The organism is Ruegeria sp. AM7, assembly GCF_056535965.1.
This window is the reverse complement of the sequence record NZ_JBQFJE010000003.1, coordinates 2,756,637-2,812,757: the sequence shown is the minus strand read 5'-3', so window position 1 is coordinate 2,812,757 and position 56,121 is coordinate 2,756,637. Positions and strand designations below refer to the sequence as shown.

The following is a 56,121-nucleotide window of genomic DNA, read 5'->3' as shown; positions in this document are numbered from 1 at the left end:
AGGACGCGAGAGAACCAAAAAAGCCGCTCTGAGGGTTTCAGAACGGCTTTTATTCGCATGAAGGTTTGTGGTGTGGTCAGGCCTGGTGATCGACCACTTGCAGATGTTGGGCCAGCTTGTCGATTTCGGCCATCCAGGCTTGCACCAGTTTCGGATCGCTGGGGGCGGCATGCACTCCGGCGGGGATCGCGCGGTTCAGAACCGCCTCAACTGCCAAGGATACCGGGATCGAGACCAGACGCGCCATCGCCGTGCCTCGCGCGTCACCCCATGCATCCATGACATAGGTTTTGTGCCAGGTCTCGACGCCTTCTTTCTCGGCTTTCAGGCCCACGCACAGAACAACGCGGTCGGGCTCGCCTTCATCATAGGCGTTCTCATCCCAGAACTGGTCCGACATCTCTTTCAGACGCGCGTCGCCTTCGGGGCCGGACAGGGTTTCGATCTCGGTGAACACGTCCGACCATGCGTCGGCCCAGCCGTTCAGGCGCAGGGTGCCGCGGACGAATTCCTTGACTGGCCAGTGATCCTCGAACTGGTATTCGGCCATGAAGGGGATCGAGTCGCGGTTTGGGTAAACCTCAAAGCTTTCGGGTGTGGGCAGCGGCGCGACATAGCTGGTGATCGCGTCCCACGGGCGGGCCACATCCAGCGGCGCGTAGTCCCGGATGGATTTTGAGGGCGACCGCAGGGCTTTCAGAACGCCCAGAGGCGACCAGCTGAATTTATAGCGGAACGGGTTGGGATTTTTCGGGATGCCACCGCAATAGGAGATAAAGCTCAGGTGGTTTTGCGCATCGAACGCGTCGGACGCGCGATAATCGGCCACCAAGGCGTGCGCCATCAGGTGGTCGATGCCCGGGTCCAGCCCGACCTCATTGACTAGTGCAACACCGGCCTCGCGGGCTTTGTCATTCAGCGCGCGCATTTCGGGGGCGATGTAGGACGAAGACACGAAGTTCGCGCGCTTCGATATCGCCAGTTCCGCCAGCGGCACGTGCCAGTCGCCCGGCAGCATCGAGACGATCACGTCGCCCCGTTTCAGCACCGCGCCCAAGGCGTCGATGTCAAAGGCGCGGATGTCGTCGGTCAGGTCTCCGACCTCGGCGCGGGCCTTGTCGATGGTCCGGTTCCAGACAGTGACTTTATGTCCGCCCTCGATCAAGCGGCGCAGGCCGGGGATGGCCGACAGGCCGGTGCCACACCAGTGAATTGTCATCGCTCAGATCCCTTCAATATGGGTTTTGTAAGTTGTCTCAGCCCGGCCCCAGACGCCGCTGTTCAGATCGGTCAGGGTCAGCAGGGAGGGCAGCAGTTGCGCGGCGTAGTCTTCCGAGCTTTCGACCGGCAGCATCGAGGGCAGGTTGTCGATGGCCATCACGTCCATCACCGGATCGTTTGCCACGCGCAGGGCGGGCGCGTCCCATGTGGTGGCACGGTCATAGACCGGCACCGGGTTGTAGTCGCTGTCCGGGTCGCAGGCCACGTCGCCAATGGCGGTCAGGTTGCGCGGCGCGGTCAGCGCCTCGTGCGGGACAAAAACCGGCGTGCCGGGGCGGGCAAAGATGCAGTTCAGGAACAGATCATGGTCAAGGATTTCGGGGAAGGGGCCGCCGCTGGCAGTCTCGGCCATGTCCCATTTGGTGACGGAAACGCCCATCGCCTCGCACATATCGGCCGCGCCCGTGCCAACGCGGCCCAAAGCGCCGATGACGATTGCACGGGGGCGGGTGCCGGTGGCGTCCAGCTCGGCCAGCAGTTCGGCGTTCAGCGCATATTTGTTTGGGTACACTCCGACCGGAGGGCATTCCTGCCCGCGCTGCTGCGCAGCCCATGTTTTCAGCGTGACCGCCGCACCCGCGTAACCGGCCCAATAGCCAAAGGCGGCGACCCGGCGGCCGTCTTCGCCCACCAGATATTCCAGATCGTAGAGCGTGCCGCCGCCGGCCTTGAACCGCTCCAACAAAGCGCGCCCGGAATGCTGCCCCTTATAGGCATGGCCGAACATGATATGACGATGCGGCAAGGGCGTGCCGTCCTCGGGCAGTTCCTTGAGGCCAAAGATGATCGCATCCAGCGGGGCCTCGGGCCACGCATTCTCGGGCGCGATCTCACAGCCTGCGTCCTTGTAACCCTGCAGCGGGAGGGCGCGCACGGAACTTTCCTCAACCGTCACGCGGATGCCTGCGGCGATCAGGGCGGCGGCACCTTCGGGGGTCAGCCCGACCCGTTCCTCGTTCGGGCGCTGTTCTGCCCGGACCCAGAGATGTGTCATGTCAGTTCCTTATGTTCAGAGCATTTCGGTGGCGCGTATGGCCTGAACCGAGGCCCGTGCCTCCATCGCTTCGCGGAACGCGATAATCTTGGGAAAGGCTGCGACGTCAACGCCGTCACCTTCCAGCCAGCTGCAAACCACATAGAGGTAAACGTCCGCCAGCGAGACCTCATCCCCCAGCACAAATGGCCCCCGCAGCCCGTTCGAGCAGATATAGTCACAGGACGCGGTCATCGTTTGCGCGACCTTGCCCTGCATATCCTGCCAACTGGATTTTTTGTCGGCCCAACGCTCCCCGCGCATTTTATGGGCGTGGTTCACGTGCATGGTCGAGGCAAGGTAATACATCACTTCGCGCATCCGCGCGGCCATGATCGGGTCGGACGGCACCAGCCCGGCCTGTGGTGCAACCGCCGCGATGTAATCCAGCAGCGCGCCGGTCTCGGTCAGAATGCCGCCATCCACCACCAACGCAGGCACGCGGCCCTTGGGGTTGATCTGTTTGTAGGCAGGTTTGGTCTGCTCACCGCCCGCAAAGTCCAGCTTGATCGCCTCGTACTCCAACCCGGCTTCTTCCAAAGCGATGGCCACAGCGACCGAAATCGTGCGGGGGGCGTAATAAAGCTGCATCGGGGCCTCCTTACAGGTGGGTTTGGGCGTAGTGCCGGTCGGGCGCTTCCAGATGGGGCACCGCGTTGAACAATACCGGACTCAACTGGCTGCCAATCGGATGCAGACGATGCATCGACGTGTTCATGATGGCAAGCGCCACCCGTGCCATCGCCGGAATGTCCAGCCCCATCGCCTGCCGCACTGCCATCGAAATCAGCGCGCCTGAGGTCACCACAATCGCTGGCCCGCCTTCGGTTCCGATATCGTGCAAGGCGTCTGCGACGCGTGCCTCGAACGCGGCAAAGGTTTCGGGCGCGTCCGCGATCTGGCCATTGGCCCATGCCGTGAATGTCCGGGGCAGGTGGTCGACGAATCCCTCACGGTCGGTGGGAACCATAACGTTGTGCTGTTGTTCGAAAAGCTGCGCGAGGGTGAAATACTCGATCTCGTTCAGACGCGGATCGCGGATCGGCTCCGGCAAGCCCATGCTCGCCGCTGTTTCCACATGCCGGGTCAGCGTGCCGCTGTAGACACGGGGATAGTGCGCGCGGGTGTCCTGCAGATGCCCGCCCAGCCAGCGTGCTTGCTGATGACCCAGATCGCTGAGTTTGTCATAGCTTTGCTCGTCTCGCGCGGCGGTGTTGGCCTGCCCGTGACGCACCAGTGTAATATGTGACATGGTTGTCCCTCTTGCCGCAAAGTCTTAGGGCAGGTTGTGGGCCGGGACCAGAGGCGTTTGGAAATCTGTTTGCAAAATCTTGGCCGTTCGAAGCTTTCCCCATGGTCAGTTTTTTACGCAGGACAGGGGGGTTTTCTATTGCGTTACGAAAAAAAGTTTCCTATAGGAAACCAAGCTGTGGCATGCGGGTGTATACCCATTCCCGAAGGTCCTGCAGCCCGCTCTGGTGTGGAACACGTGTTTACCTCTGTTGACTTACAGCAAAGGAGTGGGAGGCTGGCGGAACACCGCCTTTTTGCAGGACGGGACGTTTGCGACAGTCTGTGAAAACGGCTTAGGAAAGCGACCACCCATGACCGAGATTAAGCGTACGCCTTTGTATGATCTGCACGTTGAGTTGGGCGGCAAGATGGTTGATTTTGCGGGCTGGGAGATGCCGGTTCAGTACCCGTTGGGGATCATGGGGGAACACAAGCAGTGTCGCGAAAAGGCGGCGGTGTTCGATGTTAGCCACATGGGTCAGGTGATCCTGCGCGGTGACGATGTGGGCGAGAAGCTGGAAGCGCTCTGCCCGCAGGCTTATGCTACGCTGAAGGACGGCAAGGCGCGGTACGGGTTCTTTACCAACCGGGAAGGCGGGATCATGGATGACCTGATCGTGTCGAATGCGGGCGATCATTACTTTGTGGTGGTGAACGCGGCGCTGCGACATCAGGATATTCCGCATATGCGCGAACATCTGGACGGCGTCGAAGTGATCGAGATTTTCGACCGTGCGCTGGTTGCGGTGCAAGGGCCGAAGGCCGAGGATGTGGTGGGCGCGCTCTGCCCTGCGGCGCGGGATCTGAAATTCATGGAAACCACCGTGGCGGAAGTCAACGGCGTTGAATGCCGTATCTCGCGCCTGGGTTACACCGGTGAGGACGGGTACGAGATCTCGATCCCCGAGGACAAGGCCATCGAGATCACCCGCGCCCTTCTGGCGCATGAGGATTGTGAACCGGCGGGCCTTGGCGCGCGCGACAGCCTGCGGCTGGAGGCTGGGCTGTGCCTTTATGGCAATGACATCGACCAAACGACCTCGCCCATCGAGGCCTCGCTGAGTTGGGCGATCCAAAAGCGCCGCAAGGAAGAAGGCGGCTTTCCCGGTGCCGACCGCATCCAGAAAGAACTAACTGAGGGCCCCGCACGCAAGCTGGTCGGCATAAAACCCGAAGGCCGCGCGCCCGCCCGTCAGGGTGTTGAGATCCAGTGCACGGAAGGCAACACCATCGGTCGGATAACCTCTGGCGGGTTCGGCCCCACGGTCGGTGGCCCTGTGGCAATGGGCTATGTGTCCGCAGGCCATGGCGAACCGGGCGAGGTGGTCAACTTGATCATTCGGGGCAAGCCGCAACCGGCGCAGATCGTGGCGCTGCCCTTCGTTACCCAGAATTACAAGCGTTGAAGTCAGGAGAAAAACCCAATGGCAACCTATTATTCCGAAGAACATGAGTGGATTGACGTCGATGGTGACACCGCCACTCTGGGCATCACCAAACACGCGGCGGAACAGCTGGGCGATGTGGTCTTCGTGGAACAGCAGGAAGTCGGCGAAGAATTCGCCAAGGACGGCGAGATCGGCGTCATCGAATCCGTCAAGGCGGCGTCCGAGCTTTATGCTCCGGTTGATGGTGAGATCATTGAAGTGAACGAGACGCTGGCCGACAATCCCGGCGCACTGAACGAAGACCCAGAAGGCAATGCATGGATCTACAAAATCAAGATCACGGACGCGTCGCAGCTCGAAGATCTGATGGATGAGGCCGGCTACAAGGACTTCATCGGTTAATTCAACGGCGGGTCTTTACACGGATCCGCCCTTCATCTGGCTATAAATACCTCCGCCGGAGGCTCCCGCAGCCTCCGCCGTGTCTGACTTTTTCATAGGAGCGCTGCAATGGCTTTCAAACTGACCGACTACGAAGCCTATGACTTTGCCAATCGCCGCCATATCGGGCCCAGCCCGACCGAGATGCGCGACATGCTCAAGGTGATCGGCTTCAAGACGCTGGACGCGCTGATCGACGCCACCGTCCCGCCCGCGATCCGCCAGAAAGAGCCGCTGGACTGGGGTCCGGCGATGACCGAACGCGATGCGCTGTTCCATATGAAAGAGGTGGCCAGCAAGAACAAGGTTCTGACCTCACTGATCGGGCAGGGATATTACGGCACCACCACGCCCGCTCCGATCCTGCGCAACATTCTGGAAAACCCGGCCTGGTACACCGCCTATACGCCCTATCAGCCCGAGATCAGCCAAGGCCGGCTTGAAGCGCTGTTGAACTTCCAGACTATGGTCAGCGACTTGACCGGGCTGGACGTGGCGAATGCTTCGTTGCTCGACGAAGCCACCGCCGCAGCCGAAGCTATGGCGATGGCCAAACGCGGTGGTCGGTCCAAGGCCAATAACGCCGCCTTCTTTGTCGACCGCAACTGCCACCCACAAACCATCGCGGTGATCAAAACCCGCGCTGAGCCTCTGGGCATCGACGTACAGGTGGCTGACCCCGACCAACTGGAAGCAGGCGCGGTCTTCGGCGCGATCTTCCAGTACCCCGGCACCCATGGCCATGTGCGCGACTTCACCGCCGAGATCGCGGCGCTGCATGAACACAAGGCCATCGCCATCGTCGCCGCCGACATCCTGTCGCTGGCGCTGCTGAAGTCACCGGGTGAGATGGGCGCGGATATCGCCATCGGCTCGACCCAGCGCTTTGGCGTGCCGATGGGCTATGGCGGCCCGCACGCGGCCTATATGGCGACCACCGACAAGCTGAAACGGGCGATGCCGGGCCGGATCATCGGCGTCAGCATCGACAGCCGGGGCAACAAGGCCTATCGGCTGGCGCTGCAGACCCGCGAACAGCACATTCGCCGCGAAAAAGCGAATTCGAACGTCTGCACCGCGCAGGCGCTGCTGGCGGTGATGGCCTCGATGTATGCGGTCTATCACGGCCCCGACGGCATCAAGGCGATTGCGCAATCGGTGCACCGCAAAACCTCGCGCATGGCCGCCGGTCTGGAAGAGGCGGGCTTCTCGGTCGAACCCGAAGTGTTCTTTGACACCATCACGGTCGAGGTCGGCCACTTGCAGACCACCGTTATGGAGGCCGCCGTGGCCCGTGGCATCAACCTGCGCAAGGTCGGCGACACCAAGGTCGGCATCAGCCTGGATGAACAGACCCGCGCTGAAACGATTGAGGCCGTCTGGGGGGCCTTTGGCATCGACCGCAAGGATGACAGCTCGAACGTGGCCTATCGCCTGCCAGACTACGCGCTACGCGAGACGTCGTATCTGACCCACGAGATCTTCCACAAGAACCGGGCCGAGGCCGAGATGACCCGCTATATGCGCCGTCTGGCCGACCGCGATCTGGCGCTGGACCGCGCGATGATCCCGCTGGGCTCCTGCACCATGAAGCTGAACGCCACGATCGAGATGATCCCGGTCACCTGGCCCGAATTCGGCAACCTGCACCCGTTCTGCCCCGAAGATCAGGCGCAGGGCTATCACGAGATGATTGCCGATCTGAACGACAAGCTGTGCCAGATCACCGGCTATGACGCGATCTCCCAGCAGCCCAACTCGGGCGCGCAGGGTGAATATGCAGGCCTGCTGACCATCCGCAACTATCACTTCGCCCGCGGCGAAGGGCACCGCAATGTCTGCCTGATTCCAACCTCGGCACACGGGACCAACCCGGCCTCGGCGCAGATGGTGGGCTGGCAGGTGGTGCCGGTGCAATCGGATGAGAACGGCAATATCGACCTTGCGGATTTCCGCGCCAAGGCCGAGAAGCACTCCGACCATCTGGCCGGCTGCATGATCACCTACCCCTCGACCCATGGCGTGTTCGAGACCACCGTGCAGGAGGTCTGCCAGATCACCCATGATCACGGCGGTCAGGTCTATATCGACGGCGCCAACATGAACGCCATGGTGGGTCTGTCGCGCCCCGGTGACATTGGCGGCGACGTCAGCCACCTGAACCTACACAAGACCTTCTGCATCCCCCATGGCGGTGGCGGCCCCGGCATGGGTCCCATCGGCGTCAAGGCGCATCTGGAAGAGCATCTGCCCGGCCACCCGGAATACGGCACCGCCGTGGGTCCGGTCTCGGCGGCGCCCTTTGGGTCTCCGTCCATTCTGCCGGTCAGCTGGGCCTATGTGCTGCTGATGGGGGGCGCGGGTCTGACGCAAGCGACCAAGGTGGCGATCCTGAACGCCAACTACATCGCGGCGCGTCTGAGCGAGGCCTATCCGATCCTCTACACGTCCGAGTCGGGCCGAGTGGCGCATGAGTGCATCCTCGACACCCGTCCGCTGGACGCCGAGGCGCATGTGACCGTCGATGACGTAGCCAAACGTCTGGTCGATTCAGGTTTTCACGCCCCGACCATGAGCTGGCCGGTGGCAGGCACCCTGATGGTCGAGCCGACGGAATCTGAGCCCAAGGATGAGTTGGACCGCTTCTGCGACGCCATGCTCTCGATCCGATCCGAGGCGCAGGATATCATCGACGGCAGAATCGACGCGGAAAATAACCCGTTGAAAAACGCCCCCCATACGGTGCGCGATCTGGTTGGCGACTGGGACCGGCCTTACAGCCGTGAACAGGCCTGTTTCCCTCCGGGCTCGATGGGCGTCGACAAATACTGGTCCCCCGTCAACCGCGTCGACAACGCATACGGCGACCGCAACCTCGTTTGCACATGTCCACCAATGGACGCATACGCGGAAGCGGCGGAATAAACAGAAAACCCCCGCCTTGGCGGGGGTTTTTCTTAGGGAACGAAGCCTTTAGGCACCCCGAATGGCGGGGAGTCCACGCTGGATCCCGTCAGTGCGTTGAGGAATGCCACGAGACTTGCGATGTCAGCTTCGGACAATTCCAATGGCGTGATGTCTACCTTGCCGCGCACACGCGCCATTTCCAACCGGTCGTCCCAGACGACGAAATCGGCTTTGTGCAACCAAGGAACGTTCGGCAGGTCAGCCATATCACGATTCCATATCGACAGGCTGTTTTCGGGGTTCAGGTGGTGTCGGATCATACTTTCGAGGTCCGGAAACGCTCCGTTGTGCCCATAGGGCGCGGTCAGAGCAACGTTTCGCAACATCGGCGTGCGAAAGCGATAAGCATCCTCCAGACGGTCGCTTTCCCCCATGCGGCCGACGTCGCGCACATAGGGGTCCCATTGCCGCGTGCGGCCCGGCCCAAAAGGGGGCAAGGCTAAGGCGTGAAATTCCTGATCTGACATCAGCGGCCCGGAATGGCAGGTCGAACACTGCGCTTTGCCATAGAAAAGATCCATCCCGCCCTTCTGTTCCGCCGTCAGCGCCGAGGAGTCACCCGCGAGGTATTGATCGAACGCGCTGTCGGTGCTGCGCCATTCAACCGCCATGAACGCGGCCAAGGCGTTGGCGATCTGGGTGATTGTGATGTCCTCGGTCGTGTTGACCTCATCAAAAGCAGCGACCGTGGCCGGGCCATAGCGCGGATCGGTGCGCACGCGTTTGGCAAGGATCGGCCAGCCCAGATCAATTCGGTCGGCAACCGCTCCGGTCACCTGATTTTCGCCGACATTGCCGGCCATTTCGAATTGTGAGGTCAGCGGGAACAGCGCCTGTGCGGCGAGCAGCGAGTTCAGCCCCTCAGGCAACCATTCCTGCGCCGGAGAGTTAAACCCGTTGCCGTAGACATCCGAGATACTCAGGCGGCCATCGTGGAATACGGTGTGAATCTCTTTCGCGCCAAGGTTCCAAAGCCCCGGTGAATTACGGGGGATGCGTTTGCGAATCTTATCGGCTCCTACGCCCGGTGTCCGATCTGGCCCCAAGCCTTGCCCGCCTTCACCAATACCCAGCGATAACCCGTCCGAGGTGCCGAAATCAGGATGATGGCAGTGGGCACAGGAAATGTTCTGGTTGCCCGACAGAATGGGGTCGTAAAACAGTTGATGACCAATAGCGGCCTGTTTCATATCAAAGAGGATAAAGTCATCATCGGTCAGCGGGCGCGGCAAGTCCTGAGCCGCAGCCGCTCCGACGAAAAGGAAGAAAACCCCATGCGCCAGCTTGTATTTGCCCTTTGCCTTTTTGCGACCCCGGCGCTGGCCGAGTTGGAGCAAGCGCGCGACATGATGGAAGCGGGTGAATTTGAGGCCGCGCGTGAGGAACTGCTGCCAGCCGCGCGCTCTGGCAATGCCGAGGCCGAAGAACTCATCGGCGTCATGTACGGCCTTGGGCTGGGGGTCGAGCAGGATTACGAGCGGGCATTTGACTGGTATCTGCGTGCCTCGATGAAGGGGCATCCGGGGGCGCAGTCGGGTGTCGGCTGGTACTATGAGCTGGGTCTGGGCATGCCTGCGCCCGATCTGGTGCGGGCGTATATGTGGTACACGCTCAGTGCCATTGGCGGTGATCCCGATGCGGCGATCAGCCTTGAGGAAGTGGTCAAGAAAATGTCGCCGGAGCAGATTGAAAGGGCGCATGTGCTGGTGAATGATTACAAAGGGTGGATGTACCCGTTTCGGTAAGGGCCGGACTCAGCGCCCGGCCCCTTTCGCTTAGTTCAGATCCGCATCGCGAGAGGCGTTGATATCTGCCTCGGCTGCAGCAACCGCTTCGGTCAGGGCGTTGAACACCTCATCCCCGCGGGCCACGTTGGACTGGAACCAGTCATAAACCGGCGTTGCGGCCTCTTTGAACGCAGCTTTCTGGTCGGGTGTCGGCACATAGAGATCCCCGCCACCGGCGACGAAATCTTCATAGGCCTGGATCGACTTGCGCTTGGGCGAGGCAAAGGTGGCCTGCTGCAGCGCATAGAACCCATCGACCACCACGCGGCGCATGTCCTCGGGCATCTCCTGGAACTTGGCGTTGTTCATCCACCACAACGCGCCCATATAGGCGTGGCCGTCCAGTGTGACGTATTGCAGACCGGCATCGGGGAATTTCATCCCCATGATGTCGGTGATCCCGTTCTTGGACCCTTCAACCACACCGGTCTGGAAGCTGGTGAACAGTTCAGGCCACGGGATCGGGGTGGGCGATGCACCCAGTGCCTTGACCAGCTCTTGCGGCAGGTCGGCGACCACAGTGCGGATTTTCAGACCTTCCATATCCGCAGGCTCGGCGATGCGACGCTGGGTGTTGGCGAAGTTGCGCCAGCCGCCGGTGTTGCCAATGGTCATCAGACGGATCGCGCCGCCGGAATCCTCAAGCGCCATGTCGCGGACCTTGCGGGTGAAATCGCCGGACAAGACATGCTCGGCCACGCGATCATCCGCCATCAGATAAGGCAGGTCCAGAACCTGCACGTAGGGGAAGATGCCCGACGCGCCACCCGAGGTAGAAATGTAGATGTCGATCGTACCGTCAGCCACGCCTTGCAGGCACTCGGCCCCGTTCGAGCACAGCTGCGTGCCGATGAACAATTCCACCTCGATGGCGCCGTTCGAGGCAGCCTCGACGTAGTTCTTGAAGACGATCAGACCATCATAGTCTTCGTCGTTTTCGTTCGAGTTGGCTGTCGCCCGCAGGGTATAGTCTGCGGCGGTGGCGGCAAGTGCGGATGCAGCCACCAGCGAGGTGGCCACCGCAGCGGTTTTGATGAAGTCTCTGAGCATTCGTTTCCTCCCTGTGATACTCAGTTCAGTTTGCAAATCCCGTTATCCTCGGGATCGTCATGGATAGTGCGGGGACATAGGTGATCAGGAAGATCACTATGATTTCGACAGCCAGAAACGGCAGGATCGCCTTGGCAATGGTTTCGACCTTTTCGCGCGATACGGCGGCGGCCACGAACAGGACCAACCCCATGGGCGGAGTGGCCAGGCCGACGGTCAGGTTGACGCTCATGATAATGGCAAAGTGGATCGGGTCCACGCCGAGACTTGTAAAGATGGGGCCAAGGATGGGACCAAGAATGATGATCGCAGGGCCTGCATCCAGAAACATGCCCACGACAAACAGCAACAGGTTGATCAGGAACAGTAGGATCAGCGGGTTTTCTGACAGGCCAAGGATCAGTGCCGCCAGTTGTTCAGGCGCATGGCTGAGGCTGACAACCGTCTTGAATGCCATCGCAGCGCCCACCAGCAGCAAAACCACGGCCGAGGTCAGACCCGCGTTGCTGAGGATCTCGGGCACCTCTTTCAGGGTCAGCGTGCGCAGAACGAAGAAGCCGATGATGAATGCATAGCCTACAGCGACCGCAGCAGCCTCGGTCGGGGTGAAGATGCCGCCGAGGATACCGCCCAGAATGATGACAGGGGTCAGCAGCGGGAAGAACGCTTTGAGGCTGGCCTGACGACGCTCGCCCCACGTGTATTTGCGGCTGGCGACGGGGAAGTCGTATTTGTCGGCCATCACCTTGATCATCAGCATCAGGCCAACGCCCACCATCACACCCGGCACAATGCCCGCAAGGAACAAGGCGGCCACGCTTTCACCCATCACATAGGCATAGATGATCATGATGCCCGAGGGCGGAATGATTGGTCCGATCACCGAACTGGCTGCCGTGATCGCAGCGGCAAAGCGGCGGGTATAGCCCTGCTTCTCCATCGCCGGAATCAGCATAGACCCCAGTGCCGAGGTATCTGCGACCGCCGAGCCCGATAGCCCGGCAAACAGGATCGAACTCAGGACATTCACGTGGGCCAGACCGCCGCGCAGGTGCCCCATCAGGGCCTGCGAGAACTCGACCAGACGGATGGTGATGCCGCCACGGTTCATCAACTCTCCGGCCAGCATGAAGAAGGGAATGGCCATCAACGGGAAGCTGTCCATACCGTTGTAGACGTTTCGGTACAGCAGCGTGATGTCGGCGGTCTGACCGTTCAGCCACAGCAGAATGCCGGGCGCGGCCAAAAGCGCGAAAAAGACCGGCAGGCCGATCATCAGGAAAATCAGGAAGGTGGGCAGGAACCAGATCAGCATCTATTCAGCCCCCACTGGTGCATCTGCGATTTCGGGCAGCAGGCCCTCGCCGCCCATCATCTTGACGATCGACCGCAGGATAAGCTCGATATTGACGACCAGCAGCAGGAATACCCCCACCAGCAGCGATGCCATCATCCAGCTGCGCGGGACGCGGTACCACTCGTCAAACCCCAGCGAGGTCGGAACATAGAGCGCTGCCGTGGCGAAACGGCCGCCAAAACCCGTGACCTCGGACCAGCCGATATTCACTGCGACGGCCAACACCGCCAGCGAGACGAAAAGCAGAAACAGCATCAACACCTGCCCCAGCACGCGTGGCAGCATCATGGGCAGCATATCAATCGCCACAAACCCGCCGCGCCGGAACGCGGTGGGGGCCATCAGCCCGGTCATCCACAACATGCAGAAGCGCGCGGCCTCATCTGGCCAGGGCAGGGCGTTGCCTAAAACGTATCGGAAGAACACCTGAATCAGGATTGCGATCACCATCAATGCAATCGCAACGACACCAACCGCGCGGCCCAAACGCAGCACGGTTTCGTTCACGAATGCAATCGGCGCAAGCGCCGTTGCCAGTCCGCCCATGCGGATCCTCCCTTGTTCAGCCGCAGGTTTGTCCCGCGGTCGTCAAATCGCGCTTAGTGCTGCGCAAATTGGCCGAGTTTCCCGGCGTAGAATGTCAGCGCGTCTCCGTCCGCCATGCTGACTTTTAGGACTTTGCCCACCACGATCACATGATCACCTGCATCGTGATAGGCGTGCTGTTCACACTCAAACCGCGCCAGACAATCCGGCAGCAGAGGTGTTCCGTTTCCGCAGCGGTCGTGGTCGATATCCCGCAGGGCGAACGCGTCTTTCGAGCAGCCAAAACATAGATCGGCCTGCTCCGACGATAGCACGTGCACGCTGAAATGGCGCGCCTTGTGGAAATAGGGGAACCGGCGCGAATTTCGGTCTCCGGCCCACATCACCAACGGGGGGTCCAGCGACAGCGATGAAAAGCTGTTGGCGGTGATGCAGACCGGGCCATCGTCGCTGTCACAGGTGACGATGGTCACGCCGGTCGCAAACTTGCCAAAAGCGTCCCGCAAGGTGCGGGTGTCGTCTTTGTGAGGGACGAATGTGTGAGTGATGTCCTTTGAGATTGCGTTCATCATGGTACCTCATGCCCCAGCGCCGCCTCGTACAGGCGGAACCAGCTTTCGCGATCCAGATTTACTTTCAATGCGTCCGAGATGCTTTTGATCCGGTCCAGATTGTTCGTGCCCATAACCGGAAGAATTCCTGCTGGGTGCGCCAATAGGAAAGCGATGGCGACTGCCGCGCGATCCACGCCGAATTCGGCAGCTATCTCATCTGCAACTATGCCGACCGGAGGGTTTCCGGCCATCAGCAACCCACCCCCCAGCGGAGACCACGCCATAACGTTCTGGCCGTGCTGCTGATGAAAGGCAAGATCGCCATTGGTGAAAGGGCTTATCTGACCCAGAGACAGCTCGATCTGGTTGGTGACCAGCGGCGTCTTCATCGCCGATTGCAGCAGGTTCCAGTCCCAGGGACGGAAGTTCGACACGCCGACAGCGCGCACTTTGCCGCTGGCGACCACCTCATCCAGTGCGGCGCCGGTTTCATGGTGGTTCATGAACGGATCAGGACGGTGGATCAGCAACAGGTCAATATGGTCGATGGCCATCTCGGTCAGAGAAGTATCGACCGATTTCAGGATATGCGCGCGCGAAGTGTCGTAGTACTTGACCTTCGCGTCCGAATACCGTCCGCAGGGCGCGACGATATCGCATTTGGTGACGATCTCCATCTTTGACCGCAGGGTCGGATTGGCGCGCAGGGCGGCACCCAGAATGCCTTCGGCCGTGTAGTCGCCGTAGATATCCGCCTGATCGAAACTGGTGATCCCCTGATCCAGACAGGCTTGTATCTTGGCCTCGACATGCGCGGCCGAGGTGTCATCGTCATCCCCGATGCGCCACATACCATATACAATGCGGCTCAGTTCCAGCGTGTCGGATAGTTTCACACGTTGCATCAGCGACGAACTCCATTGCCCAGCGGGGTGGCCGGGGTCTTTGCAGGCACGCGCCCGTATTCTTCGGGCAGCGAGCAGGTTTTCAGATTGGGCAGGACGCGGGTCCCGAAATGGCGGGCCTCATCCATGTGCGGATAGCCTGAGAAGATGAAAGCGCGGATACCCATCTTCTGGTATTCTTCGATCTTGGACATCACCTGATCGGTCGATCCGACCAAAGCCGCCCCACAGCCCGAGCGCGCGCGGCCAACGCCGGTCCACAGGCCCGGTTCGACATAGCCATACTCATCCGCCAGATCACGGTTCTTGGCCTGATGCGCCACGCCCAGAGAGGTCGAATCCAGCGCCCGTTCTCGGATCGCACGACCATACTCGTCATCCAGCTTCGAAACGATGTAGTCCGCATATTCCTGCGCTTCGGCCTCGGTATCGCGGACGATCATGTGAACGCGCAGACCGTAATCCAGCGTGCGGTTGTAGTTTTCAGCCACGGCGTGAACGGCCTTCATCCGCTCGGCCAGTTGATCCTTGGTTTCGGGCCACATCAGGTAGACATCGCAATGCTCGCCGCAAAGATCGAGCGCGGATGGAGAATAGCCTCCGAAATACAGCAACGGACCGCCGGTCTGATAGGGCTTGGCCGGATCGGTGGTCAGGCCCGAGAAGTTATAGACCTCACCCGCATGGTTGATCTCATCCTGTGTCCACGCTTGCTTGAGGATCTCGACCACCTCGCGGGACCGCTGATAGCGGAACGCGCTGTCGGCCTTTTCGCCGGGAAAATCGGACGAGATGATGTTCACCGTCAGCCGCCCTTGCAGCATGTGATCCAGCGTTGCAATTGTACGCGCCAGCATGATCGGCTGCATCTCGCCACAACGCACGGCAGCCAGCAGGTTGATCTTGTCGGTGATCGGCGCGCAGCCAGCCACGAAACTCAGCGTGTCCTGACCGACCTGATAGGATGACGGGCACAGGATGTTGCGGAACCCTTGCGCCTCGGCCTCGCGGACGATGCCGGAACAATGCTCCCAACTCGATCGCAGGTCACCATCCGGGACACCCAGAAACTGATAATCGTCTGAGCACAGCGCGGCGAACCACGAAACCTCGGCCGCATCCAGATCGGGGGATGTGATGGGGACGATGGTCATTTGATTCGTTCTCCGTGCATCTTTTGACTTTCCTCTTGCGTAGCAATCGCTTTGATGTAGATCAATGGTGTATCAATTTTTTCCGCGACTCGGTGAAGCACCCCGAAAATGACTGCCAACAGCCGCAACCCTAACGCGCTGCCGATCTATGTTCAGATCGCCGAGCTTTTGATCCGCGACATCGCCGCGGGCCGATTGATCGATGGTGAGCGTTTGCCGCCCGAACGGGACATGGCGGCGAACCTCAATGTTTCGGTCGGGACACTGCGAAAATCGCTGGCGGAGCTTGAGAAAAAAGGGATGTTGGAGCGTATCCAAGGCTCGGGCAATTACATCCGCGAGACCGGGACGCAGAACAGCGTTTATGCGATGTTCCGGCTGGAACTACCCGAAGGCGGGGGCCTGCCGCGCGCAGATATCCTGTCGGTGGATCATCTGGAAAAGCCCTCAGATCTGCCGGAATTCGGGACTTCGCCCAAGGGGTCGCGAGTGCGCCGGATGCGCTATTTGAATGACACAATCATCGCGGTCGAGGAAATCTGGCTGGATGAGTCCGCCGGAAAGGTCGATCAGGCGCTGCTGTCGGATTCGCTTTATCGCTATTATCAGCAGCAGCTTGGGTTCTGGATCACGCGGGCCGAGGATCGGGTTTCGGTCCGTGCGCTGCCTGCGTGGACGCCTGAGACCTTCACCAAACCCGCTGGCGAAACGGCCGGGTATATTGAGCGGTTCAGTTGGTCCGAGGGCCCAGAACCGGTCGAGTTTTCAAAAACGTGGTTCGACCCGGATCGGGCCACCTATGTCCAACGTTTGAAGTAGAAGGAAACGCGCATGACCCGGACCATCCATTACGGGCTGATCGGTTGCGGCATGATGGGGCAGGAACACCTGCACAATATCGCGTTGCTAGAAGGTACGCGCGTCTCGGCGATTTTCGAACCCGACGCCGCGATGGCCAAGGCAGCGCAGACGATTGTACCGGATGCGCAGATGGTGGGTTCGGTCGAAGATCTGCTGGCCGTGGATGATCTGGATTGCATCGTGATTGCCAGCCCTAATCATTTGCACGTGGATCAGATCGAGCAGATTGCGCGGGTGCGACCCTTGCCTTTGCTGGTCGAGAAACCTCTGTTCACCGACCCTGCAGATGCGGCGCGGCTTGACGCCATCCAGCGCGACTACCCTCATCCGATCTGGGTGGCGATGGAGTATCGCTATATGCCGCCCATCGCAGCCTTGATTGAGGGGGCGCAGGTGACTGGCGGCGTCAAAATGCTGACCATCAAGGAGCACCGCTTTCCCTTTCTGGAAAAGGTCGGCAACTGGAATCGCTTCAACCGCAACACGGGCGGAACCTTTGTCGAAAAATGCTGCCACTTCTTCGACCTTATGCGCCTGATCCTGCAATCGGACCCTGTGCGTGTGACAGCCAGCGGGGGGCAGGCCGTCAATCATTTGGATGAAGCCTATGACGGAGAAACACCCGACATTCTGGACCACGGGTATGTCATGGTCGACTTCGCCTCGGGCGCGCGTGCGATGCTGGAGCTGTGTATGTTCGCCGAAGGCGCGCGATATCAGGAGGAAATCTCGGCCGTCGGACCAGACGCCAAGATTGAAGCGCTGGTGCCCGGACCCGGCCGTTTCTGGCCCGAGCATCTTGGTGATGCACCAGTGCCGCAACTGATCGTAAGCCCGCGCCATCCCAAAGGGCCGGTCGCCAAGGACATCCCCGTCGATCCAACGCTATTGGCCGCAGGTGACCACAACGGGTCTACCTTCTATCAGCATCAAGGGTTCCTGGCCGTCCTGCGGGGCGACAAACCCGCCCCCGAAGTGACCTTGCACGACGGGATGTGGGCCGTGCGCATGGGTCTGGCCGCGCAAAAGGCGCTTGAGACCGGAGAGGCTGTTCGGTTCTAGAACTACTGAGCGGCCTCTTTCTGATGGGCCGACGCGAGCAGGCTCGCCAGTTCCGGGCGGCATGAGCCACAATTCGTTCCGGCCTGCAACGCCTCGCCAATGGCTTCGACGGTCATCAGCCCTTTGGTCTCAATAGCGGTCAGGATGGTGTTCACGCCTACGTCGAAACAGGAACACAGAACAGGGCCGGGATCGGGCCGGTCGGCCGGTGCGCGACCCGACAGCAGGTCGGGCACCTGTGGCAGAGTCGCCAGATAGTCGCGCATCACGGCCACGGGCTCGGGAGAGATGAACAAGGCAGCGACCAATCGTCCGTCTTCGTGAAACGCCAGCCGCGCCATGCCGCGCGCCGGGTCCTCGACGATCGTTATCTGTGCTTCGGGCAATCCGAAAAGATCACGTGCGGCGGTTTGCCAGTTATTGATTGCGCCAACCCCGGCCAGCTCGGCGCGATAGCCGGTTTTGGTGGGGGTCTGCGCCCAATATTCGCAGGACGGCTGCATTTCGCGATGTGACACCGCAAACCCATACCATTTGGCGTTGAACCGGGTGACGTTTACCACGGACGCTTTGCTTTCGGGTTGTCCCGAAACCGGGTCCGTCGCCGCAGCGACCACGGCGTCGATCCGGGCTGAGGGGGCGGTTTCTCCGGTCCAGTGTATAGGCGCAAAGACCTGTCCTTGTGTGACATCGCGTGTGATCCGTGCCCGCAGGATGGATGTTCCATGTGGGCTTGCGACCTGCACCAGATCGGCGGAGTTTATCCCCGTGGCGTGCGCATCATCGGGATGAATGTCCAAAAACGGCTCGGGCAGATGCGCGGACAGGCGCGCGGACAGACCGGTACGGGTCATCGTGTGCCATTGGTCGCGCAGCCGACCGGTGTTCAGCCAGAACGGATAGCGCGGTTCTGTTTTGGCCGCAGGTGCGCGCCATGTAACTGGTAAAAGCCGCGCCTTGCCGTCGGGGTGATAGAATTGCCCATCCGCAAAGAACCGTCCGCCCTGCCGTGTGGCCGAGACGGGCCAGCGCGTCGGCCCCAGAGCGTCATACCCCGCCGCATCCAAGTCGCTGAGGCCCGAGATATTGAAATCGCGCCCAAACTTGGCGGCCACTCCGGACAGGGTTGCGTATTCGCGGAAAATCTCTCCGGGTGTTTGGTAGTCGAAGGCCGAGGGCCAGCCCATCCGCCGTCCGACCTCGGCCAGAATGTCCCAATCCGCGCGCGCCTTGCCGGGCGCGGGCAGGACCGAGCGCTGCCGGCTGATCGTGCGGTCGGAATTGGTGACAGTGCCGTCTTTCTCGGCCCACGCTGCGGCGGGCAGCAGCACATCGGCCAGTCGCGCCGTATCGGTGCGCGCGGTGATGTCCGAGACCACGGTGAACGGGCAGGCCGCAATCGCGTCGCGCACCGTGTCGGCCTCGGGCATCGACACCACCGGGTTCGTATGGATCACCCACAGCGCCTTGACGCGCCCGTCGCCCACGGCGCGGAACAGGTCCACGGCCTTGAGGCCCGGGGCCTCGGGCATGGTCGGGGCCGACCAGAAATCGCGCACGGCGGCGCGGTGATCGGCGTTTTCGATATCCAGATGACAGGCGAGCATATTGGCCAGTCCACCGACCTCGCGCCCACCCATGGCGTTGGGTTGACCGGTGACCGACAGCGGCCCGCAGCCGGGCTTGCCGATGCGCCCCGTGGCCAGATGGCAGTTCAGGATGGCGTTAACCTTGTCACTGCCCGAACTGGATTGATTCACGCCCTGACTGAAGATCGTCACGACCTTTTCAGTCTCCATCCACATCTGACAGAACCGCGCGATATCGTCGGGGCTGAGCCCAGTGACCGACACATCATCGGCCAGCGCACTGTCCAGCGCCTCGTGAATACCGGTGGTGTGGGTCAGGAAATCCGTATCCACCAGCCCTGCAGCGTCGATCTGCGTCAGCAGGTGGTTGAACAAGGCCACATCGCTGCCTGCTGCCAGAGGCAGGTGCAGATCGGCACTGTCACAGGACGCAGTGCGGCGCGGGTCGATCACGATGATCCTCGTGCCGCGCGCCTGCTGCGCCGCCATCAGGCGCTGATACAGAACCGGATGGCACCACGCCAGATTGGATCCGACCAGCACGACCAGATCAGCCTCGTCCAGATCCTCGTAAGTGCCGGGCACGGTGTCGGTGCCAAAAGCGCGTTTGTGGCCCGCGACGGTCGAGGCCATGCACAGCCGCGAATTCGTGTCGATATTGGCCGTGCCGATGAAGCCTTTCATCAGCTTGTTGGCGACATAGTAATCCTCGGTCAGCAATTGCCCCGAGACATAGAAGGCCACCGAATCCGGTCCGTGTTCGGCAATCGTCTCGCGGAACCGGTCGGCGACCAGTTGCAGCGCGTCGTCCCAGCCGGTTTCTTCACCGGACACCACCGGACTTAACAGCCGTTGCGATAGACCCACTGTTTCGGCCAAAGCCGAGCCTTTGGAACAGAGCCGCCCTTGATTGGCCGGATGATTCGGATCACCGGTGACGGTCAGGCCACCCGCGCCATCCGGTTGCAGCAGAACACCGCAGCCGACCCCGCAATAGGGGCAGGTCGAGCGCGTGGCGCAGGCACTCAGGTCTTTCACGCGGCGCTCCTTTGCCCCAATGAGGTGCTGTCGAGCAGGATGCGGTCTCCGTCCAACTGCACCGGGTAGGTGGCGATCTGGCCTTCATCCGCGCCTTGGGCTTGACCTGAATTCAGGTCGAACACCCAATTGTGCAGTGGGCAGGTGACAGACTGGCCATGCACGATGCCTTCGGACAGAGGCCCGCCTTTGTGGGGGCAGGTGTCGGAGGCCGCAAAGACCTCATCCTTGGCGGTGCGGAATAGGGCGATGCAGCCCACGGGCGTTTTCACCACGCGCGCGCCGCGCAGGGGGATGTCGTCGATATGTCCGATGTCGATCCAGCTCATTCTGCGGCCTCCAATGTCAGATCGGCCATGGGCGCAAAGCGCGGGGCCTCTTTGGCCTGCTCGGCCCATGGGTCTTTGCGGTAGATGGACTGGCTGAGTTCGAACCGTTCAACCAACGCGCGGCGGTTGTCGAGGTCGTCCACCACAGTTTCCTTGATCCAGTCGAGGCCAACCTTCGCCATCCATTTATACAGACGGTCCAGATACTTGCCGCCCTCGCGATAGGCCTGAGTGACGGCCATCACGACCTCAATCGCCTCGTCCTCGGTGGGAACCTGCACCAGCAGTTCGGTTTCCTTGACGTCCATGCCCGCCGCGCCGCCGATGCTGATCTGGAAGCCCGAGTCCACGCAGACCAAACCGATATCCTTGCAGGTCGCCTCGGCGCAGTTGCGCGGGCAGCCAGAGACTGCCAGCTTCAGCTTGTGCGGCGTCCATGAGCCCCACAGGATTTTCTCAAGCTTTACGCCTAGGCCGGTGCTGTCCTGCGTGCCGAACCGGCAGTGATCGGTGCCGACACAGGTTTTCACCGTGCGCAGACCCTTGGAATAAGCGTGGCCCGAGACCAGCCCGGCCTTGTTCAGATCGGACCAGATATAGGGCAGATCCGCGCCTTTCACGCCCAGCAGGTCGATGCGCTGCCCACCGGTGACCTTGACCGTGGGCACATCGTATTTCTCGGCCGCATCGGCAATGGCGCGCAGTTCCGCCGGGTTGGTGATGCCGCCCCACATTCGGGGTACGACGCTGAACGTGCCGTCTTTCTGGATGTTGGCGTGTTTGCGTTCGTTGACGAAGCGGCTTTGCGGGTCGTCCTGATATTCCACCGGCCAGTCGGCCAGCAGGTAGTAGTTGATCGCCGGGCGGCAGACATGACAGCCGTTGCGCGTTTTCCAGCCCAGCTCCTGCCAGACGGCTTCCTGACTTTTCAACTCTTGTGATTTGATCAGACGGCGGACGTCTTCGTGGGTCAGGTCACAGCAGCCGCAGACAGGCTGCGCCGTGGGCATCTGGAAATCATCGCCCAGTGTGACCTGCAGCAGTTGCTCGACCAGCCCTGTGCATGTCCCGCAGGACGCACTGGCCTTGGTGGTCGTGCGGATCGCGCTCAGATCGGTTGCGCCATCTGCAATGGCCGCGGTGATATCGGATTTGCAAACGCCGTTGCAGCCGCAGATTTCCGCCTCAGGCGGCAATGCTGCAACGGCTGAGAGAGGGTCCGCAGAGGCGCCCCCCTGATAGGCCGGGCCAAAGATCAGCGTCTCACGCATCTCGGACACGTCCTCGCCATCGCGGATCAGGCCAAAAAACCAGTTGCTGTCGCCGGTATCGCCATACATGACCGCGCCGACCAGCGTGTTACCTTCCAGCACCAGCCGTTTGTAAACGCCGCGCGCTGGATCGCGGAACACGATATCTTCGCGGGTCTCGCCCTCGGCAAAGTCGCCTGCGCTGAACAGATCACAGCCGGTGACCTTCAGCTTGGTCGAGAGCGAGCGCTGTTTGAACGCCGCATCCTCGCCCAGCAGGGTCTGCGCCAGCACTTTGGCCTGATCGTAAAGCGGCGCAACAAGGCCAAAGACCTCGCCCTGATGTTCGACGCATTCGCCCACGGCATAGATATCGGCGTCCGAGGTGATCATCTGATCGTCCACATGGATGCCTCGACCCACGGCAAGGCCCGTGTCCTGCGCCAGCGCGGTGTTGGGGCGGATGCCCACAGCCATTACCAGCAGGTCGCAGGGCAATTCGGTGCCGTCCTCCAACAGCAGCGCCCGGGCCTTGCCATCCTTGCCCGCGATCTCGGTCGATTTAGCATTCAGCAGAACTTTGATGCCTTTTTCTTCCAGCGATTTCTTCAGCAGATAGCCTGCGGCAGGGTCCAATTGACGCTCCATCAAGTGGCCCATGATATGCACCACGGTCACATCGGCCCCGCGTGCGGCCATGCCTGCGGCGGCCTCAAGCCCCAGCAAACCGCCGCCGATGACGACGACCTTGTTGCCCGCGCCCATGCCCATCATCTGTTCGGTGTCTTCCAGATCGCGATAGGCGATCACGCCGTCCAGATCATGCCCCGGCATCGGGATCATGAACGGGTTCGACCCGGTGCCGAAGATCAGCTTGTCATAGGCGACATCGCCATTTTCGCCGCGCACAACCTTGGCGGTGCGGTCAATGTCGGTGACTTTCTCACCAAACCGGCAGGTGATGCCACGTTCGGCATACCAGGCGTCGTCATGGGTGACGATGTCCTCATATGTCTGATCACCGGCCAGAACCGGGCTGAGCATGATGCGGTTGTAGTTCCCGCGCGGCTCGGCGTTGAACAGGGTGATGTCGAACGCATCGGGGGCAGCGTCGGTCAGGTGCTCCAGCACCCGGCCCGAGGCCATGCCGGCTCCGATGACTACCAGTTTCTGTTTCATGTCATTCACTCCGCGGCAATGGCTTTGGGGGCAGGGGATTTGGGCTTGGGTTTGGCCCCATGTTCGTATTCCTCAAGGAAATCCAACACCTCTTGCCGGTATTCATAGTAATCAGGGTGGGCCAGCAGCGCCTTGCGGGTGCGCGGGCGTGGCAGGTCGACATTGGTGATCTTGCCGATCGTGGCCTGTGGGCCGTTCGTCATCATCACCACGCGGTCGGCCAGCAGGATCGCCTCATCCACGTCATGAGTCACGCAGATGGTGGTGACTTTGGTCCGCGACCAGACCTCCATGAGAACCTCCTGCAACTCCCACCGGGTGAGGCTGTCGAGCATCCCGAAGGGCTCATCCAGCAACAGTAGTTTCGGCGACAGGGCAAAGGCGCGGGCGATGCCCACACGCTGGCGCATCCCGTTCGACATATCGGCAGCGGATTTGTCCATCGCGTCGGCCAGACCGACCCGTTCCAGATAGTATTCCACCACATCCTGCCGCTCGGCCTGGCTGGCGCGGGGATAGACGCGGTCCACGCCGACCGAGACGTTTTCCTTGGCGGTCAGCCATGGGAACAGCGAGGGTGACTGGAACACCACGGCGCGTTCCGGGTCCGCGCCTTCGACGTGGCGGCCATCCAGCTTGATCGCGCCTTTCGAGATTTCGTTCAGACCAGCGGCCATGGTCAGCACTGTGGACTTGCCGCAGCCCGAGTGACCGATCAGCGAGATGAACTCACCCCGGTTGAGTTTCAGGTTGAAGTCCTCGACCACGGTCAGCGGGCCTTTGGGGGTGGGGTAGACCTTGTGCAACTGGCTGAAATCCAGATAGCGATCTTCGATCAGACCCGATTGCGCCTCTTTCACCGCTGCCGGGACACCGTGGATCGGGGTGACGTCGGGCAGGGTCTTGGTGCCTTCGACCTTGGCCTCGATCCCCACATCCATCAGGTATTTCGTGACCTCGCCACGCAGCGCCTTGAACGTCTCATCATGGTTCATGGCGGACCGGTCGCGGGGGCGGGGGATCGAGACTTTGAACTCGGTCCCCAGCGTGCCATCTGGGTTCAGCGGGATGATGCGGTCGGCCAGCAGGATCGCCTCGTCCACGTCATTGGTGATCAGGACACAGGTCTTGCGGTTCTCTTCCCAGATCTTTTCGATCTCTTCCGCCAGATTGCCCCGGGTCAGCGCATCCAGCGCCGACAGCGGCTCGTCCAGCAGCAGAACCTCGGGGTCCATCGCCAGAGCACGGGCCACGTTCACCCGCTGGCGCATCCCGCCCGACAACTCAGCCGGGCGGCGACCGGCGGCGTGGCTCAGGCCGACCATGCGGATGTAATGGGCAACTTTTTCCTCTTTCTCGGCCTTGGGCATCTTGGGGAACACCGCATCCACGGCCAGCCGCACATTGCCCGTCACCGTCAGCCACGGCATCAGCGAGTAGTTCTGAAAGATCACCCCCCGCTCCGGCGCGGGGCCGGTGATGGCCTTGTCGCGAAAGGTGACGCTGCCCTTGGTGGGAAACTCGATCCCCGCCATCAGGTTGATCAGCGTGGTCTTGCCAGTGCCGGAAAAGCCCAGCAACACCACGAATTCACCTTCCTGAACTGACAGGTTGATGTCTTTCAGCACATCCGTCGCAGCGGTGCCGGTGCCGAATGATTTGCTGACATTCTTGAAGTCGATCACAGCCATATCGGTCACCGGTTGTTCGAGAAGGTAAACAGCGACTGCAGCGCATACATCACGCGATCCAGCAGGAAGCCGATGATGCCGATGGTGAACACAGCCACCATGATCTTGGCGAGTGAGCTGGAGGAGCCGTTCTGGAACTCATCCCAAACAAACTTGCCCAGACCGGGGTTCTGCGCCAGCATTTCAGCCGCGATCAGAACCATCCAGCCAACGCCAAGCGACAGACGCAGGCCGGTGAAGATCAGCGGTAGGGCCGAGGGCAGCACCAGCTTGGTGATCTTGGTATAGGTGTTCATTTTCAGAACTTTGGAGACGTTCACCAGATCCTTGTCGATCGACGCCACACCCAGCGAGGTGTTGATCAGCGTCGGCCACAGCGAACACAGCGTCACGGTGATGGCCGAGATCAGGAAGGATTTCGCGAACCAGCCGTCATTGGTGACGTAAACGGCTGAGACGATCATGGTCACAATCGGCAGCCAGGCCAGCGGCGAGACCGGTTTGAAAATCTGGATCAGCGGGTTCAGCGCGGCGTTTGCGGTGGGCGACAGGCCCGCAGCGATGCCCAGCGGCACAGCGACAATGGTGGCGATCAGAAAGCCGAAGAACACGGTTTTGATCGAGGTCCAGATCTGGTTGTAGTAGCTCGGCGCGCCGGTATAGGCGACCTCTTTGACTTTTTCGGGCTGACCTGCGTCGATGAACTTCTGGTTGCGCTTTTCAACCATCGCTTCGAACTTGGCCTTTTTGGCGGCCTTGGCCTGCGCGTCCTGATGCAGGCTGACAGCCTCGGACCAGACCTGCGCCGGTCCGGGGACTGCGCCCAGTGAGGTTTGTACCTTGGGTGCTAGCGTGCCCCACATCAGAAGGAAGGCGAAGATGGCCAGCAGCGGCACGACCAGCAGGCGCCAAATCTCGCCCATCTGGGCGCGCGGGTTGTCACCTGCACCGGCCTTCAGGATTGGGGTGATCCAGGCCAGGCCCAGTACCTGAAACCATTTGTCGGCGGCGTTGATCCGGGTGAAGAGGCGGGCGCGGCGGGCCTCGCGTTCAGCATCAGCGGATAGCGTGTCGTGGTCGATGGCTGTCATCTTGCGGTCTCCTGGCCCGGACGTTCAGCGCCGGGCGGGGTGGAATTCTGTATGAATGGGGAAGCCCCCCAGCCACCAAGGGCCGGGAGGCAGGGGAGTTAACCCTGAACTTCTGTGCCGACGACGACCTGCTCGCCTTTCAGGCCGATCGGCAGGCTTTGCAGATAGGCGTTAGGCTGACGGGCGTCATAGGGAATGCCGTCGATGATATCCTCGGCGGGCGTGGGGGCCTTGTAGCCGTCGCTGTCCCAGGGGAAGTCGGCCTCGTTCGCTAGACCTTCGTCCACCAGCATCCGGGCGGCGTCCAGATAGATGTCTGGGCGATAGACGGATTTCGCGACCTCGTCATACCACGCATCGGTTTGCGGTTCGGCGATCTGGCCCCAGCGGCGCATCTGGGTCAGGTACCAGATGGCGTCCGAATAGAACGGATAGGTCGCGTTATAGCGGAAGAATACGTTGAAATCGGGCACTTCACGCTTGTCGCCCTTTTCATATTCGAACGTGCCCGTCATCGAGTTCGCGATCACATCGTAATCGGCACCCACATATTCCGGCTGGCTGAGAATTTCGACTGCAGCGGGGCGGTTTGCGTTGTCATTTTCATCCAGCCACATCGCGGCGCGGATCAGCGCCTTAGTGACAGCGCGGGTGGTGTTGGGGTATTGCTCGGCGAACTCGGCGTTGATACCGAACACCTTTTCGGGATTGTTCTTCCACAGTTCATAATCGGTGATCACCGGCACGCCGATGCCCTTGAACACGGCCTGCTGGTTCCACGGCTCACCCACGCAATAGCCATAGATGGTGCCCGCTTCCAACGTGGCCGGCATCTGCGGTGGAGGCGTCACCGACAGGAACACATCCGCGCCGATCTGGCCGGTCACGTTCTCGGGGCTGTAGTAACCGGGATGCAGTCCACCAGCGGCCAGCCAGTAGCGCAGTTCGTAATTGTGGGTCGAAACGGGGAAGACCATGCCCATGTTAAAGGGCTTGCCTTCGGATTTGTATTTCTCGACCACCGGGGCCAGAGCCTCGGCACTGATCGGGTGCTGCGGGCGACCGTCATCCATTTTCGGGATGTTCGGCTTCATCTCTTCCCAGACCTCGTTCGACACAGTGATGCCGTTGCCGTTCAGGTCCATCGAGAAGGGGGTGATGATATGCGCTTCGGTGCCATACCCGATCGTTGCGGCCAGCGGCTGACCGGCCAGCATATGCGCACCGTCCAGCTGTCCGTCGATCACACCGTCCAGCAGTACTTTCCAGTTGGCCTGCGCTTCGAGCGTGACGAACAGGCCCTCATCCAGGAAGTACCCATTCTCATAGGCCACAGCCAGCGGGGCCATGTCGGTCAGTTTGATAAAGCCAAAGGTCAGCTCGTCCTTTTCCAGCTCCAGCGTTTCGGCCAGCGCCGGGCTGATCAGGGCGGTGGTGGCGACAAGGCCTGCAAGCAATTTCTTCATGTGGGTCTGTCCCTTTCTTGGTCCCGGTCAACCGGGTGGGTGAAAAACAAAAAGCCGCTGCACGCTCTGACCGGGAGGAGTGGCCAGAGAGTGAGCGGCTTTGCTCAGTCGTTCCCAAACTTTGGGATAAATTCTTGCGGCACACGCCTTTGCGTGCCGATGGGTTCAGAGTGGTCAATGCGCCGTTGCCGATCAAGCGATTTTGCTGCGACGCGGCGTTAAATGCTGCAATCGCGCGGTGCGGTGCGCGTGTCTGCCTAATTCTTGGGCGTCAGATATCCTGAGGGTCAAAAATGCGTCCATCCAGAAACGCATCCCGTTTCAGCGACAGCTGCCCGTTATGGGAGGCAACGGGCGTGGTCTCACGAATCGCGCCCTCCAGTTTTTCCGAGGCACCGGGCAGATCGGCCCCCAACCCCGCCAGTTGGTTGCGGTAGATATCGCTGCGGAACACGCTGCCCGCTTGGGCCAGCGCCAGATGCGGGTCCAGACCGTATCGTTGCGCCAGACGGTGGGCGATCCACTTGGCCTGACTGCGCCATGGGAAATTTGCGGCCCCGTCGTGGAACTCGACAAATCCCGGCACCTCGCGCTGTTCGGCATGGCCGGTGATGGTAAAGCGCCCCGACAGCGCCCGGTCGATCAGCTCTGACGGAAGGTTCAGATAAGTATCGCGCGCCAGAATCTCGGCGGCGGCGGTGTGGCTGCCCGGCTGGCCCAACCAACGTCCGGCGCGCCAGACGGCCCGCATCAGCTTGCCCAGCAGGTGCGGTTCGGTATCCGCCCAATCAGTGCGCACGGCCAGCACTTTTTCCGGCGCAAAGGCCCAGATCGCCTGACCGGGCAGCAGTAACGCCCCCGCCTGCGATTCCACGGCGACCGAGCCCCAGGGCTCACCCACACAGAACGCATCCACATCGCCCTCGGCCAAAGCCTGTGCCATCAGGGGCGGCGGGATGGTGCGGACTTCAACCCCGATTTTGGACAGTTCGGTGGCCTCAAGCCAGCAATGCAGCAGCTCCACATGCAGGGAAAACGGGAAGGGCACGCCAAAGACCAATGGCCCATCCGCGACTGAGGCCAGCGCAGCGGCGGCCTTGAACGGATCGCGGAAATCGAACTCATAGCCCGAGTCGCGCAGGCGGGTTTCCAACGCGCGGCTGACGCCAATCACGTCGCCATTTACCGACAGGACCGATACCGCGGACAAAGGCTGAGTCACTCCGCCCAGACCCAAGGCCATGGCAACAGGGACCGGCGACAGCAGATGCGCCGCGTCCACCCGTCCAAAGGCCAGCATATCGCGCACGGATGACCACGAGGGCGCGGCGATCAGGTCCAGTTCGACCCCTTCGGCGCGGGCCAGACCCATCTCATGCGCCACGATCAGGGGGGCGGCGTCCACCAGCGGAACATAAGCAACGGGCAGTGTCACAGCGTTCATGACAGCAGCCCCGAGGCCGTGACCAGCGCCTCGGCCACATCGGCGACGCGGCGGCCCTGATCCATCGCGGCCTTGCGCAGCAGCGCGTAAGCCTCTTCTTCTTCGACCCCGCGGGCCTTCATCAGCAGACCCTTGGCGCGGTCGATCACCTTGCGTTCTTCCAACGCACGTTTGGTTTCGGCCAGTTCGCGGCGCATCTGGCGGACGATCTGGAACCGGGCGATGGCCGCGTCCAACACCGGTTTCAGCCGATCCGGCTGCATCCCATCGACCACATAGGCCGACAGTCCGGCCTCGATTGCGGTCGAGGCCAAATCGCCCGCCGCGCCCGAGACGAACATGGCCACTGGGCGTTCCAGTGGCCCGGAGGCAAGGGTCAGTTCCTCAAGCATATCGCGGGTCGGGTTGTCGATGTCGATCAGCACCACATCCGGAATCAAGGCGGCGATCTTGCGCGCAAGACTTGAGACGTTGCCGATCACGTGCACATCATAAGCCCCGGACGCCCGAAGGGCATCGACGATGGCAGTTGCACGCTCGCGGTCTTCTTCTACTACGACAATGGTCAGAGTGTCTGGCATGGCACCTTTTCACCGGGTGGTCGTGCGATCTCAAGAGTTCGGCGGTCATTCCGTAGGGACGCAGAGGTGACTGCCCAAAAAACAGTCAAACCGGGCGGCGTCGGCGTTAACGGGGCGCAAATCATTTCGCCTATCGGAAACTTGTGACCGCGATTGCGGCGTTTGGGCATGTCGGTTTCCGTCTTTCAAGCGTCTTTTTTGCTTGCTGCGGTGCCGGGGGCTTTCTAAGCCTTGAGGTGGGACACCCCTCCCCAACGAGGGGCGTGTATCTGGAAGGGTAATACACATGAGTACCAATACACCGGCGACGCGGCCGGCGAATCCGCGTTTTTCCTCTGGCCCCTGCGCCAAACCCCCCACATTTGAGCTGAACAAGCTGGCCGATGCCGCGCTGGGCCGGTCGCACCGCGCTGCCGTGGGCAAGGACAAGCTGAAAGCGGCCATCGAAGGCACGCGTGAGGTTCTGGGTATTCCGGCAGATTACAAGATCGGCATCGTGCCCGCCTCTGACACCGGCGCGGTCGAGATGGCGCTGTGGTCGCTGCTGGGCGAACGCAAGGTCGAGATGCTGGCCTGGGAGAGCTTTGGTGCCGGTTGGGTCACCGATGTGGTCAAACAGCTGAAGATCGATGCCGAGGTGAAAACGGCGGAGTACGGACAGATCGTCGATCTGGCCTCGGTCGATTTCGCCAATGACGTGGTGTTTACGTGGAACGGCACGACCTCGGGCGTGCGAGTACCCAATGGCGACTGGATCGCGGATGACCGTCAGGGTCTGACGATCTGTGATGCGACTTCGGCTGCCTTTGCGATGGACCTGCCGTGGGACAAGTTGGATGTGACCACGTTCAGCTGGCAGAAAGTTCTGGGTGGTGAGGCCGCTCATGGAATGCTGATCCTCAGCCCGCGCGCGGTTGAGCGGCTGGAAAGCTACACCCCCGCATGGCCGCTGCCCAAGATTTTCCGCCTGACCAAAGGCGGCAAGCTGATCGACGGTATTTTCACCGGGGCCACGATCAACACGCCCTCGATGCTGGCGGTCGAGGATTACCTGTTTGCGCTGGACTGGGCGCGCTCGGTCGGTGGGTTGCAGGGCCTGATTGCCCGCGCAGATGCCAATGCCGGTGCGGTGCATTCGTTTTGTGACCAGAACGACTGGATCGCCAATCTGGCCGAGGATGCGGCGACGCAGTCGAACACGTCCGTCTGCCTGAAATTCACCGATCCGCGCATTCAGGATGGCGCGACCTTCGCCAAGGCCGTGGCCAAACGGCTGGAGGCCGAGAACATCGCGCTGGATATCGGTGCCTATCGCGACGCGCCTGCGGGTCTGCGCATCTGGTGCGGTGGCACGGTTGAGACTGCGGATATTCAGGCCATGCTGCCCTGGCTGGTCTGGGCCTTTGAGGCCGAGATCGCCGCGCAAACAGCCGCCGCCTGACAAGATTTTTCGACGAAAAATCCGGGCCCGCCTGTGGCCCGGACCTTTCCCCAAAATTCAAGGACCAGAGATATGGCCCCCAAAGTACTCGTATCTGACAAGCTCAGTGAAACCGCCGTGCAGATCTTTCGCGATCGCGGCATCGACGTGGATTTCATGCCCGATCTGGGCAAGGATAAGGACAAGCTGGCCGAACTGATCGGCCAATATGACGGCCTTGCGATCCGCTCGGCCACCAAGGTCACGCCGACCCTGTTGGAGAAAGCCGACAATCTGAAAGTCATTGGTCGCGCCGGAATTGGCACCGACAATGTCGACAAGGAAGCGGCCAGCAAAAAGGGCGTGATCGTGATGAACACGCCCTTTGGCAACATGATCACCACCGCCGAACATGCCATTGCAATGATGTTCGCCGTGGCGCGGCAAATCCCCGAGGCCAGCACCTCGACCCATGCGGGTAAGTGGGAAAAGTCCAAGTTCATGGGGATTGAGCTGACCAACAAGACCCTCGGCGTCATTGGTGCAGGCAATATCGGCGGCATCGTTTGCGAGCGCGCGCTGGGCCTGAAGATGAAGGTCGTGGCCTATGACCCGTTCCTGAGCGAAGAGAAAGCCGCCAAGATGGGCGTCGAAAAGGTCGAACTGGACGAATTGCTAGCCCGCGCCGATTTCATCACCCTGCACGTGCCGCTGACCGATCAGACGCGCAACATCCTGAGCCGTGAGAATCTGGCGAAAACCAAGCCGGGCGTGCGCATCGTCAACTGTGCCCGTGGCGGTCTGGTTGATGAGGACGCGCTGGCCGAAATGCTGCAATCGGGCCATGTGGCCGGTGCGGCCTTTGACGTGTTCAGCGAGGAACCGGCCAAGGAAAACGCTCTGTTCAACCTGCCCAACGTGGTTTGCACCCCGCATCTGGGCGCTGCCACGACCGAGGCGCAGGAAAACGTGGCGCTGCAGGTGGCCGAGCAGATCTCGAACTACTTGCTGACCGGGGCTGTTGAGAACGCGCTGAACATGCCCAGCGTGACCGCCGAAGAGGCCAAGGTCATGGGGCCGTGGATCAAGCTGGCCGGTCATCTGGGCAGCTTCATCGGCCAGATGACCGATGAACCGATCAAGGCGATCAACATCCTTTATGATGGTGTCGCAGCTGAGATGAACCTTGCTGCGCTGAATTGTGCTGCCGTTGCGGGGATCATGAAAAAGGTCAATCCTGATGTGAACATGGTGTCTGCGCCCGTGATCGCGAAAGAGCGTGGGATCAATATCTCGACCACCAATCAAGACAAGTCCGGCGCGTTCGAAGGCTATATCAAAGTCACCGTTGTTACCGATAAGCGGGAGCGTTCGATCGGTGGCACGGTGTTCAGCGATGGCAAGCCGCGTTTCATCCAGATCAAGGGCATCAATATCGATGCCGAGGTCGGGGCGCATATGCTCTATACCACCAACGAAGACGTGCCGGGCATCATTGGTGCGCTGGGTCAGACCATGGGCGAGAATGACGTGAATATCGCGAACTTTACCCTTGGTCGGTCTGAGGCCGGGGGCGAGGCGATCGCGCTGCTATATGTGGATGAACCCGTTCCAGCAGAGGCTCGAGCCAAACTGGCTGAGACAGGGCTGTTCACGCAAATCAAACCGCTAGAATTCGACGTCGCCTGACTGTCGGTGTTGAAAATCTGAGACAATCCCAGCCCGCGCCGTCCAAGGCGCGGGTATTTTCTTTGCCATGGGCGGTTTTCCCGTCACAAGCAAAGTGAATTTTGGACCCGAGGTTTTTTATGACGTCTGCCATTTACGCCATTGGCGATATTCACGGCCAACTTGAGATGTTGCAAACCGCCCTGCGCCGGATCGAACAGGATGGAGGCCCGGATGCGCGGGTCGTGTTTCTGGGCGATTACGTGGATCGCGGGCCGAACAGTCGCGGCGTTCTTGACCTGTTGATCGAAGGTCAGCGTGCGGGGCGCAACTGGGTCATGGTCCGGGGCAATCACGACCGGATGATGGCGCGATTCGTGCAGGATTGCGAGGTCGCGGACAGCCACTTGCCGGTCACGCTCAGTTGGTTGCATCCGCGTTTGGGCGGGCGCGAAACGTTGGCCTCTTACGGTGTGGATGTCAGCGACAATGACCGCATCATCCATGTCCATCAACGCGCGGTCGAGGCCGTTCGGCCGCAGCATCTGGATTTCCTCAATGCTCTGCCGAACTATCACCAAGAGGGCGAAATGCTGTTCGTTCACGCGGGTATCCGGCCGGGGCTTCCGCTGGAGCAGCAATCCGAGAATGACCTGATCTGGATTCGCAACGAGTTCCTGACCGAAGCCGCGCCGCATCCGTGGCTGATTGTCCATGGCCACACACCTGTCGATCAGGCCGAGCATTGCGGCAACCGGGTCAATCTGGATGCGGGCGCAGGCTATGGCCGCCCCTTGGCCACGGCGGTATTTGAGGATCGCAAGTGCTGGCTTTTGACCCCGATGGGACGCGTGCCGCTTAGGTGAAGAGTTCGGCGAAACGCTCGCGCAGGGCGTTTTTCTGCACCTTGCCCATCGTGTTGCGCGGCAACGCGTCCAGCACGATCAGTTTGCGAGGGTGTTTGAAACGGGCCAGTTCGGCCTGCGCACGGGCCATGATCGCGTCCAGATCAGGCGTTGCGCCGGGTTCCGCCACCAGCAGGCCCACGGGGGTTTCGCCGAAATCCGGGTGCGGCACGCCGATCACGGCGCTTTCCAACACGCCGGGTTGATCGTCCAGCAGCATCTCAAGTTCCTTGGGATAGATGTTGAACCCGCCCGAGATGATCAGATCCTTACCGCGCCCGACGATATGGACATAGCCATCGGCGTCCACTCGACCCAGATCGCCGGTGATGAAAAACCCATCCTCGCGCAGCTCGGCGGCGGTTTTCTCAGGCATTTGCCAATAGCCTTGGAAGACGTTTGGGCCGCGGACCTCGATCATGCCGATCTCGCCCTGCGGCAGGGTTTCGCCGCTTTCAGGGTCGGTCACTTTCAATTCGACATCGGGCAGGGGGAAGCCAACTGTACCCGCGCGGCGCTCGCCGTCATAGGGGTTTGAGGTGTTCATGTTGGTTTCGGTCATGCCGTATCGTTCAAGAATGCGGTGGCCGGTGCGGGTTTCAAACCGCTCATGGGTTTCCGCCAGCAACGGGGCCGAGCCCGAGATGAACAGTCGCATATGCTGAGCCAGATCACCGGTGAACCGATCATCCCCCAACAGGCGGGTGTAGAAGGTCGGCACCCCCATCATTGAGGTCACCTGCGGCATCAGGCGCAGCATGTCATCCAAATCGAACTTCGGCAGAAAGATCATCGACCCACCCGAGGCCAGCACCACGTTGGTCGCCACAAACAGCCCATGCGTGTGGAAAATCGGCAAGGCGTGCAGCAGAACATCATCTGCGGTGAACCGCCATTCCCGCACCAGCGTTTCCGCGTTTGACAGCAGGTTGGCCTGCGACAGCATCGCGCCCTTGGAGCGCCCCGTGGTGCCCGAGGTATAAAGGAAGGCGGCCAGATCATCCTCGGATCGGCGCACGGGTTCAAACGCGGGCAGCATCCCAAGCGCGCGTCGCATTAAACTGCCCGATCCATCGGCGTTCAGCGTTTCCAGCCGGGCGTTTTGGGCAGCGGCAATGGGGGCAAGACCCTTGGATTTCGCGTCATCGCAAACCACCAGCGCGGCTTCGCTGTTTTCGATGAAATATTGCAGCTCGGCCGTGGTGTAGCCGGTATTGAGAGGCAAAAAGATCAGCCCGGCCTGCGCGCAAGCGGCGTACAGCGCCAGCGCCTCGGGGGATTTTTCAACTTGAACGGCAACACGGTTACCGGGCTCAAGCTCATACCCGATCAGTGCATTGGCCAGCCGCGCCGCCATGTCGAGAAATGCAGCATGGGACAGTGTCTGACCGTTCGGAAGATGCAGGAACGGCGTGTCCTTGCCCGCGTGAATTCCGAACAAACGATCGTAAAGCGGGTTGCTCATCACAGATGTTCCTTTCGCCAGATCAATTTCGTGGAAATCTGGCGTGGATCGGCAGGGCGGTAAAGCCAATTCTTGACGAAATCAGAACTGCGTCGTCATGCGGTAGCCGGCCGCGAAATACATCTTGGCGAAGGTTACAGGCTGGCCTTCCAGCCAGGTGATGCGCTCACCGGTGAAAACAGGCTCACCTTCAGGGACGTCCAGAAATCCGGCAACCATTGCGTCGGCACGGCTGGCCAGGAACGTCAGTTCGACGTTTGTGAAAGGAACTGTCTGGATCAGCCACTCATTCGGTCCGATCTGCGAGAAATCCGCTTGCATCACTTGCGGGACGCTATCGACGACGATCCAACGGTCTTCGTATTGAAATGGCGTGTTGCCTGAAAAGTGCATGCACCTGACATGCATCACCGGTTGCCCCGTATGCAATTCCAGCCGGGCCGCCAGCCAGTCGGGCGCGTTTTCCCGTGCCGAAGAGACCAACGCATAGCGATAGGTCCCGCCAAGGGCCTCAACCTCGTCTCGGACCATCGGAATGGTAAATCTGGCTTGCCTCTGAGGGGCGCTCAGAACCCGCGTGCCTGCTTTGCGACGACGCTCAAGATATCCTTCGTCGGCCAGTTCGCGCAGGGCGCGGTTCACTGTGGTGCGGGTGCATGAAAACTCGGCGGCCAGATCCTGTTCGTTGGGCAGCAGAGAATCCGGCCCCCAATCCCCGGACCGAATACGAGACAGGACCGTTCTCTTGATGTCCTTGTAGCTGGTGGTCTCGGATGTCTGGGTCATGTGCGTCCTGCTTTCAGGGATTCGTTTTAGACGTCAGCCAGCAGCTCGGCAATCGCAGCGCGGTAGGTATCTACAATGCGGTCGCGTGCGACATGGCGGCCTTCGCGCACCATGTGCCGCCCGGCGGACCAAAGATCCGTGACCAACCCATCGGGGCCGGCAAAACACAGCCCGTCCAGTACCTGATCATCGGTCAGCGGCCATAAGGACGGATGCGAACGATCAAAGGCCACAAGATCGGCCAACTTACCAATGGCTATCGAACCAGAATCCCGATCCAACGCCTGCGCTGCTCCGCTGGTGGCGCCTGTATACAGCGCATGGCCCACGGACCCCTCTCCGCGTACCAGAACAGCGCGTTCGCGGTCGCGCAGGCGTTGCGAATACTCCAACGTTCGCAGTTCTGCGGGCAGTGAAATTCTGATGTTAGAATCGGAACCAACACCAAACCGACCCCCTTCATTGATAAAGGCGGAGCCGTTGAAAATACCGTCGCCAAGGTTCGCCTCGGTGATCGGACACAGCCCTGCAACAGCGCCGGATCGCGCCAGCATGCGGGTTTCGGTATCGGTCATGTGGGTGGCGTGGATCAGACACCATCTTTGGTCGACATCCATATTGTCCAACAGCCAAGCCACAGGGCGTTGGCCTAATGCGGCCTCGACATCGGTAACCTCTTGCACCTGCTCAGCGATGTGGATGTGGACCGGGCCAGTTGGGTCCAGTTGCATAAGCTGTTCCAAGTCACCGGGCGCGGTCGCCCTCAGCGAATGAGGCGCAACACCGATCCTGCTGTCTGCATGCGGCAGGATCGCGCGGCACTCTTCGGTCAGGTCACAATAGCGGTCCAAGCTGTTCCCAAATCGCAACTGCCCGCCCTCTAAAGCCTGTTGCTGTACGCCCCCGTAGGAATACAGGACCGGCAGGTGTGTCAAGCCGATCCCGGTTTGATCCGCTGCGGCAAAGATTCGTTGGCTCAGTTCGGACAGCGTGTCATAGGGCTGCCCGCCGGGCTGGTGATGGACATAGTGGAACTCACCAACTGCGGCAAAGCCGGCCTCTTGCATCTCCACATACGTCAGCGCAGCTATGGCCTGGATTTGATCGGGCGTCAGCCTGTCGAGAAATCGATACATCAAGGTGCGCCAGGTCCAAAAGCTTTCACGCCCTGCCGCTCGGGTTTCGGTCATGCCGGCCATGGCGCGTTGAAATGCATGGCTATGCAGGTTTCCCGGCGCCGGCAGCAAAAGGTCGACGCAGGTATCCCCAGAGACTGCCGCGCCGGTTTCAAGTCCGGATACCCGGCGATTCCGAACGTGGACTCGTATGTTCTTAGCCCATCCCGTTCCCAACAAGGCTGTCTTCGCGTGGATCGTCATGGCATATCCAATTTGTGTAGACTTTAAAATTTTATAAGTATACTTAAAAATAAACAACCACGGAAACCGAAAAGAGCTTCGATGATGACAAATATGGTCATTTTTGCGGGAAATGTTGCAACGATGGAGTGCGACCAGGAGCCCTACGGTTTGTGCGTGGACGCAGCGATCGCGATCGAGGGTGGCCGAATTGTCTGGGTCGGGTCGAGAAATGAGTTGCCCGAGCGTTTCTCGGGTTGGGAGGCCACGGATTATGGTGAAAGGCTGGTGACCCCGGCCTTGATCGACGCGCATACGCATCTGGTGTTCGGGGGCAACAGGGCGGCTGAATTCGAGATGCGGTTGAACGGTGCATCGTATGAACAGATCGCGCGCGCCGGAGGGGGCATTCTGTCGACCGTCAGCGCCACCCGCGAAGCACCCGAAGAGGCGCTGTTGTCCGACGCTTTGACCCGGGCCGATGCTTTGCTGTCCGAAGGTGTCAGCTGTGTCGAGGTGAAATCGGGATACGGTTTGGACGTAGAAACCGAACTGAAAATGCTTCGGGTTGCGCGCAAAATAGAAAAACTGCGTCCGATTCGCGTGAAAACCACCTTTCTGGGCGCGCATGCTGTTCCGCCCGAGTACAAGTCCCGCCCCAAAGACTATTTGACCGAGGTTTGCATCCCGACCCTGCACGCAGCCCACGCCGAAGGGCTCGTGGATGCGGTTGACGGTTTCTGTGAGGGTATTGCCTTCACCCCCGCCCAGATGGCGCTTGTCTTTGATGAGGCGCAATCTCTTGGTCTGCCGGTCAAGCTGCATGCTGAACAACTGTCCAATCTTGGCGGGGCCAGATTAGCTGCCAGTTACGGAGCCCTGTCGGCTGATCATGTGGAATATCTGGATGAGGATGGTGTCGCGGCCATGGCGGAGGCGGGCACGGTAGCCGTGCTTTTACCGGGCGCGTTTTACACGCTACGCGAAACTCAGGTTCCGCCCGTGAACATACTGCGAGACAAATCCGTGCCGATGGCATTGGCGACAGATTGCAATCCGGGATCGTCCCCGCTGACGTCTTTGTTGCTGACGATGAATATGGGGTGCACCATGTTCCGCCTGACGCCCGAAGAGGCGCTGGCTGGTGTGACCCGGAATGCGGCGCGTGCGCTGGGCTTACAGGACACGGGCGAAATCACTGTGGGCAAACGGGCGGATCTGGCTGTCTGGGATGTGCGGCACCCGGCTGAACTGGCGTATCGGATCGGGTTCAATCCCCTCCACCAGCGAATCTTCGGAGGGATGTGATGGCGCACCTCACCGTAACACCCGGAAGCGTAACCCTTGCGGAATTGGCCGAAATCTACTGGAATCAGCCATCTGTGCGACTGGACCCTGCCTGCGAAACCGCCGTGCAGCGCGCATCACAGCGCGTTCAGCACGCCGCCGAGGGCGACGTGGCCGTCTATGGCGTCAACACCGGGTTCGGGAAGCTGGCGAGCCACAAGATCGCCCCCAAGGATACTGCGGTTTTGCAGCGCAACCTGATCCTCAGCCATTGTTGCGGTGTCGGGCCGTCTGTCCCGCGCCGTATCGTTCGGCTTATGATGTCGCTGAAACTGCTGTCCTTCGGCCGCGGCGCGTCGGGCGTTCGATGGCAACTGATTGCGCTGTTGCAAGATATGCTGGCACACGATGTTATCCCGGTCGTTCCGGCGCAGGGGTCGGTCGGCGCGTCTGGTGATCTGGCACCCTTGGCCCATATGGCCGCAGTCCTGATTGGCGAGGGCGAGGCCGATTGGAAGGGCAAGGTGATGCCGGGGCGTGACGCGTTGAAAGCGGCAGGGTTAGAGCCTGTTGCGCTGGGCCCGAAAGAGGGGTTGGCCTTGATCAACGGCACTCAGTTTTCGACAGCCTACGCTTTGGCGGGCATGTTCGAAGCCTGGCAAGCGGCGCAAACTGCGCTCGTCATTTCGGCCTTGTCCACCGATGCGATCATGGGGTCTACAGCCCCTTTGCGGCCCGAAATCCACACCCTGCGCGGACATCGCGGCCAGACCGAAGCCGCCAGCACCATGCGCGCTGTGCTGGCCGGGTCAGAGATTCGCGAAAGTCATCGCGACGGGGACAGTCGCGTGCAGGATCCCTATTGCATCAGATGCCAGCCGCAGGTCACGGGGGCGGCGATGGACGTCATACGTCAGGCCGCTGCGACTTTGGAGATCGAGGCAAATGCCGCCACTGACAACCCATTGGTTCTTGAAGATGCGATAGTCTCGGGCGGGAATTTCCACGCTGAACCCGTTGGATTTGCCGCTGACATGATCGCGTTGGCGCTGTCCGAGATCGGCGCGATCGCGCAGCGCAGGATCGCCCTCATGGTGGACCCAGCGCTGAGCTTTGATCTGCCACCCTTCCTGACACCCGATCCGGGCTTGAACTCGGGCCTTATGATCGCCGAAGTCACCACTGCCGCATTGATGAGCGAGAACAAGCATCTTGCCAACCCATGCGTCACCGACAGCACGCCGACCTCTGCAAATCAGGAAGATCACGTTTCTATGGCTGCGCATGGGGCGCGGCGGCTGGGACGGATGGTCGAAAACCTGACCTACATCCTTGGGGTGGAATTGTTGTGCGCCGCGCAGGGCGTCGAGTTTCGCGCGCCGTTGGCGACCAGCGCCCCGCTGCAGCAAGTCATCAACCGACTACGCCGCGAGGTGCCTACATTGGATCAGGATCGCTATATGGCGCCAGACCTTGAGACCGCGAAAGCACTGGTATCGCGCGGTGACATTCTGAAGGCGGCTGGCAACCCGATGCCAGAGTTGCGCTGATGCAGGTCGTTAGTGTCCAACAGGGTTACAGCCCGGTTGTGCTGGGCCAACCACACGGCGGTACGTTGGTTCCGAACGAAATAGCTGGGCGACTGAACGCAGCAGGCGCAGCGCTGACAGATACGGATTGGCACATAAACAGGCTCTATGACGGGCTATTGCCGGGCGCGACCGTGGTGCAATCTCATATCCACCGCTATGTCGTTGATGCAAATCGCGATCCCGAAGGTGCCTCGCTTTATCCCGGGCAGAATACGACAACGCTCGTGCCCGAGACGGGTTTTGACGGTCAGCCGATCTGGCAAGCCGGTCAGGTGCCCTCAGCCGATGAGGCCCAGAAAAGGTGCAGCGCATACCACGCGCCGTACCACGCGGCGCTTGCGGCAGAGCTGGATCGCGTCCGGGCCAAACATGGCGTGGCGGTCCTGTTTGATTGCCATTCGATCCGCAGTCGTATTCCGTTCCTGTTTGACGGTGTTCTGCCAGACTTGAACATTGGAACAGACGGCGGAACGACCTGCGCGCCGGAAATCGAGGCTGTTGCGTACGAATTTGCGGATTCGTCGCCGTATAGCACCGTTTTGAACGGACGTTTCCGCGGCGGGTGGACCACTCGGCACTACGGTCGACCGAGCGAATGTGTACACGCCATTCAAATGGAAATTGCGCAGTCCGCGTACCTAACCGCCGAGCGCGCGCCGTGGCGCTATGACACTGCCAAGGCCGACCGTCTGCGCCCGTGGTTGCGCGATATTCTGGATGCCATCCAAGACACAGTATTGGAGCTTACGCCATGAACGATCCCCGTAAGAACACGCGAGATATCTATCCGCCGACTGGGCCAGAGCTGAACGCCAAAAGCTGGATGACCGAAGCGCCTTTGCGGATGCTGATGAACAACCTGCACCCGGAAGTGGCCGAGAACCCGCATGAGTTGGTGGTATATGGCGGAATTGGTCGCGCCGCACGTACATGGCAGGATTTCGACACTATTGTTGAGGGTTTGAAGGATCTGGAAGAGGATGAGACGCTGATTGTCCAGTCTGGCAAGCCCGTGGCCATCATCCGCACCCACAAGGATGCACCGCGCGTTCTGATCGCCAATTCCAACATCGTGCCGCATTGGGCCAACTGGGATCACTTCAACGAGCTCGATAAGAAGGGCCTGATGATGTACGGCCAGATGACGGCCGGCTCGTGGATCTATATCGGCACGCAGGGCATCGTTCAGGGAACCTATGAGACCTTTGCCGAGGCCGGGCGTCAGCACTATGGCGGCGACCTGACCGGCAAGTGGATTCTGACCGGCGGCTTGGGTGGTATGGGCGGCGCGCAGCCTCTGGCGGCCGTCTTTGCCGGGGCTTGTTGTCTGGCGGTGGAATGCAACCCCGACAGCATCGACTTCCGTCTGCGCACCAAATACCTGGATGAAAAGGCCGAGACGCTGGACGAAGCGCTTGAGATGATCGACCGCTGGACCAAAGCCGGTGAGGCGAAATCCGTCGGTCTGCTGGGCAATGCCGCCGAGGTTTTCCCCGAGATCTACCGTCGCATGGCCGAGGGGGGCATGCGCCCCGATATCGTTACCGATCAGACCAGTGCCCATGACCCGATCAATGGATACCTGCCTATCGGCTGGTCCATGGCACAGTGGCGGGAAAAGCGTGAAACAGACCCTAAGTCGGTCGAAAAAGCCGCACGTGCGTCGATGAAACGGCATGTCGCGGCTATGGTTGATTTCTGGAATGCAGGCGTGCCGACGCTGGATTACGGTAATAACATCCGGCAGGTCGCGCAGGATGAAGGGCTGGAAAACGCCTTTGCCTTCCCCGGTTTTGTCCCTGCTTATATCCGTCTGCTGTTCTGCAAAGGGATCGGCCCGTTCCGCTGGTGCGCCCTGTCCGGCGACCCGGAAGATATCTACAAAACCGACGCCAAGATGAAAGAGCTGTTCCCCGAGAACGAGCACCTGCATCGCTGGCTCGACATGGCGCAGGACCGCATCGCGTTTCAGGGTCTGCCCGCGCGCATCTGCTGGATTGGGTTGGGCGATCGCCATCGCGCTGGGCTCGCCTTCAATGAGATGGTGGCCAATGGTGAGTTGAAGGCCCCAGTGGTGATCGGGCGGGATCACTTGGACAGCGGCTCGGTCGCCAGCCCCAATCGCGAGACCGAGGCGATGCTGGACGGCTCGGATGCGGTCAGCGACTGGCCTTTGCTGAACGCGTTGATCAACACGGCCAGCGGGGCGACATGGGTGTCGCTGCACCATGGCGGCGGCGTTGGCATGGGGTTCAGTCAGCACGCAGGTGTGGTGATCTGCGCCGACGGGACCGAGGACGCCGCGCGGCGGCTAGAGCGGGTGTTGTGGAACGATCCAGCCTCGGGCGTTTGGCGTCATGCGGATGCCGGGTATGAGGCGGCGAAGGATTGCGCCCGTGCGCATGGGCTGCGGTTGCCGGGTATTCTGGGCTAGGGCGCATCTGCCCTCTGGTGAAAATGCTGCACCTGCGATATCCCGCAGGTGAGCTTGCCGGAGATTGAAGATGTACGTTGCCACCCTTTTGACCAACCCCGAGAAGAACACGTTTGATCAGGCGTTGGTCGATTCTCTGCGCAATGCTTGGGGCGGCGGCGATGTGCAGTGGCTGAGCCCGGATGAGGCCGCAGAGTTTTCGCTGGCGGGCCTGCCGGACAATCAATGGGACGTGTGGGCTGATTTGCAGAACATGTGTGTCGATCTGGTGGTCCAACCCGCCGACGGTCGCCGCAAGAAGATGCTGCTGGCCGATATGGACAGCACCATGATTCAGCAAGAATGCATCGACGAACTGGCCGATGAAGCCGGCGTAGGCGAGCGCGTCAAGGATATCACCGCGCGGGCCATGAACGGCGAGCTGGATTTCGAGGGCGCCCTGACCGAGCGTGTCGGGTTGCTGAAAGGTTTGGACGAGGCCGTGATCGACAAGGTGCTGGCCGAGCGTATTACCCTGATGCCCGGCGGCAAGGAGCTGGTCGGTACGATGCGCGCGAATGGTGGTTATGCGGCGCTGGTGTCGGGCGGGTTCACGGCGTTTACGGCCAAGGTTGGGGCCGAACTGGGCTTTGATGAGAACCGCGCCAACACGCTGCTGGCCGAGGGCGGTAAGCTGACCGGCGATGTCGCGCGTCCCATTCTGGGACGTCAGGCCAAGGTGGATGCTCTGGAGCAGATTACCGCGCGGTTGGGTCTGTCCGAATCGGATGTGATCGCCGTGGGCGATGGCGCGAATGATCTGGGTATGCTGGGCCGGGCTGGAACCGGGGTGGCGCTGCACGCCAAGCCCTCGGTCGCGGAACAGTGTGAAGTGCGGGTAAACCACGGGGATCTTTCGGCTTTGCTGTTCCTGCAGGGCTATGCACGATCTGAGTTTGCGGCCGGTTAACACAACGCGGCTTTCCTTTATTTAACAAAACTGTTAAACAGTGGTTATGAACACTCTTCTGACCACATTTTCCGCGTTGTCTGACGCCACACGGTTCTCGATCGTCGAGCAGCTTATGCAGGATGGCGAATTGCCCGCCGGAGACCTGATCGAAGGGCGCGGCATGTCCGGCGCTGCGATCTCGCGCCATTTGAAACTGCTGCGGGAAGCGGGGCTAATAAATCAGCGCGTGCAGGGCAGCCAGCGGATGTATTCGATCCGCCCCGAGGGACTGCGGGCGATTGCGGAATGGACCATCTCGAAACGTCAATTCTGGGAAAGCAGCCTGGACCGCTTGGGTGATGCAATCGAAAAGGAGACCTCATGGCCGATTTGAAACTGGAGCGCGCTTACCCGCTTGCACCGGACGATCTGTATGCGTGGATCAGCACCCCCGACAGGCTTCTGCAGTGGTGGGGACCCGAAGGGATGCATGTGCCCGAGCACAACCTGGATTTCTCTCGCACGGGGCCGTGGTATTCGGTGATGCAAAATGGCGAAGGGCAGCGGTTTAAGGTTTCGGGTCACGTGACGCATGTCGATCCGCCCAAATCGGTTGGGTTCACATGGGGCTGGCATGACGATCAGGACCAGCGCGGGGCCGAAAGCCATGTGATGTTGATGGTCGAGGCAGCAGACGAGGGTGCAAAGTTGATCATCGACCACCGCGAATTGGGCGATGACGAAATCGCAGCGAACCACAGCAAAGGCTGGACGTCGACGCTGAACAAACTGGCGGCGCAACTGGCCTAGATTTTCATCACGAAGGCATAAGGGAGGAAACAAATGCCACAGTTTCTATTTGTCTATCACGGCGGTCATACCCCGACCGACCCCGTCGAAATCGAAGCGACCATGGCCGCCTGGGGCGCGTGGTTTGGCGGAATGGGCGAAGCACTGGATATCCCCGGAAACCCGGTTGGCCAGTCTTACACCGTCAGCAGCAGCGGTGTTGTCGACAATGGCGGCGCCAATCCCGCCTCGGGTTTTACGGTCATCAAGGCCGACAGCATGGATGCTGCGACCGAGATGGCCAAGGGCTGCCCGATGGTTGTGAACGGGTCAGGTTCGGTCGAAGTGGCCGAGAGTCACGAAATCAAGATGTGACCCTTAGCCGGGGAACCCCGGTGCGGGTTTGATCACGCCGCATTCCAGCCCGCGACGGCTGTATTGCGTGGCGTTCAAAAATTTGCGGGTGGCCGGGTGGTCGACCTCCAGCACGCCCAAGCTGACCAGAATCGCGGCAATGGCGCATTCGCTGGCGCGGGTGGTGCCGTCGGTGATTTTCAGGGCCACGCCCATGCGCTTTTCCGGCAGGATTGCGATGAACACGGCCTCGGCCCCGGTTTTGATGGCAACGCGACCACCCATGGCGCGCATCAGTTCAGTGCAGGCGCGGGTTTCACCGGCGACCAGCTCGGGGTGTTTCATCATTGCAGCCGTCAACTGTTGCGCCGCGTCGCTGGCCCGATCTGACCGATCCGAGGCGCTGGCAAACCACGCCATCGAACGCGCCAGCCCCACCAGCGAGGTCGCAAAGTTCGGGGCCGAGCAGCCGTCAATCCCATAGGCAGGGCTGGTCTCGCCCGTCGTTTCCTCATGCGCGGATAGGCAGGCCTGTTGTACGGGGTGGTCGATTTCCAGATATTCCGGTCCGGCGCCCATATGCTGAGCAACGGTCAGAAACCCGCAATGCTTGCCTGAGCAGTTGTTGTGAATCTGACAGGGCGTGTCGTCGGCCAGGATCAGCCCGTCGCGCGCGGCCATATCCTGCGGCTCCTGCGGACCGCAGCGAAGATCGGGTTCCGCCAGACCCAGATGGTCCAGCCAGGTCGACACCCGGTCAGTATGGATATGCGCGCCGCTATGCGAGGCACAGGCCAGCGCCAAGTGTTCCGAATTCAGCCCGTATTTTGCCGCAGCACCCGAGGTGATCAGCGGCAGTCCTTGAATCATCTTGGCCGAGGATCGCGGATAGATCACCGCATTAGGGTCCCCCCAACTTTGAACGATCTGGCCGGTATCGTCGCAGATCACCGCATGCCCAAGATGTAGGCTTTCCAACAGGGGTCCACGCCACAGTTCTGTCATTGGTATGGCTTGTGTCATGCGAACCCTCCTAAACATGCGCAAAATTCTGCCAATCGCCCTTTCGCCTGTGGCGAAACCTGCGTTACAGTGTGTATGTCGGCAAACACCAGAAGACGCAACTTACAGACGAACCAGGCAGGGTTCGCACGCGACGATGGTGGGTATGAGGTAATAGTCGAGCTAGGAGGCTGGACGATGGGATCAAAGCTTGTCCGCGTGATCGCGGGCCTTTGCGTGGCGGGGCTGGCCACAACTGCAACCGCTCAACAGGCAACAAGCACCAACAGGGTGGCTGCAAAAACGGACTGGAGCGTCTTCGTCGAAGATGACCCGACCGAATGCTGGAGCGTGTCTGCCCCGAAGGAAACGGTAAACACACGTGGCGGGCGCGTTGTTTCCGTGCGCCGAAGCGACATTCTGCTGTTTGTGTTTTACCGCCCGAATGCCGAGGTCAAAGGACAGGTGACATTTACGGGTGGTTATCCGTTCGCGGCAGGGTCAACCGTGAATCTTGATGTCGACGGCACCAAGTTCGAGCTGATCACCGAAGGCGAATGGGCGTGGCCCGCAACCGAAGGTGAGGACCTGAAGGTGGTCGCCGCCATGAAGCGCGGGACTGAGGCTGTACTGACTGCGCGTTCGGAACGCGGCACGCAGACCAAGGACACGTTCTCATTGCTGGGGTTCACTGCGGCGATTGAAGACGCGGAAAAGCGCTGCACTAGCTAAACTGGGCTTTTGCCTGACCGCTGCCCCGCCAGTTCGGCGGGGTTTTTGCATTGTGACAAGGCATTGTGCAGCGTTCTGGAGGCGGCACCCGTATTCAGAACTTGATTCCCGTCAAAGAAATGAATGCAAATATCTGCATGTATAAGGCTCTGAACTAAGAAAGGAGCCCGAAATGCCAACGAAAACACTCACCACCGTCTTGATGATGGCCGCCCTTATCCTGAGTGCCTGCGAGAAAGAGGCCGATACATATCCGGTCTCGGGCGAGCAGTGCGGGCCGGATGATCCGGTTCAAACGCTGGACGCAACGGATTGCAATATCGTGCCACCGGGCATTTGACGCATGCGGGTCCCATCGTGGCACGGCCATGTCGTCGTGCCTGGGGCTTCGTAGCTTTGGGATGAACCCGGGCCTGTGCTAGTATTGGGCAATCAATAGGGGGCTGCCTGATGCGCTTTGCATTTTTTATTTTGTTTCTGTCTTCCGCTGCCAGTGCCGATCCAGCACTAGAATGTCTGGATGCTGGTTCTCAGGTAGAGATCGGCGCATGCGTGGGCGCGATGGAGGACCGCGTCAATCAGGCGATAGATGCAAGTTACGACATTGCCATGCAATCGGCCAAAGAACTGGATGATGTTACCGGACGTGTTGTGGCAGTGCCCGCGTTGGACAGCGCTCAGACCGCGTGGCTGGCTTACCGGGACGCCCAATGCGAGGCTGTTGGCGCGTCGTTTGGTGGTGGGTCAGGTACCGGCATTGGCATTACCGCCTGTCGGGTAGAGTTGGGCCGGGCACGTGTGGACGAATTGCTGCGCTACGCGAATTAAACGCGACGATTTCTTTTGATCTTTGCGCTAGGTCCTATATAGAGGCGCATCCCAAGCCAGAATCTGCCGAGATAGCCCCATGTCGCCCAAAGCGCCGATCACTCAAGACGTCCTGACCCTCCCTCGCAAGCTGCCCGAGGGGAAGGTGAACCTTGTCGGCCTGACCCGCGACCAGATGCGTGCGGCTTTGATCGAACATGGCACGCCGGAAAAGCAGGCCAAGATGCGCACCGGTCAGATCTGGCAGTGGATCTATCAATGGGGCAAGCGCGACTTTGCGGATATGACGAACCTTGCCAAAGCCTATCGTGCCCAACTGGCCGAGCATTTCGTCATCGAAATCCCCGAAGTCGTGACGCGGCAAGTGTCCGAGGACGGCACCCGCAAATACCTGTGCCGCATCGCCGGCGGGCATGAGGTCGAGGTGGTCTATATCCCCGAGGAAGATCGCGGCACGCTGTGTATTTCCTCGCAGGTGGGCTGCACGCTGACCTGTTCCTTCTGCCACACGGGTACGCAGAAACTGGTGCGCAACCTGACAGCGGCGGAAATCGTTGGTCAGGTAATGATGGCGCGCGATGATCTGGACGAATGGCCCACCCCCGGCGCGCCCAAGGATGAAACCCGTTTGCTGTCGAACATCGTTCTGATGGGAATGGGCGAGCCGCTCTATAACTTTGAAAACGTCCGCGATGCGATGAAGATCGCCATGGACCCCGAAGGGATATCTCTGTCGCGCCGCCGGATCACACTGTCCACGTCGGGCGTTGTCCCTGAAATCGCCCGCACCGCTGAGGAAATCGGCTGTCTGCTGGCAATCTCTTTCCATGCGACAACGGATGAGACCCGCGATGTGCTGGTCCCCATCAACAAGCGCTGGAACATTGAGGAACTGCTTCAGGCGCTGGCCAGCTATCCTAAAGTCTCGAATTCTGAACGGATCACGTTTGAATACGTGATGCTGGATGGTGTGAATGACAGTGACGCTGACGCGCACCGGTTGATCGACCATATCAAGCGCCACAAGATCCCGGCCAAGATCAACCTGATCCCGTTCAACGAATGGCCCGGTGCGCCGTACAAGCGCAGCTCGAACAACCGAATCCGGGCTTTTGCGAATATCATCTATCAGGCGGGCTATGCTTCACCCATCCGCAAGACTCGGGGCGAGGACATTATGGCGGCCTGCGGCCAGCTGAAGTCAGCGACGGAACGCGCGCGCAAATCTCGCAAGCAAATCGCAGCCGAAGCGGGGTTGGACAGGCAGTAAGCGCAATATTTCAGCGATATGTGAACAGATTTAATGCGTCGTCCGCTGTCTATTGTATGCGGCATTTGGTATGTTTGTCTGGCCTGAGTGGTTGAAGCACTGACATACCAGCGCCTGACCAAGCGCAAGCTTTACCCATTTTGGCAAGATTAAGCGTGGCCGCTATCCATTTGCCACTCACATGACGTGCTGCGTTCCTGTGAAACGAATTACCGGTTGGGCCATAGAATGCTATTGGAATTGATACGACGAATCCCCGGCATATTTCCGGGGCTATGTGTCGGCTGTTTGGTTGCAGTTTCTGCTGCAGCCCAGTCCGAGAGTGAAAGCGCACATCTTGCCATCGAAAATCCTGCTGAACTGTCCAAGGAAGAAGCGTCAGGCATCTACAGCTCGCTGCAAAAGCGCATGGCGCGGGGATATGCCGCCGCGCAAATGGAAATCATCAGAAACTACCAAAGCTGGCCGCTGTTCAATGATGCGCCCTACATCTCTGAGACACATGGCAGGCGGTTCGTGAACAGCTATGCGAACCGGATGGCACATAACTATGGCACTCTGACTGAGGGCGAAAAACTGCCCATGGGGTCTGTGTTGGCGAAGGACAGCATGACCGTCACGGATACCGGCAATACGCATCCCGGCGCATTGTTCGTAATGGAAAAGCTGGCCGAAGGCGTAAGCCCCGATACGGCGGATTGGCGGTATATCATGGTGATGCCGGACGGGTCGGTGTTCGGTGACACGATGGGAGATCGCGCAAGCGCCGTAGCGTATTGCCACGATTGCCACGAAGCTGTGGCTGATCGGGATTATACTTTTTACGTACCCGAAGAATATTTGGTGCAGAACTGAACCTTACTTTGACCCGAACCGGGCGATTTCGATCACATCGATCAGGTTTTGCCTGACGGGTTCCGGCTGCGCTTCGACGGCGCTCAGCACCTCACGCAGTTCGGCGCGCAACCCGTGCATCTGGTCGATCAGCGAGATCATCATCGACAGGGCCTCCGCTTCCATCTCGTACTGGTCGTGTAACTCGCAGGCCAGCTCTAGCCGGGCCACGTCGAGGCTGTGGTAGACCAGCCCTTGTTCAGTGTTCTCAGGGATCACGATTTCGGCGGCCAGATACTCGGTCAGTCGGGCCGAGGTCAGGCGGGTCACGGATGCGATCACTTCGGATTCGGTCAAGGTGCGGTTCATGACGGCATTCCTTTGCGAGGATCATAGCGGTGCGTGTCGCGCCAATTTTCCATGAAAGCCCTTAGGTCATCGTCGATCTGGTCGGGCATGGCGACGGTCAATTCGATCAGTTGGTCGCCCCGTTCGGCCGAGCCGCGTTTTTTGATCCCTTTGCCCCGCAACCGCAAGGTTTTGCCGCTGCTGGTGCCGGGCGGCACGCTGACGTTGACGCCGCCGTCAATAGTTGGCGCAGGGACTTTGCCGCCCAGAACAGCCTCGTCAATGGTGATGGGCAAGGTAATGTGGATGTCATCACCCTGACGTTCAAACACCGGATGAGGTGCGACTGTCACGGTGACCAGAGCATCACCTGCAGGCCCGTCGCCAAACCCGGGATCCCCCTTGCCGCGAAGTCGGATGGTTTGGCCGTCTGTAATGCCGGCGGGGATTTTCACCTCGATCCGGTCGCCATCGGGCAGGGTGAGTTTCTGGCTGGCACCAAATACAGCATCCAGAAAGCTGATCTGCAGGCTGTAGCTGCGGTTATGCCCCGGCGCTTGGAAGCCTTGGCTGCGCTGGCAATAGCCGCCACGCCCGCGCATGAACTCGGCGAAGATGTCCGACATGTCATCCGGGTCTGCCGCGCGCCCGCGATAGGGGTTTCCGGCGGCCTCGGCATAGTCGCGATAGTATTGCTGCTGGGCGCGTTCCTGACCCGAGGCGTCAATCTCGCCCCGATCAAACTGCGCGCGCTTTTCGGGGTCTTTCAGCAGGTCATAAGCGGCGGCTGCGGCTTTGAACTTGGCCTCGGCCTCGGCATCGCCGGGCTTTAGGTCGGGGTGGCAGTCTTTGGCGATGCGCCGATAGGCTTTTTTGATCTCGGCATCGCTGGCGTCTTTGGTGACGCCAAGGGCGGAATAGGGATCGTCGCTCATCTCACCTCTCGCGGCTCGGAGGAACAGGGTGGTTTTATCATGCGTTTTCAACGGCCCAAAAGGAAGAGGCTTTTGAAACCGCTCGCAAATCCCTATAGGTCTGCTAACATACGCATGTTTTTATAGATTGACCGGAGGCCCCATGACGCGCCGATTGAAATCCATTCTGGCCTTGCTGGCCGGGAACGCCATCGGGCTGCTGCTGGCGGCGATCCTACTGCCCGAGTTCGCGATCCGACCGATCTCGTTCATTGTGGTGGTGATCGTTTTCACGCTTATTCAATGGATCGCCGAACCGCTGATCCTGAAACTGGGCGCAAAGCGCGCGCCTGCGATCAAGGGTGGCATCGCGCTGATCGTGACCTTTGTCGGCTTGTTGCTGACCGATCTGATCACAAACGGCCTGACTGTAGGCGGGATTTCCAACCTTCTGGCCTCAACCCTGCTGGTCTGGCTGGGGGCGTTGATCGCCAGCATCGTGCTGCCGATCTATGTGTTCACTGAGTTGCGCGAGCCCAAGAAGTAATCACAACGCATTTAGGCTGTCGTTGATCGCCTGCCACAACTCCTCGACCGGTTCACATCCGACCGAAAGTCGGATGAAGGCTGGGTCCACATCGTCGCCCCAGCGCGCGCGGCGTTCAGCCGAACTGTGGACGCCCCCAAAGGACGTGGCAGGGCGCAGCATCGGGCAGGCGTTGATGAAGGTTTCGGCTTTGTCTTCACTGTCCAGCGTGATCGACAGCAGGAACCCGAACCGGGTGGTCTGCGCCTTGGCCAGCGCGTGTGCGGGGTCAGAGGGCAGGCCGGGATAGCGGATGGCTTTCACCGCGGGGTGATCCGCTAGCCGCTCGGCCAGTACCTGCGCCGAGGCGCACATCCGGTCGAACCGTACATCCAGCGTTTCCAACCCGCGATGCAGCAGCCATGCCTCATGCGGGCCGGGGATCGCACCCGAGACTTTGCGCCATTCCTCAACCCGCTCCATGATCTGCGGATTGCGGCTGGAGACATGGCCCATCAGCAGGTCGGAATGCCCGCCCATCGCCTTGGTGTCCGAGGCGACAACCACATCCACGCCCAGATCCAGCGGGCGCTGGCCCAGCGGGGTCATGGTGGTGTTGTCGGCAATCGTGATCCCTCCGGCTGCGCAGACGGATTGGGCAATCGCGGGCAGGTCCATCATATCCAGACCGGGGTTCGAGGGGCTTTCGACAAAGACCACGTCGAACCCGTCAAAACCGCCCTCGGTAAACGCGGTCGTGGGGCGTTCGGTGACCGACACACCCAGACCCGACAGAAATCGATCCGCCAACACGCGGGTGACATAATAGCCGTCCGACGGGATCAGGATGCGCGACCCGGCCTTGATGGTGGCAAACAAAGCGGCGGAAATCGCCCCCATGCCCGAGGGGAACACTAGGCAAGGCGCGTCCTCCAGATGGGCCAGAACATGTTCCAGATGCACCCAAGTGGGGTTGTCGACGCGGCCATAGGTCGGAAGGCCATCCGGCGCGCCGGGCAGGTGGTACATGCTGCTTTGGGTCAGCGGCAACGCCACAGGGTCGCCTGCATTCAGGGCATTGCCGCGCAGGTGCAGCATCTCTCCGGGTTTGGGGGCCATGGCTCAGCGCCCCGGAATGTCGTCGCGGGGCGGGGCGGGTTCCCAATTCTCGATGATGTCGACCGCCTCTTGCGCGGTGTCGACAAAGCGGAACAGGTCCAGATCTTCGTCCGAGATGGTGCCCGCATCTGCCAGCGCCTCCCAGTTGATGACTTTCTCCCAGAATTCACGGCCAAACAGCAGGAAGGGCACGCGGTCCATCCGGCCGGTCTGGATCAGGGTTAGCGACTCGAACAGCTCATCCATCGTGCCGAAGCCGCCGGGGAAGATAGTGATGGCGCGGGCGCGCATCAGGAAATGCATCTTGCGGATGGCGAAATAGTGGAAGTTAAAGCTGAGCTCGGGCGTCACGTATTCATTCGGCGCCTGCTCATGCGGCAGCACAATGTTCAACCCGATGGAACAACCGCCTGCATCCTGAGCACCGCGATTGCCAGCCTCCATCACGCCGGGGCCGCCACCGGTGACAATCACGTTCTCGCGGCAGCCGGTCTGGTTCGACTTCTCGGTCATCAGCCGGGCGAATTCGCGCGCTTCGTCATAGTATTCCGACAAGTCAGACAGCGTTTTCGTGCGCGCGGTGTGCTTTTGCGACGGTTCAGGAATGCGCGCCCCGCCGAACATGACGATGGTCGAGGTGATCTGACGCTCGGACATGATCATCTCAGGCTTCAGCAGTTCCAACTGCAGGCGCACCGGGCGCAGCTCATCTCGGCACAGGAACTCGTCGTCGGCAAAGGCAAGGCGATAGGCGGGCGAGCGCGTCTGCGGCGTATCCGGCACCTCGCTCGCGGTCGAGCGGTCGGTTTGCGCGTCGCGGAACGGGCTGTGGCGGTCTTCTCTCATAGGCGATCGATCCCTGCTTGCGTGTTTCCAAAACAGCTATAGGGTTCGCGGGCAGAGTGCCAGTCACGGAAGTACAAGAATGAATTGGAAGAACGAAATTTCAGCAGCCGCAGACCGGATCGGCGGATATGCACAGGTTACACCTGTAATGGAAAGCCATTCGCTGGGGCTGGACTATCCGGTCGAGTTGAAGCTGGAGCAGATGCAGCACACCGGCAGTTTCAAGGCGCGCGGGGCCTTCAACACGCTGCTGAGTTCGGACGTGCCCGAGGCCGGAGTTGTTGCCGCGTCAGGCGGCAATCACGGGGCAGCGGCGGCCTATGCCGCACAGACGCTGGGTTTTCCTGCCAAGATTTTCGTACCCGAACTGGCTGGTCCGTCCAAAATCGCGTTGATCGAGCAAACGGGTGCGGATCTGAGCGTTGTGTCTGGCGAATATGCGAATGCCCTGACGGCTGCGCAGGATCATGAGGCGCGCACCGGCGCAATGCAGATACATGCGTATGACGCACCCGGCACTGTAGCCGGGCAAGGTACCTGTTTTGCCGAATGGGAGGCGCAGGGCCTTAAGGCTGATACCGTTCTGGTCGCTGTTGGCGGTGGTGGTCTGATCGCAGGAGCGCTTGCTTGGTTGCAAAATGCGCGCAAAGTCGTTGCCGTAGAACCCGAAACCTCATGTGCTTTGAATGCCGCCTTGCAGGCCGGTGAGCCGGTGGACGTTCGGGTGTCCGGGATCGCGGCCAATGCGCTGGGCGCGCGGCGTATCGGGTCAATCTGTTTTGGGTTGGCTCAGGGCATGACCTCGGTCCTGGTTCCCGATGGGGCGATTGCCCAAGCGCAGCAACTGCTTTGGCAAACCCACCGCATCCTTGTCGAGCCTGCAGGCGCGACCGCATTGGCTGCGCTGTTATCGGGCGCGTATACACCTGCGCGCGGTGAAAAGGTTGCAGTACTGGTGTGTGGGGGCAACATCTCACCCGACCCATTTATGGGCTGAGAATGCGGCTTGTGATCAGTGGCGGTGGATTTTATCTATAATTCATGAGCGCGACCATTGCCGACACTATCTATGACACCCTCAGCCAGCAAATCATCACCGGAGAGCTGAGCGCGGGGGAAAAACTGCGTCAGGACCACATCGCGCGGGCTTTTGATACCAGCCATGTCCCGGTGCGCGAAGCTCTGCTGCGTTTGCAAGCCCATGGGCTGGCCAAAAGCGAACCCCGACGCGGGATGCGTGTGACGCCACTGGATCCGGTTGAAGTGCGCGAAGTGATCGAAATGCGTGTCGCCCTTGAACCGTTGGCCTTGCAATACGCGGTGCAGAACATGTCGATGAACGCGGTCACCCGGGCAGAACAGGCGCGGCTGGCTTGCGATGCGGCTGAAACGATGCCCGAGTGGGAGGCCAAAAACCGCGCTTTCCACCGGGCCATTCTTGCGCCATGCGCGCTGCCCCGGCTGCTGCGGACGATTGATGATTTGCACATTGCCAGCGCGCGCCATCTGTTCGCGCATTGGCGGCCAAAATGGGTGCAGCGGGCGGATACGGATCATGCGGCGATCATGCAGGCGATCCAAAAGAAAGACACCGCAGGGGCGGTTGGGCTTCTGGTCCGGCACATCCGGCGCGCGCGTTGACCACTGCTGTACCCTTTGATTGCGATCGGCCCGACGCAAACGCGCCCACCTGCGTCGCATTGCGCCAAGGTTGGCGCTTGCGTATAGGCAACACCAACATGAACAGATTCGTCAGGGAGCCCCAAAATGTCCAACGCGCAACTGGAAGCCGCCATCGAAGCCGCCTGGGAGGCACGTGATACAATAACCCCCGCCACCACCGGTGAACAGCGCGAAGCCATCGAAGATACGCTGAATGCACTGGACAGCGGTTCCCTGCGGGTTGCCGAAAAGCTGGACAGCGGCGATTGGCACGTAAACCAGTGGGCCAAAAAGGCGGTTCTGCTGGGCTTCCGCATCAAGGACATGGAAATCCAAACGGGTGGACCGCAGGATGGCGGTTGGTGGGACAAGGTGGACAGCAAGTTCGCCGGTTGGGGTGAGAACCAGTGGAAAGCCGCAGGCTTTCGCGCCGTGCCGAACTGCGTGGTCCGCAAGTCGGCTTATGTCGCGCCGGGCGTGGTCTTGATGCCGTCCTTTGTGAACCTTGGCGCCTATGTGGACGAAGGCACCATGGTCGACACATGGGCCACTGTCGGGTCCTGCGCGCAGATCGGCAAGAACGTGCACCTGTCGGGCGGCGTTGGTATCGGCGGCGTACTCGAGCCGATGCAGGCTGGCCCCACGATCATCGAGGACAATTGCTTTATCGGTGCGCGGTCGGAAGTGGTCGAGGGTTGTATCGTCCGCGAAGGCTCGGTTCTGGGAATGGGCGTGTTCATCGGCCAATCGACCAAGATCGTTGACCGCGAAACCGGTGAAGTCATGTATGGCGAGGTGCCGCCCTATTCGGTGGTTGTGGCGGGTTCGATGCCGTCGAAAAACAATGTCAGCCTTTACTGCGCCGTCATTGTGAAGCGGGTGGACGAAAAGACCCGTTCCAAAACCGGGATCAACGAGCTGCTGCGCGATTGATCCCGAGCGTTCGCGGGAAAAGGCCATGTTTTTTGGACGTGGCCTTCTCCTGCAGTCTGAAGAATTGACCGGCTCTTTCCCGCACCTTTTGAGGTTTTCATGATTCCCGTTGACGTGGTCATCTTGTTCATGAGCGTTGCCATCGCTTTGGCCGCGGTGCCGGGGCCCGACAATATTTTTGTACTGACGCAGTCGGCGCTTTATGGCCGGATGTCAGGGCTGATTGTGACGCTTGGCTTGGCATCGGGGCTGATTGTACACACCACTGCGGCAGCGTTCGGGGTTGCGGTGCTGTTTCAGACCTCGCAGGCGGCCTTTGCCATGTTGAAATATGCCGGGGCGGGGTATCTTGTCTATCTGGCGTGGAAAGCCTTCACGGCCACCGAAACCCGGCTGGACAGTGCAGATGCACCCCGTATCGCGACGCGCAAGTTGTTTCTGCGCGGTTTGATCATGAATATTGCAAATCCCAAGGTGACGATCTTCATGCTGGCGTTTCTGCCGCAGTTCGTCGACCCGAATAACGGGCCGATCATTGGGCAGTTCTATCAGTTGGGTGCTCTGATGTTTCTGGCTACGGTCGTGGTATTCGGTGCTGTGGCGCTGGCCGCGGGTACGCTGGGCGGGCTGTTGCGCGGGTCGCCGGGCGTTCAACTGTGGCTGAACCGGATCTCGGGCGTGATCTTCGTGGCGCTGGCGCTCAAACTGGCGACGGCCGAGCGTTAACGCCCCGCGCTTGACCAACACGCGGCGCGGCGATAAGGCCGGGCGCATGGAAAAG

At 60.5% G+C, this 56,121-nt stretch carries 55 protein-coding genes (1 of these 55 cut by a window edge); 28 read left to right on the top strand and 27 right to left on the bottom strand.

The features are described 5' to 3' along the window. Positions 1–76: 76 nt before the first annotated feature. The 4 genes from ACR3EG_RS18035 to ACR3EG_RS18020 are packed head-to-tail and all read right to left on the bottom strand — an operon-like array spanning position 77 to position 3,566. Positions 77–1,219, bottom strand: coding sequence for a saccharopine dehydrogenase family protein (locus ACR3EG_RS18035; RefSeq protein ID WP_480497514.1), 1,143 nt, complete (start codon positions 1,217–1,219; stop codon positions 77–79). Positions 1,220–1,222: 3 nt separating this feature from the next. After that, positions 1,223–2,275, bottom strand: a complete 1,053-nt coding sequence (locus ACR3EG_RS18030; RefSeq protein ID WP_480497516.1) for a saccharopine dehydrogenase — start codon at positions 2,273–2,275, stop codon at positions 1,223–1,225. 15 nt (positions 2,276–2,290) lie between these two features. Then, positions 2,291–2,905: a glutathione S-transferase family protein gene (locus ACR3EG_RS18025; protein WP_480497518.1), complete on the bottom strand. Its 615-nt coding sequence runs from the start codon at positions 2,903–2,905 to the stop codon at positions 2,291–2,293. A gap of 10 nt (positions 2,906–2,915) precedes the next feature. Beyond that, on the bottom strand, positions 2,916–3,566 hold the full coding sequence (locus tag ACR3EG_RS18020; RefSeq protein WP_480497520.1) for a histidine phosphatase family protein: 651 nt from the start codon (positions 3,564–3,566) through the stop codon (positions 2,916–2,918). A 352-nt stretch (positions 3,567–3,918) separates the two neighbouring features. Here ACR3EG_RS18020 and gcvT point away from each other — a divergent pair, with 352 nt between their 5' ends. The 3 genes from gcvT to gcvP all read left to right on the top strand — a co-directional run bounded on the left by gcvT (position 3,919) and on the right by gcvP (position 8,361). Beyond that, the gene (gene gcvT / locus ACR3EG_RS18015; protein ID WP_480497522.1) at positions 3,919–5,013 is read left to right on the top strand and encodes a glycine cleavage system aminomethyltransferase GcvT; all 1,095 of its coding nucleotides are present in this window, start codon (positions 3,919–3,921) and stop codon (positions 5,011–5,013) included. An 18-nt stretch (positions 5,014–5,031) separates the two neighbouring features. After that, positions 5,032–5,397 carry a glycine cleavage system protein GcvH gene (gene gcvH / locus ACR3EG_RS18010; RefSeq protein WP_480497524.1) on the top strand — a complete coding sequence of 122 codons (366 nt, stop codon included), beginning with the start codon at positions 5,032–5,034 and terminating at the stop codon, positions 5,395–5,397. A gap of 108 nt (positions 5,398–5,505) precedes the next feature. Then, positions 5,506–8,361, top strand: a complete 2,856-nt coding sequence (gene gcvP / locus ACR3EG_RS18005) for an aminomethyl-transferring glycine dehydrogenase (protein WP_480497526.1) — start codon at positions 5,506–5,508, stop codon at positions 8,359–8,361. A 32-nt stretch (positions 8,362–8,393) separates the two neighbouring features. Here the strand turns inward: gcvP and ACR3EG_RS18000 are convergent, their stop codons facing one another. Further along, positions 8,394–9,593 carry a cytochrome-c peroxidase gene (locus tag ACR3EG_RS18000; protein WP_480497528.1) on the bottom strand — a complete coding sequence of 400 codons (1,200 nt, stop codon included), beginning with the start codon at positions 9,591–9,593 and terminating at the stop codon, positions 8,394–8,396. Between the two features lie 84 nt (positions 9,594–9,677). On the opposite strand from ACR3EG_RS18000, the gene ACR3EG_RS17995 reads away from it, so the two are divergent. Then, positions 9,678–10,148: a tetratricopeptide repeat protein gene (locus ACR3EG_RS17995; RefSeq protein ID WP_170355482.1), complete on the top strand. Its 471-nt coding sequence runs from the start codon at positions 9,678–9,680 to the stop codon at positions 10,146–10,148. Between the two features lie 30 nt (positions 10,149–10,178). Here the strand turns inward: ACR3EG_RS17995 and ACR3EG_RS17990 are convergent, their stop codons facing one another. From ACR3EG_RS17990 to ACR3EG_RS17965, 6 genes are read right to left on the bottom strand one after another with little or no spacing between them, the layout of a single operon-like run. Next, entirely contained in the window at positions 10,179–11,240 is a 1,062-nt protein-coding gene (locus ACR3EG_RS17990) for a TRAP transporter substrate-binding protein (protein ID WP_170355481.1), read from the bottom strand. A gap of 25 nt (positions 11,241–11,265) precedes the next feature. Further along, positions 11,266–12,555: a TRAP transporter large permease gene (locus ACR3EG_RS17985; RefSeq protein WP_209196873.1), complete on the bottom strand. Its 1,290-nt coding sequence runs from the start codon at positions 12,553–12,555 to the stop codon at positions 11,266–11,268. After that, the gene (locus ACR3EG_RS17980; RefSeq protein ID WP_480497530.1) at positions 12,556–13,143 is read right to left on the bottom strand and encodes a TRAP transporter small permease; all 588 of its coding nucleotides are present in this window, start codon (positions 13,141–13,143) and stop codon (positions 12,556–12,558) included. It lies immediately after the preceding gene. 53 nt (positions 13,144–13,196) lie between these two features. Next, entirely contained in the window at positions 13,197–13,712 is a 516-nt protein-coding gene (locus tag ACR3EG_RS17975) for a flavin reductase family protein (RefSeq protein ID WP_170355478.1), read from the bottom strand. Then, positions 13,712–14,602, bottom strand: a complete 891-nt coding sequence (locus tag ACR3EG_RS17970) for an aldo/keto reductase (protein ID WP_480497532.1) — start codon at positions 14,600–14,602, stop codon at positions 13,712–13,714. The genes ACR3EG_RS17975 and ACR3EG_RS17970 overlap by 1 nt, the downstream gene beginning before the upstream one ends. Further along, positions 14,602–15,756 carry an LLM class flavin-dependent oxidoreductase gene (locus tag ACR3EG_RS17965; protein ID WP_480497534.1) on the bottom strand — a complete coding sequence of 385 codons (1,155 nt, stop codon included), beginning with the start codon at positions 15,754–15,756 and terminating at the stop codon, positions 14,602–14,604. Before ACR3EG_RS17965 ends, ACR3EG_RS17970 begins: the two co-directional genes overlap by 1 nt. Positions 15,757–15,864: 108 nt before the next feature. Here ACR3EG_RS17965 and ACR3EG_RS17960 point away from each other — a divergent pair, with 108 nt between their 5' ends. Next, positions 15,865–16,575 carry a GntR family transcriptional regulator gene (locus ACR3EG_RS17960; RefSeq protein WP_480497536.1) on the top strand — a complete coding sequence of 237 codons (711 nt, stop codon included), beginning with the start codon at positions 15,865–15,867 and terminating at the stop codon, positions 16,573–16,575. Positions 16,576–16,587: 12 nt separating this feature from the next. After that, positions 16,588–17,679: a Gfo/Idh/MocA family protein gene (locus ACR3EG_RS17955; RefSeq protein ID WP_480497538.1), complete on the top strand. Its 1,092-nt coding sequence runs from the start codon at positions 16,588–16,590 to the stop codon at positions 17,677–17,679. 2 nt (positions 17,680–17,681) lie between these two features. Here the strand turns inward: ACR3EG_RS17955 and ACR3EG_RS17950 are convergent, their stop codons facing one another. The 8 genes from ACR3EG_RS17950 to ACR3EG_RS17915 all read right to left on the bottom strand — a co-directional run bounded on the left by ACR3EG_RS17950 (position 17,682) and on the right by ACR3EG_RS17915 (position 29,337). Further along, positions 17,682–20,306 (bottom strand): molybdopterin-dependent oxidoreductase, encoded by a 2,625-nt coding sequence (locus ACR3EG_RS17950; RefSeq protein ID WP_480497540.1) that lies wholly within the window; start codon positions 20,304–20,306, stop codon positions 17,682–17,684. Beyond that, positions 20,303–20,635, bottom strand: a complete 333-nt coding sequence (nirD, locus tag ACR3EG_RS17945; RefSeq protein WP_170355473.1) for a nitrite reductase small subunit NirD — start codon at positions 20,633–20,635, stop codon at positions 20,303–20,305. Before nirD ends, ACR3EG_RS17950 begins: the two co-directional genes overlap by 4 nt. Next, positions 20,632–23,064 carry a nitrite reductase large subunit NirB gene (nirB, locus tag ACR3EG_RS17940; protein WP_480497542.1) on the bottom strand — a complete coding sequence of 811 codons (2,433 nt, stop codon included), beginning with the start codon at positions 23,062–23,064 and terminating at the stop codon, positions 20,632–20,634. Before nirB ends, nirD begins: the two co-directional genes overlap by 4 nt. Positions 23,065–23,069: 5 nt before the next feature. Continuing rightward, positions 23,070–24,755, bottom strand: coding sequence for an ABC transporter ATP-binding protein (locus ACR3EG_RS17935; protein ID WP_480497544.1), 1,686 nt, complete (start codon positions 24,753–24,755; stop codon positions 23,070–23,072). Between the two features lie 5 nt (positions 24,756–24,760). Continuing rightward, complete coding sequence (locus ACR3EG_RS17930) at positions 24,761–25,846, bottom strand: ABC transporter permease (protein WP_480497546.1); 1,086 nt, start codon at positions 25,844–25,846, stop codon at positions 24,761–24,763. Between the two features lie 98 nt (positions 25,847–25,944). Then, on the bottom strand, positions 25,945–27,312 hold the full coding sequence (locus ACR3EG_RS17925) for a CmpA/NrtA family ABC transporter substrate-binding protein (RefSeq protein ID WP_480497548.1): 1,368 nt from the start codon (positions 27,310–27,312) through the stop codon (positions 25,945–25,947). Between the two features lie 271 nt (positions 27,313–27,583). Next, positions 27,584–28,756, bottom strand: coding sequence for an ABC transporter substrate-binding protein (locus ACR3EG_RS17920; protein WP_480497550.1), 1,173 nt, complete (start codon positions 28,754–28,756; stop codon positions 27,584–27,586). Then, the gene (locus ACR3EG_RS17915; RefSeq protein ID WP_480497552.1) at positions 28,753–29,337 is read right to left on the bottom strand and encodes an ANTAR domain-containing response regulator; all 585 of its coding nucleotides are present in this window, start codon (positions 29,335–29,337) and stop codon (positions 28,753–28,755) included. The genes ACR3EG_RS17920 and ACR3EG_RS17915 overlap by 4 nt, the downstream gene beginning before the upstream one ends. A gap of 286 nt (positions 29,338–29,623) precedes the next feature. On the opposite strand from ACR3EG_RS17915, the gene ACR3EG_RS17910 reads away from it, so the two are divergent. The 3 genes from ACR3EG_RS17910 (at position 29,624) to ACR3EG_RS17900 (ending at position 33,291) form a co-directional block, all read left to right on the top strand. Beyond that, entirely contained in the window at positions 29,624–30,778 is a 1,155-nt protein-coding gene (locus ACR3EG_RS17910; RefSeq protein ID WP_480497554.1) for a phosphoserine transaminase, read from the top strand. A 72-nt stretch (positions 30,779–30,850) separates the two neighbouring features. Continuing rightward, a complete protein-coding gene (gene serA, locus ACR3EG_RS17905) occupies positions 30,851–32,446 on the top strand; it encodes a phosphoglycerate dehydrogenase (RefSeq protein ID WP_480497556.1) in 1,596 nt (531 codons plus the stop codon). A 119-nt stretch (positions 32,447–32,565) separates the two neighbouring features. After that, positions 32,566–33,291 (top strand): metallophosphoesterase family protein, encoded by a 726-nt coding sequence (locus tag ACR3EG_RS17900; RefSeq protein ID WP_480497558.1) that lies wholly within the window; start codon positions 32,566–32,568, stop codon positions 33,289–33,291. Here ACR3EG_RS17900 and ACR3EG_RS17895 read toward each other — a convergent pair. The 3 genes from ACR3EG_RS17895 to ACR3EG_RS17885 all read right to left on the bottom strand — a co-directional run bounded on the left by ACR3EG_RS17895 (position 33,284) and on the right by ACR3EG_RS17885 (position 36,960). Further along, positions 33,284–34,795, bottom strand: a complete 1,512-nt coding sequence (locus ACR3EG_RS17895) for a malonate--CoA ligase (RefSeq protein ID WP_480497560.1) — start codon at positions 34,793–34,795, stop codon at positions 33,284–33,286. The genes ACR3EG_RS17900 and ACR3EG_RS17895 overlap by 8 nt on opposite strands. Before the next feature lie 81 nt (positions 34,796–34,876). Then, entirely contained in the window at positions 34,877–35,581 is a 705-nt protein-coding gene (locus ACR3EG_RS17890; protein WP_480497562.1) for a GntR family transcriptional regulator, read from the bottom strand. Positions 35,582–35,607: 26 nt separating this feature from the next. After that, entirely contained in the window at positions 35,608–36,960 is a 1,353-nt protein-coding gene (locus ACR3EG_RS17885) for a formimidoylglutamate deiminase (RefSeq protein WP_480497564.1), read from the bottom strand. A gap of 81 nt (positions 36,961–37,041) precedes the next feature. Between ACR3EG_RS17885 and hutI the strand changes: the two genes are divergently transcribed. The 8 genes from hutI to ACR3EG_RS17845 all read left to right on the top strand — a co-directional run bounded on the left by hutI (position 37,042) and on the right by ACR3EG_RS17845 (position 44,347). After that, positions 37,042–38,247 (top strand): imidazolonepropionase, encoded by a 1,206-nt coding sequence (gene hutI, locus ACR3EG_RS17880; protein ID WP_480497566.1) that lies wholly within the window; start codon positions 37,042–37,044, stop codon positions 38,245–38,247. Then, the gene (gene hutH, locus ACR3EG_RS17875) at positions 38,247–39,776 is read left to right on the top strand and encodes a histidine ammonia-lyase (protein WP_480497568.1); all 1,530 of its coding nucleotides are present in this window, start codon (positions 38,247–38,249) and stop codon (positions 39,774–39,776) included. The genes hutI and hutH overlap by 1 nt, the downstream gene beginning before the upstream one ends. Continuing rightward, positions 39,776–40,573 (top strand): N-formylglutamate deformylase, encoded by a 798-nt coding sequence (gene hutG, locus ACR3EG_RS17870; RefSeq protein ID WP_480497569.1) that lies wholly within the window; start codon positions 39,776–39,778, stop codon positions 40,571–40,573. Before hutH ends, hutG begins: the two co-directional genes overlap by 1 nt. Further along, positions 40,570–42,252, top strand: coding sequence for a urocanate hydratase (gene hutU / locus ACR3EG_RS17865; protein WP_480497571.1), 1,683 nt, complete (start codon positions 40,570–40,572; stop codon positions 42,250–42,252). Before hutG ends, hutU begins: the two co-directional genes overlap by 4 nt. A gap of 70 nt (positions 42,253–42,322) precedes the next feature. Beyond that, the gene (serB, locus tag ACR3EG_RS17860) at positions 42,323–43,201 is read left to right on the top strand and encodes a phosphoserine phosphatase SerB (protein ID WP_480497573.1); all 879 of its coding nucleotides are present in this window, start codon (positions 42,323–42,325) and stop codon (positions 43,199–43,201) included. Positions 43,202–43,247: 46 nt separating this feature from the next. Beyond that, the gene (locus ACR3EG_RS17855) at positions 43,248–43,577 is read left to right on the top strand and encodes an ArsR/SmtB family transcription factor (protein WP_170355455.1); all 330 of its coding nucleotides are present in this window, start codon (positions 43,248–43,250) and stop codon (positions 43,575–43,577) included. Next, positions 43,565–43,993 (top strand): SRPBCC family protein, encoded by a 429-nt coding sequence (locus ACR3EG_RS17850; RefSeq protein ID WP_480497575.1) that lies wholly within the window; start codon positions 43,565–43,567, stop codon positions 43,991–43,993. Before ACR3EG_RS17855 ends, ACR3EG_RS17850 begins: the two co-directional genes overlap by 13 nt. A 33-nt stretch (positions 43,994–44,026) precedes the next feature. After that, entirely contained in the window at positions 44,027–44,347 is a 321-nt protein-coding gene (locus ACR3EG_RS17845; protein ID WP_480497577.1) for a YciI family protein, read from the top strand. Positions 44,348–44,350: 3 nt separating this feature from the next. Here ACR3EG_RS17845 and ACR3EG_RS17840 read toward each other — a convergent pair whose 3' ends face one another. Further along, the gene (locus tag ACR3EG_RS17840; RefSeq protein ID WP_480497579.1) at positions 44,351–45,349 is read right to left on the bottom strand and encodes an asparaginase; all 999 of its coding nucleotides are present in this window, start codon (positions 45,347–45,349) and stop codon (positions 44,351–44,353) included. A 177-nt stretch (positions 45,350–45,526) separates the two neighbouring features. Here ACR3EG_RS17840 and ACR3EG_RS17835 point away from each other — a divergent pair, with 177 nt between their 5' ends. The 5 genes from ACR3EG_RS17835 (at position 45,527) to ACR3EG_RS17815 (ending at position 49,013) form a co-directional block, all read left to right on the top strand. Then, complete coding sequence (locus ACR3EG_RS17835; RefSeq protein ID WP_480497581.1) at positions 45,527–46,060, top strand: invasion associated locus B family protein; 534 nt, start codon at positions 45,527–45,529, stop codon at positions 46,058–46,060. 172 nt (positions 46,061–46,232) lie between these two features. Further along, on the top strand, positions 46,233–46,400 hold the full coding sequence (locus tag ACR3EG_RS17830; protein ID WP_480497583.1) for a hypothetical protein: 168 nt from the start codon (positions 46,233–46,235) through the stop codon (positions 46,398–46,400). 110 nt (positions 46,401–46,510) lie between these two features. Continuing rightward, positions 46,511–46,888, top strand: a complete 378-nt coding sequence (locus tag ACR3EG_RS17825; RefSeq protein ID WP_480497585.1) for a lysozyme inhibitor LprI family protein — start codon at positions 46,511–46,513, stop codon at positions 46,886–46,888. A 79-nt stretch (positions 46,889–46,967) separates the two neighbouring features. Next, positions 46,968–48,158: a dual-specificity RNA methyltransferase RlmN gene (rlmN, locus tag ACR3EG_RS17820; RefSeq protein ID WP_480497587.1), complete on the top strand. Its 1,191-nt coding sequence runs from the start codon at positions 46,968–46,970 to the stop codon at positions 48,156–48,158. 234 nt (positions 48,159–48,392) lie between these two features. Then, positions 48,393–49,013: a cytochrome P460 family protein gene (locus tag ACR3EG_RS17815; RefSeq protein ID WP_480947453.1), complete on the top strand. Its 621-nt coding sequence runs from the start codon at positions 48,393–48,395 to the stop codon at positions 49,011–49,013. Positions 49,014–49,016: 3 nt separating this feature from the next. Here ACR3EG_RS17815 and ACR3EG_RS17810 read toward each other — a convergent pair whose 3' ends face one another. Beyond that, entirely contained in the window at positions 49,017–49,361 is a 345-nt protein-coding gene (locus tag ACR3EG_RS17810) for a hypothetical protein (RefSeq protein WP_480497590.1), read from the bottom strand. Then, the gene (locus ACR3EG_RS17805) at positions 49,358–50,275 is read right to left on the bottom strand and encodes a DnaJ C-terminal domain-containing protein (protein ID WP_480497592.1); all 918 of its coding nucleotides are present in this window, start codon (positions 50,273–50,275) and stop codon (positions 49,358–49,360) included. Before ACR3EG_RS17805 ends, ACR3EG_RS17810 begins: the two co-directional genes overlap by 4 nt. Positions 50,276–50,417: 142 nt before the next feature. Between ACR3EG_RS17805 and ACR3EG_RS17800 the strand changes: the two genes are divergently transcribed. Continuing rightward, positions 50,418–50,801, top strand: a complete 384-nt coding sequence (locus tag ACR3EG_RS17800) for a hypothetical protein (protein WP_170355445.1) — start codon at positions 50,418–50,420, stop codon at positions 50,799–50,801. On the opposite strand, the gene ACR3EG_RS17795 is transcribed toward ACR3EG_RS17800, so the two are convergent. Then, on the bottom strand, positions 50,802–51,899 hold the full coding sequence (locus ACR3EG_RS17795) for a cystathionine gamma-lyase (RefSeq protein ID WP_480497594.1): 1,098 nt from the start codon (positions 51,897–51,899) through the stop codon (positions 50,802–50,804). 3 nt (positions 51,900–51,902) lie between these two features. Next, positions 51,903–52,745 (bottom strand): LOG family protein, encoded by an 843-nt coding sequence (locus ACR3EG_RS17790; protein ID WP_480497596.1) that lies wholly within the window; start codon positions 52,743–52,745, stop codon positions 51,903–51,905. A 79-nt stretch (positions 52,746–52,824) separates the two neighbouring features. Between ACR3EG_RS17790 and ACR3EG_RS17785 the strand changes: the two genes are divergently transcribed. The 5 genes from ACR3EG_RS17785 to ACR3EG_RS17765 form a co-directional block, all read left to right on the top strand. After that, complete coding sequence (locus ACR3EG_RS17785) at positions 52,825–53,742, top strand: threonine/serine dehydratase (RefSeq protein WP_480497598.1); 918 nt, start codon at positions 52,825–52,827, stop codon at positions 53,740–53,742. Between the two features lie 44 nt (positions 53,743–53,786). Continuing rightward, positions 53,787–54,386 carry a GntR family transcriptional regulator gene (locus ACR3EG_RS17780; RefSeq protein WP_170355441.1) on the top strand — a complete coding sequence of 200 codons (600 nt, stop codon included), beginning with the start codon at positions 53,787–53,789 and terminating at the stop codon, positions 54,384–54,386. A gap of 126 nt (positions 54,387–54,512) precedes the next feature. Beyond that, a complete protein-coding gene (gene dapD / locus ACR3EG_RS17775; protein ID WP_170355440.1) occupies positions 54,513–55,340 on the top strand; it encodes a 2,3,4,5-tetrahydropyridine-2,6-dicarboxylate N-succinyltransferase in 828 nt (275 codons plus the stop codon). 99 nt (positions 55,341–55,439) lie between these two features. Then, positions 55,440–56,066 (top strand): LysE family translocator, encoded by a 627-nt coding sequence (locus ACR3EG_RS17770; RefSeq protein WP_353394145.1) that lies wholly within the window; start codon positions 55,440–55,442, stop codon positions 56,064–56,066. 46 nt (positions 56,067–56,112) lie between these two features. Then, positions 56,113–56,121 carry the start of a hypothetical protein gene (locus tag ACR3EG_RS17765; protein ID WP_480497601.1) on the top strand. It continues 336 nt past the right edge of the window, so only the first 9 of its 345 coding nucleotides appear in the window; the start codon lies at positions 56,113–56,115; its stop codon lies off the right edge, out of view.

Excerpts from the sequence above, each read along its gene's own strand:
- ACR3EG_RS18035 (WP_480497514.1), bottom strand. The coding sequence starts at position 1,219 with ATGACAATTCACTGGTGTGGCACCGGCCTGTCGGCCATCCCCGGCCTG.
- ACR3EG_RS18030 (WP_480497516.1), bottom strand. The coding sequence starts at position 2,275 with ATGACACATCTCTGGGTCCGGGCAGAACAGCGCCCGAACGAGGAACGG.
- ACR3EG_RS18025 (WP_480497518.1), bottom strand. The coding sequence starts at position 2,905 with ATGCAGCTTTATTACGCCCCCCGCACGATTTCGGTCGCTGTGGCCATC.
- ACR3EG_RS18020 (WP_480497520.1), bottom strand. The coding sequence starts at position 3,566 with ATGTCACATATTACACTGGTGCGTCACGGGCAGGCCAACACCGCCGCG.
- gcvT (WP_480497522.1), top strand. The coding sequence starts at position 3,919 with ATGACCGAGATTAAGCGTACGCCTTTGTATGATCTGCACGTTGAGTTG.
- gcvH (WP_480497524.1), top strand. The coding sequence starts at position 5,032 with ATGGCAACCTATTATTCCGAAGAACATGAGTGGATTGACGTCGATGGT.
- gcvP (WP_480497526.1), top strand. The coding sequence starts at position 5,506 with ATGGCTTTCAAACTGACCGACTACGAAGCCTATGACTTTGCCAATCGC.
- ACR3EG_RS18000 (WP_480497528.1), bottom strand. The coding sequence starts at position 9,593 with ATGAAACAGGCCGCTATTGGTCATCAACTGTTTTACGACCCCATTCTG.
- ACR3EG_RS17995 (WP_170355482.1), top strand. The coding sequence starts at position 9,678 with ATGCGCCAGCTTGTATTTGCCCTTTGCCTTTTTGCGACCCCGGCGCTG.
- ACR3EG_RS17990 (WP_170355481.1), bottom strand. The coding sequence starts at position 11,240 with ATGCTCAGAGACTTCATCAAAACCGCTGCGGTGGCCACCTCGCTGGTG.
- ACR3EG_RS17985 (WP_209196873.1), bottom strand. The coding sequence starts at position 12,555 with ATGCTGATCTGGTTCCTGCCCACCTTCCTGATTTTCCTGATGATCGGC.
- ACR3EG_RS17980 (WP_480497530.1), bottom strand. The coding sequence starts at position 13,143 with ATGGGCGGACTGGCAACGGCGCTTGCGCCGATTGCATTCGTGAACGAA.
- ACR3EG_RS17975 (WP_170355478.1), bottom strand. The coding sequence starts at position 13,712 with ATGAACGCAATCTCAAAGGACATCACTCACACATTCGTCCCTCACAAA.
- ACR3EG_RS17970 (WP_480497532.1), bottom strand. The coding sequence starts at position 14,602 with ATGCAACGTGTGAAACTATCCGACACGCTGGAACTGAGCCGCATTGTA.
- ACR3EG_RS17965 (WP_480497534.1), bottom strand. The coding sequence starts at position 15,756 with ATGACCATCGTCCCCATCACATCCCCCGATCTGGATGCGGCCGAGGTT.
- ACR3EG_RS17960 (WP_480497536.1), top strand. The coding sequence starts at position 15,865 with ATGACTGCCAACAGCCGCAACCCTAACGCGCTGCCGATCTATGTTCAG.
- ACR3EG_RS17955 (WP_480497538.1), top strand. The coding sequence starts at position 16,588 with ATGACCCGGACCATCCATTACGGGCTGATCGGTTGCGGCATGATGGGG.
- nirD (WP_170355473.1), bottom strand. The coding sequence starts at position 20,635 with ATGAGCTGGATCGACATCGGACATATCGACGACATCCCCCTGCGCGGC.
- nirB (WP_480497542.1), bottom strand. The coding sequence starts at position 23,064 with ATGAAACAGAAACTGGTAGTCATCGGAGCCGGCATGGCCTCGGGCCGG.
- ACR3EG_RS17935 (WP_480497544.1), bottom strand. The coding sequence starts at position 24,755 with ATGGCTGTGATCGACTTCAAGAATGTCAGCAAATCATTCGGCACCGGC.
- ACR3EG_RS17930 (WP_480497546.1), bottom strand. The coding sequence starts at position 25,846 with ATGACAGCCATCGACCACGACACGCTATCCGCTGATGCTGAACGCGAG.
- ACR3EG_RS17925 (WP_480497548.1), bottom strand. The coding sequence starts at position 27,312 with ATGAAGAAATTGCTTGCAGGCCTTGTCGCCACCACCGCCCTGATCAGC.
- ACR3EG_RS17920 (WP_480497550.1), bottom strand. The coding sequence starts at position 28,756 with ATGAACGCTGTGACACTGCCCGTTGCTTATGTTCCGCTGGTGGACGCC.
- ACR3EG_RS17915 (WP_480497552.1), bottom strand. The coding sequence starts at position 29,337 with ATGCCAGACACTCTGACCATTGTCGTAGTAGAAGAAGACCGCGAGCGT.
- ACR3EG_RS17910 (WP_480497554.1), top strand. The coding sequence starts at position 29,624 with ATGAGTACCAATACACCGGCGACGCGGCCGGCGAATCCGCGTTTTTCC.
- serA (WP_480497556.1), top strand. The coding sequence starts at position 30,851 with ATGGCCCCCAAAGTACTCGTATCTGACAAGCTCAGTGAAACCGCCGTG.
- ACR3EG_RS17900 (WP_480497558.1), top strand. The coding sequence starts at position 32,566 with ATGACGTCTGCCATTTACGCCATTGGCGATATTCACGGCCAACTTGAG.
- ACR3EG_RS17895 (WP_480497560.1), bottom strand. The coding sequence starts at position 34,795 with ATGAGCAACCCGCTTTACGATCGTTTGTTCGGAATTCACGCGGGCAAG.
- ACR3EG_RS17890 (WP_480497562.1), bottom strand. The coding sequence starts at position 35,581 with ATGACCCAGACATCCGAGACCACCAGCTACAAGGACATCAAGAGAACG.
- ACR3EG_RS17885 (WP_480497564.1), bottom strand. The coding sequence starts at position 36,960 with ATGACGATCCACGCGAAGACAGCCTTGTTGGGAACGGGATGGGCTAAG.
- hutI (WP_480497566.1), top strand. The coding sequence starts at position 37,042 with ATGATGACAAATATGGTCATTTTTGCGGGAAATGTTGCAACGATGGAG.
- hutH (WP_480497568.1), top strand. The coding sequence starts at position 38,247 with ATGGCGCACCTCACCGTAACACCCGGAAGCGTAACCCTTGCGGAATTG.
- hutG (WP_480497569.1), top strand. The coding sequence starts at position 39,776 with ATGCAGGTCGTTAGTGTCCAACAGGGTTACAGCCCGGTTGTGCTGGGC.
- hutU (WP_480497571.1), top strand. The coding sequence starts at position 40,570 with ATGAACGATCCCCGTAAGAACACGCGAGATATCTATCCGCCGACTGGG.
- serB (WP_480497573.1), top strand. The coding sequence starts at position 42,323 with ATGTACGTTGCCACCCTTTTGACCAACCCCGAGAAGAACACGTTTGAT.
- ACR3EG_RS17855 (WP_170355455.1), top strand. The coding sequence starts at position 43,248 with ATGAACACTCTTCTGACCACATTTTCCGCGTTGTCTGACGCCACACGG.
- ACR3EG_RS17850 (WP_480497575.1), top strand. The coding sequence starts at position 43,565 with ATGGCCGATTTGAAACTGGAGCGCGCTTACCCGCTTGCACCGGACGAT.
- ACR3EG_RS17845 (WP_480497577.1), top strand. The coding sequence starts at position 44,027 with ATGCCACAGTTTCTATTTGTCTATCACGGCGGTCATACCCCGACCGAC.
- ACR3EG_RS17840 (WP_480497579.1), bottom strand. The coding sequence starts at position 45,349 with ATGACACAAGCCATACCAATGACAGAACTGTGGCGTGGACCCCTGTTG.
- ACR3EG_RS17835 (WP_480497581.1), top strand. The coding sequence starts at position 45,527 with ATGGGATCAAAGCTTGTCCGCGTGATCGCGGGCCTTTGCGTGGCGGGG.
- ACR3EG_RS17830 (WP_480497583.1), top strand. The coding sequence starts at position 46,233 with ATGCCAACGAAAACACTCACCACCGTCTTGATGATGGCCGCCCTTATC.
- ACR3EG_RS17825 (WP_480497585.1), top strand. The coding sequence starts at position 46,511 with ATGCGCTTTGCATTTTTTATTTTGTTTCTGTCTTCCGCTGCCAGTGCC.
- rlmN (WP_480497587.1), top strand. The coding sequence starts at position 46,968 with ATGTCGCCCAAAGCGCCGATCACTCAAGACGTCCTGACCCTCCCTCGC.
- ACR3EG_RS17810 (WP_480497590.1), bottom strand. The coding sequence starts at position 49,361 with ATGAACCGCACCTTGACCGAATCCGAAGTGATCGCATCCGTGACCCGC.
- ACR3EG_RS17805 (WP_480497592.1), bottom strand. The coding sequence starts at position 50,275 with ATGAGCGACGATCCCTATTCCGCCCTTGGCGTCACCAAAGACGCCAGC.
- ACR3EG_RS17800 (WP_170355445.1), top strand. The coding sequence starts at position 50,418 with ATGACGCGCCGATTGAAATCCATTCTGGCCTTGCTGGCCGGGAACGCC.
- ACR3EG_RS17795 (WP_480497594.1), bottom strand. The coding sequence starts at position 51,899 with ATGGCCCCCAAACCCGGAGAGATGCTGCACCTGCGCGGCAATGCCCTG.
- ACR3EG_RS17790 (WP_480497596.1), bottom strand. The coding sequence starts at position 52,745 with ATGAGAGAAGACCGCCACAGCCCGTTCCGCGACGCGCAAACCGACCGC.
- ACR3EG_RS17785 (WP_480497598.1), top strand. The coding sequence starts at position 52,825 with ATGAATTGGAAGAACGAAATTTCAGCAGCCGCAGACCGGATCGGCGGA.
- ACR3EG_RS17780 (WP_170355441.1), top strand. The coding sequence starts at position 53,787 with ATGAGCGCGACCATTGCCGACACTATCTATGACACCCTCAGCCAGCAA.
- dapD (WP_170355440.1), top strand. The coding sequence starts at position 54,513 with ATGTCCAACGCGCAACTGGAAGCCGCCATCGAAGCCGCCTGGGAGGCA.
- ACR3EG_RS17770 (WP_353394145.1), top strand. The coding sequence starts at position 55,440 with ATGATTCCCGTTGACGTGGTCATCTTGTTCATGAGCGTTGCCATCGCT.